The sequence below is a fragment of the Streptomyces sp. NPDC055189 genome (genome assembly GCF_053606765.1).
Map to the genome: position 1 here is coordinate 1 of NZ_JBSGSG010000085.1, position 42,598 is coordinate 42,598.

At 69.8% G+C, this 42,598-nt stretch carries 34 protein-coding genes and 2 tRNA genes; 22 read left to right on the forward strand and 14 right to left on the reverse strand.

Annotated elements, in window-relative coordinates:
* Positions 1-57: 57 nt before the first annotated feature.
* Together ACWFR3_RS37835 and ACWFR3_RS37840 are read right to left on the reverse strand one after the other, a co-directional pair.
* Positions 58-3,348, reverse strand: a complete 3,291-nt coding sequence (locus ACWFR3_RS37835) for a S8 family serine peptidase (protein ID WP_453739238.1) — start codon at positions 3,346-3,348, stop codon at positions 58-60.
* Positions 3,349-3,513: 165 nt separating this feature from the next.
* Entirely contained in the window at positions 3,514-4,068 is a 555-nt protein-coding gene (locus tag ACWFR3_RS37840; RefSeq protein WP_453739239.1) for a CGNR zinc finger domain-containing protein, read from the reverse strand.
* A 105-nt stretch (positions 4,069-4,173) separates the two neighbouring features.
* Here ACWFR3_RS37840 and ACWFR3_RS37845 point away from each other — a divergent pair, with 105 nt between their 5' ends.
* From ACWFR3_RS37845 to ACWFR3_RS37865, 5 genes are all read left to right on the forward strand, one after another.
* A complete protein-coding gene (locus tag ACWFR3_RS37845) occupies positions 4,174-4,641 on the forward strand; it encodes a VOC family protein (RefSeq protein ID WP_453739240.1) in 468 nt (155 codons plus the stop codon).
* A gap of 67 nt (positions 4,642-4,708) precedes the next feature.
* The gene (locus ACWFR3_RS37850; RefSeq protein WP_453739241.1) at positions 4,709-5,614 is read left to right on the forward strand and encodes a pyridoxamine 5'-phosphate oxidase family protein; all 906 of its coding nucleotides are present in this window, start codon (positions 4,709-4,711) and stop codon (positions 5,612-5,614) included.
* Positions 5,615-5,623: 9 nt separating this feature from the next.
* The gene (locus ACWFR3_RS37855) at positions 5,624-6,079 is read left to right on the forward strand and encodes an NUDIX hydrolase (protein ID WP_453739242.1); all 456 of its coding nucleotides are present in this window, start codon (positions 5,624-5,626) and stop codon (positions 6,077-6,079) included.
* Positions 6,080-6,326: 247 nt separating this feature from the next.
* Positions 6,327-8,108 (forward strand): TIGR03767 family metallophosphoesterase, encoded by a 1,782-nt coding sequence (locus tag ACWFR3_RS37860; RefSeq protein ID WP_453739243.1) that lies wholly within the window; start codon positions 6,327-6,329, stop codon positions 8,106-8,108.
* Positions 8,109-8,201: 93 nt separating this feature from the next.
* A complete protein-coding gene (locus ACWFR3_RS37865) occupies positions 8,202-9,368 on the forward strand; it encodes a serine hydrolase domain-containing protein (RefSeq protein ID WP_453739244.1) in 1,167 nt (388 codons plus the stop codon).
* A 60-nt stretch (positions 9,369-9,428) separates the two neighbouring features.
* On the opposite strand, the gene ACWFR3_RS37870 is transcribed toward ACWFR3_RS37865, so the two are convergent.
* Both ACWFR3_RS37870 and pepN read right to left on the reverse strand, forming a co-directional pair.
* Positions 9,429-10,472, reverse strand: a complete 1,044-nt coding sequence (locus tag ACWFR3_RS37870) for a hypothetical protein (protein WP_453739245.1) — start codon at positions 10,470-10,472, stop codon at positions 9,429-9,431.
* Between the two features lie 198 nt (positions 10,473-10,670).
* On the reverse strand, positions 10,671-13,247 hold the full coding sequence (gene pepN / locus ACWFR3_RS37875) for an aminopeptidase N (RefSeq protein ID WP_453739246.1): 2,577 nt from the start codon (positions 13,245-13,247) through the stop codon (positions 10,671-10,673).
* A 164-nt stretch (positions 13,248-13,411) separates the two neighbouring features.
* On the opposite strand from pepN, the gene ACWFR3_RS37880 reads away from it, so the two are divergent.
* Positions 13,412-14,059: a mycothiol-dependent nitroreductase Rv2466c family protein gene (locus tag ACWFR3_RS37880; RefSeq protein WP_190080420.1), complete on the forward strand. Its 648-nt coding sequence runs from the start codon at positions 13,412-13,414 to the stop codon at positions 14,057-14,059.
* A gap of 3 nt (positions 14,060-14,062) precedes the next feature.
* Here ACWFR3_RS37880 and ACWFR3_RS37885 read toward each other — a convergent pair whose 3' ends face one another.
* From ACWFR3_RS37885 to ACWFR3_RS37900, 4 genes are all read right to left on the reverse strand, one after another.
* Positions 14,063-14,242 (reverse strand): hypothetical protein, encoded by a 180-nt coding sequence (locus ACWFR3_RS37885; RefSeq protein WP_453739247.1) that lies wholly within the window; start codon positions 14,240-14,242, stop codon positions 14,063-14,065.
* Between the two features lie 169 nt (positions 14,243-14,411).
* Positions 14,412-15,062, reverse strand: coding sequence for a superoxide dismutase (locus tag ACWFR3_RS37890; protein WP_365857742.1), 651 nt, complete (start codon positions 15,060-15,062; stop codon positions 14,412-14,414).
* 201 nt (positions 15,063-15,263) lie between these two features.
* On the reverse strand, positions 15,264-16,703 hold the full coding sequence (locus ACWFR3_RS37895) for an amino acid permease (RefSeq protein WP_453739248.1): 1,440 nt from the start codon (positions 16,701-16,703) through the stop codon (positions 15,264-15,266).
* A 147-nt stretch (positions 16,704-16,850) separates the two neighbouring features.
* The gene (locus ACWFR3_RS37900; protein WP_453739249.1) at positions 16,851-18,356 is read right to left on the reverse strand and encodes an amino acid permease; all 1,506 of its coding nucleotides are present in this window, start codon (positions 18,354-18,356) and stop codon (positions 16,851-16,853) included.
* 268 nt (positions 18,357-18,624) lie between these two features.
* On the opposite strand from ACWFR3_RS37900, the gene ACWFR3_RS37905 reads away from it, so the two are divergent.
* Positions 18,625-19,203: a biotin transporter BioY gene (locus tag ACWFR3_RS37905; protein ID WP_453739250.1), complete on the forward strand. Its 579-nt coding sequence runs from the start codon at positions 18,625-18,627 to the stop codon at positions 19,201-19,203.
* Position 19,204: 1 nt separating this feature from the next.
* Here the strand turns inward: ACWFR3_RS37905 and ACWFR3_RS37910 are convergent, their stop codons facing one another.
* The gene (locus ACWFR3_RS37910) at positions 19,205-20,569 is read right to left on the reverse strand and encodes an FAD-binding oxidoreductase (RefSeq protein ID WP_453739251.1); all 1,365 of its coding nucleotides are present in this window, start codon (positions 20,567-20,569) and stop codon (positions 19,205-19,207) included.
* Between the two features lie 133 nt (positions 20,570-20,702).
* On the opposite strand from ACWFR3_RS37910, the gene ACWFR3_RS37915 reads away from it, so the two are divergent.
* Positions 20,703-21,770 carry a serine/threonine-protein kinase gene (locus ACWFR3_RS37915; RefSeq protein WP_453739252.1) on the forward strand — a complete coding sequence of 356 codons (1,068 nt, stop codon included), beginning with the start codon at positions 20,703-20,705 and terminating at the stop codon, positions 21,768-21,770.
* Here ACWFR3_RS37915 and ACWFR3_RS37920 read toward each other — a convergent pair.
* On the reverse strand, positions 21,767-23,221 hold the full coding sequence (locus ACWFR3_RS37920; RefSeq protein ID WP_453739253.1) for an amino acid permease: 1,455 nt from the start codon (positions 23,219-23,221) through the stop codon (positions 21,767-21,769). The genes ACWFR3_RS37915 and ACWFR3_RS37920 overlap by 4 nt on opposite strands.
* Positions 23,222-23,416: 195 nt before the next feature.
* Here ACWFR3_RS37920 and ACWFR3_RS37925 point away from each other — a divergent pair, with 195 nt between their 5' ends.
* From ACWFR3_RS37925 to ACWFR3_RS37935, 3 genes are all read left to right on the forward strand, one after another.
* Positions 23,417-23,902, forward strand: a complete 486-nt coding sequence (locus ACWFR3_RS37925; protein ID WP_453739254.1) for a ribose-5-phosphate isomerase — start codon at positions 23,417-23,419, stop codon at positions 23,900-23,902.
* A 78-nt stretch (positions 23,903-23,980) separates the two neighbouring features.
* The gene (locus ACWFR3_RS37930; RefSeq protein WP_453739265.1) at positions 23,981-24,820 is read left to right on the forward strand and encodes an Fpg/Nei family DNA glycosylase; all 840 of its coding nucleotides are present in this window, start codon (positions 23,981-23,983) and stop codon (positions 24,818-24,820) included.
* Between the two features lie 2 nt (positions 24,821-24,822).
* Positions 24,823-25,041 (forward strand): superinfection immunity protein, encoded by a 219-nt coding sequence (locus ACWFR3_RS37935; RefSeq protein ID WP_453739255.1) that lies wholly within the window; start codon positions 24,823-24,825, stop codon positions 25,039-25,041.
* On the opposite strand, the gene ACWFR3_RS37940 is transcribed toward ACWFR3_RS37935, so the two are convergent.
* Positions 25,038-26,267, reverse strand: coding sequence for a GNAT family N-acetyltransferase (locus ACWFR3_RS37940; RefSeq protein ID WP_453739256.1), 1,230 nt, complete (start codon positions 26,265-26,267; stop codon positions 25,038-25,040). The genes ACWFR3_RS37935 and ACWFR3_RS37940 overlap by 4 nt on opposite strands.
* Positions 26,268-26,396: 129 nt before the next feature.
* Between ACWFR3_RS37940 and ACWFR3_RS37945 the strand changes: the two genes are divergently transcribed.
* The gene (locus ACWFR3_RS37945) at positions 26,397-27,557 is read left to right on the forward strand and encodes a PP2C family protein-serine/threonine phosphatase (RefSeq protein ID WP_453739257.1); all 1,161 of its coding nucleotides are present in this window, start codon (positions 26,397-26,399) and stop codon (positions 27,555-27,557) included.
* Here the strand turns inward: ACWFR3_RS37945 and ACWFR3_RS37950 are convergent.
* Positions 27,543-28,730 (reverse strand): cation:proton antiporter, encoded by a 1,188-nt coding sequence (locus ACWFR3_RS37950; RefSeq protein WP_453739258.1) that lies wholly within the window; start codon positions 28,728-28,730, stop codon positions 27,543-27,545. The genes ACWFR3_RS37945 and ACWFR3_RS37950 overlap by 15 nt on opposite strands.
* A 298-nt stretch (positions 28,731-29,028) precedes the next feature.
* Between ACWFR3_RS37950 and ACWFR3_RS37955 the strand changes: the two genes are divergently transcribed.
* The 3 genes from ACWFR3_RS37955 to ACWFR3_RS37965 all read left to right on the forward strand — a co-directional run bounded on the left by ACWFR3_RS37955 (position 29,029) and on the right by ACWFR3_RS37965 (position 33,079).
* Complete coding sequence (locus ACWFR3_RS37955) at positions 29,029-29,895, forward strand: ABC transporter ATP-binding protein (protein WP_453739259.1); 867 nt, start codon at positions 29,029-29,031, stop codon at positions 29,893-29,895.
* A gap of 105 nt (positions 29,896-30,000) precedes the next feature.
* Positions 30,001-32,478: an FtsX-like permease family protein gene (locus ACWFR3_RS37960; RefSeq protein WP_453739260.1), complete on the forward strand. Its 2,478-nt coding sequence runs from the start codon at positions 30,001-30,003 to the stop codon at positions 32,476-32,478.
* A gap of 139 nt (positions 32,479-32,617) precedes the next feature.
* Entirely contained in the window at positions 32,618-33,079 is a 462-nt protein-coding gene (locus ACWFR3_RS37965; protein ID WP_453739261.1) for an HD domain-containing protein, read from the forward strand.
* Positions 33,080-33,118: 39 nt separating this feature from the next.
* Here ACWFR3_RS37965 and ACWFR3_RS37970 read toward each other — a convergent pair whose 3' ends face one another.
* On the reverse strand, positions 33,119-34,393 hold the full coding sequence (locus tag ACWFR3_RS37970; RefSeq protein ID WP_453739262.1) for an acyltransferase family protein: 1,275 nt from the start codon (positions 34,391-34,393) through the stop codon (positions 33,119-33,121).
* Positions 34,394-35,023: 630 nt separating this feature from the next.
* Here ACWFR3_RS37970 and ACWFR3_RS37975 point away from each other — a divergent pair.
* Positions 35,024-35,218, forward strand: coding sequence for a hypothetical protein (locus ACWFR3_RS37975; RefSeq protein ID WP_160505028.1), 195 nt, complete (start codon positions 35,024-35,026; stop codon positions 35,216-35,218).
* 86 nt (positions 35,219-35,304) lie between these two features.
* A complete protein-coding gene (locus ACWFR3_RS37980; protein WP_453739263.1) occupies positions 35,305-37,446 on the forward strand; it encodes a serine/threonine-protein kinase in 2,142 nt (713 codons plus the stop codon).
* A gap of 72 nt (positions 37,447-37,518) precedes the next feature.
* Here ACWFR3_RS37980 and ACWFR3_RS37985 read toward each other — a convergent pair.
* Positions 37,519-37,589 (reverse strand) — tRNA-Gly (locus ACWFR3_RS37985).
* A gap of 150 nt (positions 37,590-37,739) precedes the next feature.
* Here ACWFR3_RS37985 and ACWFR3_RS37990 point away from each other — a divergent pair.
* The 5 genes from ACWFR3_RS37990 to clpX all read left to right on the forward strand — a co-directional run bounded on the left by ACWFR3_RS37990 (position 37,740) and on the right by clpX (position 42,546).
* Positions 37,740-37,816 (forward strand) — tRNA-Pro (locus ACWFR3_RS37990).
* Between the two features lie 126 nt (positions 37,817-37,942).
* On the forward strand, positions 37,943-39,334 hold the full coding sequence (gene tig, locus ACWFR3_RS37995) for a trigger factor (RefSeq protein WP_453739264.1): 1,392 nt from the start codon (positions 37,943-37,945) through the stop codon (positions 39,332-39,334).
* Positions 39,335-39,755: 421 nt separating this feature from the next.
* The gene (locus ACWFR3_RS38000) at positions 39,756-40,361 is read left to right on the forward strand and encodes an ATP-dependent Clp protease proteolytic subunit (protein WP_190080566.1); all 606 of its coding nucleotides are present in this window, start codon (positions 39,756-39,758) and stop codon (positions 40,359-40,361) included.
* Positions 40,362-40,422: 61 nt separating this feature from the next.
* Entirely contained in the window at positions 40,423-41,103 is a 681-nt protein-coding gene (locus ACWFR3_RS38005) for an ATP-dependent Clp protease proteolytic subunit (RefSeq protein ID WP_453684224.1), read from the forward strand.
* 156 nt (positions 41,104-41,259) lie between these two features.
* Positions 41,260-42,546, forward strand: coding sequence for an ATP-dependent Clp protease ATP-binding subunit ClpX (gene clpX / locus ACWFR3_RS38010; protein WP_361046605.1), 1,287 nt, complete (start codon positions 41,260-41,262; stop codon positions 42,544-42,546).
* Positions 42,547-42,598 lie beyond the last annotated feature (52 nt).

A 42,598-nucleotide genomic window follows, 5' to 3' on the forward strand; every position in this document is an offset into this window, starting at 1 on the left:
GTGCCGGGCCGGACAGAACCGGCCCGGCACGGGGTCTCTTGGCAAGGGAAGGAAACCCTACGAGGTGACCTTCTCGATCAGGACACTGCCGGTACCGGCGACCGTGCCACGCCCGTTCAGGAGCGACACCTCACCGAACAGCTGGCGTCCCTCGGCGGCGGGCGCGTCAGCCGCGACCTGTGCCGAGACCGGGGCGGTGGCCCCGTTCGCCAGCTTCACCGGCGCCGACTCGTCGACCTTGACCGAGCCGAGCGCGCCCGAGAAGAAGACGTCCCGGTAGTCGTACGCGGTCGAGCCGGACGGGATCGAGTAACCCGCGACCTCGATCTGGTACGTACCGGCCGCCGGCTTTGTGAGGCTGACCGACTCCTCCGAGTCGCCGTCGGCCGACGAGCCCACGACGACCCCGTCCTTCTTGACCGAGAGGTCGAGGTCCGCCGCGGAGTCCGCCGTCGAGCCGATGGCGACGTCGAGCCGCTCGGCGCCCTCGGGCACGACCACGGTCGTCGTCTGCGTCTCGCCCTGCTTGATCGTCGGTTTGGCCGCCTTCGCGGAGCCGAGCGAGCCGCCCTTCAACTTGCCGTCAACGGCGGCGAAGTTGTTGGTGACCTTCCAGGAGACGGGCGCCGGCGTGCCGACCTTCGCCTCCGGAATCGTCTGCACCGCGGGGTCGAAGGCGACACCCAGGGCGGAGACGTCCAGCTTGTAGGGGTTGTCCAGGAGCGGCGACGTCCTGCGCGACTCGACCTCGATCTCCCACACGCCCGGCTGCGGCTCGGGGTACGAACGCAGGTCGGGGCGGCAGGTGTTGGCCGGGTTGTCGTAGTTCGAGTAGCAGACGAGCGACGACGTCGAGTCGACCGGGACGCCGTACGGGTGCACCGCGATGAACCGCGTCTGGCTCTTGCCCTTCAGTCCGCCGAGCGCCAGTTCAAGGGACTTGGCGCCCTTCGGGACCGTCACGAAGTACGACTGGGTGCTGTTGCGCTGCACCGAACCGGAACCCGCGAACGTGTACGACGGCTTCGCGAGCGGCGCCGCGACGACGACCGTCGACATGATCTGCTGGTCGATGCCCTCGGTGCGCTCGTCGTCGAGGTGAAGGATCGCGCTGTGCAGACCCGCCGACTTGGCCTTGGCCTGCACCTTGACGGTGACCGGCTTGTTCAGCGGCAGCGTCACGTCGTCGTCGCCGAGCAGCTTGAAGGTGCCCTCGTGGTTGTTGGCCAGGTCGAGCTCGTGGCGGATGCCGCGGTCGGCGCCCGAGGTGCGGGTGATCGTGACGTCGTACGTCCGCTTCTGGCCGGTCTTCAGGCCGCCCTCACGGTCGTAGATGCCGGTGCCCGGGTTCTTCAGCTCCTGCTCCAGAGCGGTGTCGACCGGCGCCTTCACCGTGTAGGTGTGCGCCTTCGCGTCGTCCTCGATGGCCTCCCAGGCGTCGACCACGTTGATCCGGCCGGTGCCCTGCGCGTACGCCTGCTCGCCGTGGATGCGGTCCGCGGTCGAGGTCAGCGCCGTGCGCAGCGTCGCCGGGGTCAGGTCGATCTTCTCGCGCTTGGCGGCGGAGAGGAGCAGCGCCGATGCGCCCGCGGCCTGCGGGGACGCCATCGACGTGCCCTGCAGCATCGAGTAACCGGCCGGGAGCTGGTAGCCCGCCTCGGCGACCGGGGAGCCCGGCAGCCAGGTCTGCGTGGTGTTGATGGCCGAGCCCGGCGCGGAGATGATCGGCGCGAAGCCGCCGTCCTCACGCGGACCGCGCGAGGAGAAGGGCATCATCGCGTACGACTTCTCGACGGCGGAGCCGTAGTTGGCGGCCCAGGTCTCCTTGGAGATGGAGGCGCCGACGGAGATGACCTTGTCCGCGAGGGCGGGGTCGCCGATGGTGTTCGCGCCGGGGCCGCTGTTGCCCGCGGAGATCACCAGCTGGACGCCGTACTCGTCGATGAGGCGCTTGTAGAGCGCGGCGCGCGCGTTGTTGCCGTCGTTCAGGGCCGGGAGGCCGCCGATCGACATGTTCACGATGTCGACGCCGCGCTTCGTGACGAGGTCGATCATGCCCTCGGTGAGCGCGACGTTCGTGCAGCCGCCGGTCCAGGTGCAGGCGCGCGACGAGACCAGCTTGGCGCCGGGCGCCGCGCCGTTCATCTTGCCGCCGAACAGGCCGTTGGCCGCGGTGATGCCCGCGACGTGCGTGCCGTGCTCGGACTCGATGACGCCGATGTTGACGAAGTCGGCCTTCTTGCCGACCCAGTCGCCGCCGTACGGGTCGGTCGGCACGTCCTTGCGGATCTCGACGACGAAGGGGACGCGCTCGACGACGTCGGTCGCCGGGTCGTCCTTGCCGAAGTAGGCGACCTGGTGGTCGTCCTTGTACGGCTTCATCACCTCGTCGTCGGTGAAGTCCTTGTTGTTGTTCAGGTCGACGCGGACCGTTCCGGCGGCCGGGTCGTAGAGCACGCCCCAGCTGTCGGTGGTGTCGCCGTCGCGGTTGATGTCGCCCTTGGCGTCGCCGCCGGTGGTGGCCGACTCGCGGAAGCGGTTGACCTGGAAGGAGCCCGCGGGGGCCTTCCACGTCTCGCTCTCCCAGGTGAAGGTGGGGCCGGTGACCGGGTTGGTCATCCGGCGCCAGGTGCCGTCCGCGTCCACGATCGGGTCGGTCGCGGTCACCCAGTCGGTGATCTTCCGCTCGCCCGTGGTGGTCTTCTTGAGCGCGGGGTGACCCAGGTCGACGCCGGAGTCCAGGATGCCGATGGTGGTGCCGCGGCCGTCCGCCTTCGGGTTCTTCTTCACGAAGTCGACGGCGCCCGTCTCGAAGGACGGGTTGTACGGGTTCTTCGCCGGGGTCTTCTTGCCGGGCCCGGCGTACGTGCCCTTGCCGGCGGTCTTCGCGCCCTTGGCCCGGTCGGCCGCGGGCGTCGGGTCGTCCAGTTCGATCTCGTGCCGCAGGTCGATGCCCTGCACGGACGACAGCTTCCCGGCGGCCTCGATGGCCGCTTCGGCCTTCGCGGTGGGCACGGTGGCGCGTACGTAGCCGAGCTTGTCGTACGTCCGGCCGACCGAACCGCCCTTGACGGCGTCGAGCTGGTCGGCGACCTGCTCGGTGGCGCCGGGCGCGGTGGCGACCATCATCGTGACGGTCTTCTCGCCGTCCGCCTGCGCTTCGGCGAGCAGATCGGCGTCGGCCGAACCGAGCTTCTCCTCGGCGGCCTTGGGGGTGGTCTGGCCCCCGGGGTCCCCGTCGGCCGCGAGGGCCATGGGTATGGGCCCGGCGGCGGAGAGCGCGGCGGTCAGGCCGACGGCTATCGCGAGACGGGTCGTGCGTCTAGCACTGGATCTGTGCATCAGCATCCCTGTACGTAAAGGTCGAAAAGGTCCGGAATCCGGAACCGGATGACCGCTCAGCCTTACGCAAGTGACTGCTGTTTGGGGAGAGTTGTCCGAGCTGTGATCAGGGCATGACGCAATTCCGCCACCCGCCATGACGGACAAGGCGGTGCATAGCGGGACTTGGGGTCAGCTCTCGCGCGAGCGCGCGTAGTGCCGCGACGCCTTCGCGCGGTTGCCGCAGGCCGCCATGGAGCACCAGCGGCGCGTGCCGTTGCGCGAGGTGTCGAAGAAGTGCAGGACGCACGCGTCATGGGCGCAGCCGCGGATCCGGTCGGGCGCGGTGGCGAGGAGGTTCAGGTAGTCGCGCGCGGCGAGCCAGGCCGCGCCCCACGCCGGCTCCTCGAACTCGGGCTCCTCGCCGGGCCCCTCGGCGGTGAGGGTCGCGCGGATACGGCCGTGCGAGAGGACTTCGTCGACGCGTGCGATGCCCGCCGGGTCGCCGGGGGAGTCCACGACGGAGGCCAGTGCCTCGCGGGTGCGGAGGGTGTGCTCCAGGGCTGTTCCGTCGGCGGCGAATCGCGCGTCGAGTCCGTTCGCCGCGAGCCAGACCGTGAGCCCCTCGACGTCCGTGAGCAGGTCCTGCCGTACGCCGTCGTGCATCCAGACGGTGTTGAGCAGGTCGAGGGAGAGCGGCTCGCCGATGAGCGGGCGCGGGTCCTGCGGGGGTCTGGCGACGGGCATGAGCGTTCCCTTCAGTGCTAACCGCTCAAGAGTACGTGACCGGTTGACGGGCTCTGATCTAACCTCTAATCTCACTTTAAAGGGTTAGCCACCAAGGGGAGAATCATGCCGACGTCCACCGCTCCGCGCACCGGCCACATCGGTTTGAACGTCACCGACCTGGAGCGCTCGCTCGCCTTCTACCGTGACGTGCTCGGGTACGGCCTGCTCGCCGAGGGCAAGAAGGAGGGCCGCCGTTACGCCTTCCTCGGGGAGAGCGGTCAGGAGGGCGGGCGCCCGGTCCTCACGCTCTGGCAGCAGGCCGATGCCGGTTACTCCGCGCGGAACGCGGGCCTGCACCACCTCGCGTTCGAGGTCGACACGGTCGACGAGGTCCGCGCGTACGAGAACGCTCTGCGCGCATACGGGGCTGAGTTCGCCTACGAGGGGGTCGTCCCGCACGGCGAGGGTGCGGCGTCCGGCGGGATCTTCTTCCATGACCCGGACGGCATACGCCTTGAGATCTACAGTCCGTCCGGCGCGGAGTCGGCGACAGCGCCGGTGGAGTCGGCTCCGACATGCGGCTTCTTCTGAGCGCCCCGCAAGGGGCGCGGGGAACTGCGCGACAAGCCACGACGCACCCGTAGACAGGACCTCACCGATGACGCCACAAGCCCCAGTCCAGCCTCCCTACCACCAGGGCTCCCGCACCGTGCAGGACAAGGTGGGCGTGCGGGACCTCGCCGACCACGTGGGCCGCTCAATAGGCCAGGGCATCCGCCCCGTCGCCGCCGCCTTCCTCGAAATCCAGCCCATGCTCGTGATCGGCGGCGCGGACCCGGCGGGCGCCGTATGGGCCTCGCTGCTCACCGGCGAACCCGGGTTCGTACGGGCCACGGGGCCGCACCAGATCTCGATCGCGGGCGGCCCCCGCCGGACCGACCCGCTCGCGGAAGCTCTCGCCGGCGACGGCGTCCCCGTGGGCACCATCGCCCTCGATCCCCGCACCCGGCGCCGCATGCGGCTGAACGGCCGGGCGCGGCCGACCCCACGGGGCCTGGCGATCGAAGCCGACCAGGTCTTCTCGAACTGCCCGAAGTACATCCAGAAACGGGAGCTTCCGCCGGGTGCCATGCCGGGCCGCCCCTCCGCGCCCCGCCACGGAACGAAACTTACCGGCGAGCAGCGCGCGTTCCTCGCCGAGGCGGACACCTTCTTCCTCGCCACCGTCCACGCGCACGGCGCCGACGCCAGCCACCGGGGCGGCAACCCCGGCTTCGTCGAGGCTCCCTCCCCCTACGAAATCACCTGGCGGGACTACCCCGGCAACGCCATGTTCCTGTCCCTCGGCAACCTCGCCACCGACCCCCGCGCAGGGCTCCTCTTCCTCGACTGGCGGACCGGCACCACCCTCCAGCTCACCGGAACGGCCCGTACGGAATACGCCGACGACGGGTCCCGCACGGTCCGGTTCACCCTCACCGAAGCCGTGGAGACCCTCGGCGCCAGCCCCTGGAGCTGGACCGCTCCGGAGTACTCCCCTGCCAATCCCGGCCAGGAGGACTAGCGTCAATCTGTGCATAAAGAGCTACGGGTGGCGGCCTACGCCGTATGCGTGCAGAACGGGCAACTGCTGCTCGCCCGGTGGGTGGCGGGCGACGGCAGCAAGCGCTGGACGCTCCCCGGCGGCGGGATGGACCACGGCGAAGACCCGTACGACACGGTGATCCGCGAGGCCGACGAGGAGACCGGGTACGTCATCGACCCCGTCGCGCTCCTCGGCGTCGACTCGCTGCGCCGCCGCTACCCCCGCAAGCTCGGCGCCCTCGCCGACTTCCACGGCCTGCGCCTCGTCTACGAGGCGCGGATCACCGGCGGCGAACTCCGCCACGAGCAGGACGGATCCACCGATCTCGCGGCCTGGCACGCCCTTGACGCCGTCCCCGGACTCGACCGGGTCGGACTCGTCGACATCGGGCTCGACCTGTGGCGGACCCGGCCCGACGACGGACACCTGACGGCGCCCTCCTGAGCCCTCGCAAGGCCTTCCCTTCCCCGAAAAGTGAACGTGGAGTGACCGCCTCCTCTCCGTCCGGAGAGGGATGTGTGACCGCGCAGGGTGCTCGATGATCCACGTACGGTGATCGGCGCTGCCCGTTGCGGTCTCGTTAACGTGCAGGTCATCCCGGATGCCAACGATCCAGTACGAGCGGGAATTTCGCCTGGTGCGAAGCGCCCGCGACCACTGCCGACTCGTCTGGAATCGGGGAGACCGCGCCATGCCGCGCATACGCTCTGTCGCCACCGCCGCCCGGGCCGCCACCCACTCCGCCGTCTCCGCCGTGGACCGCCGGGCCTTCCTGGCGACCACCGGAGCAGTCTCCCTGTCCGCGGGCATCGGCTACGCCCTGCGGCCCGCCGCCAGCCATGCCGCCCCCAGCGGCCCCGCCCCCGTCGCACTCTCCCGGCAGGCGCCCGCCGCGCCCCTGGCGCCCTACCGGGGCGGCACCACGCTGGGCGCCGTCGCGACCCCGCGCGGCACCTCCGGCTACCGGCGCCTGGGCGACGGGCCCGCCTGGGACCGGGTGGTCCGCGCTGACCTCGCCGCCGCCAGGAACGGCCGCGAGGGACGGCGTACCCCGCTCGCCGCGTTCGTCCAGTTCACCGACCTGCACCTGGTCGACGTGCAGCACCCGCTGCGGTACGAGTACCTGCGCGCCCAGACCGCGAGCGCCTGGCGCCCGCAGGAGGCCCTCTCGGTGGCCGGCGCGGTCGCGCTCGTCGAGCGGGTCAACGCCCTGCGCGGCGCACCCGCCACCGGATCGCCGCTGCACTGCGTGGTGACGACGGGCGACAACACGGACAACAACTCCCGCTCCGAACTCGACTGGTTCCTCAAGACCATGAGCGGCGGGCGCATCAACCCCAACACCGGCGACCCGCGCCGCTACGAAGGCGTCCAGGACAGCGGCCTGAAGCTGTACTGGCACCCGGACGACGACCTGCGCGACTCCGACAAGGCCCTCGGCTTCCCCCGGGTCGACGGCTTCCTGGAAGCGGCACTCCGCGAGGTCAACAGCCCGGGCCTCGGCCTCCCCTGGTACTCGACGGTCGGCAACCACGACGCGCTGCCCGGCGGCTGCTGGGGCCCCGGAGACTCGTACTTCACCGAATTCGCCGTCGGCGGGAAGAAGCTGATGTCCCTCGACGAGCCGCGCGGCGCCGCCCTGTGGAAGGCCGTCAAGAAGGGCCGCGACCCCAAGGGCGCGCAGTTCAAGGAGCTCCTGAAGAGCGAGGCGCGGCGGATGCGCTCGGTCACCCCGGACGAGAGCCGCGCGCCCTTCACCCCCGCCGAGTACGTCAAGGCCCACCTCGACCCGGCGTACAAGGGGCACGGCCCCGCCGGGCACGGTTACACGCAGGAGAACCTCGACTCGGGCACCCAGTACTACTCCTTCCGCATCAGCGAGGACGTACTCGGCATCAGCCTGGACTCGACGGACCCCGGCGGCCACTACGAAGGCTCGCTCGGCAAGGCCCAGATGGACTGGCTGGAGCGGGAGCTGACGGCGAACGAGAAGAAGGACGGCGGCGGTTCGTACGTCATCGTCTTCAGCCACCACACCAGCAGGACGATGCGCAATCTGCGCCAGGACCCGGAGCGTCCGCGCGAGGGCAGGCACGGAGGTGACGAGATCGTCGCGCTCCTCGCCCGCCACCGTTCCGTCCTCGCCTGGGTCAACGGACACAGCCACAAGAACGACATCACCGCGCACCAGACCCCGCAGGGTTCCTTCTGGGAGGTCTCCACGGCCTCGCACATCGACTTCCCGCAGCTGGCCCGCGTGGTGGAGCTCAGCGACAACCACGACGGCACGATCTCCCTCTTCACCACCCTCATCGAATCGTCGGCCCCGCACCGCACGGATTACGCCGATCTCTCCCAGACCGGCCTCGCCGCGCTCTACCGCGAGCTGTCCTTCAACGCCCCTGGTGCCAAGCCCGCGCTCGGCGGCGAGCCGGGCGACCGGAACACGGAACTGATCCTCAAGAAGGGCTGAAACCCGCTCAACCCGCGCCATGCGTTCAACCTCCGCACCGGACCCGTGAGTCCCTCCGGCCAACCGCAACGTCCGGACACAGCTGGGGGAGACATGACGGCACGCAGGAGACGCCTGATGGGGGTGGCCGCGGGGGTGGCCATGACGGTGACGGCGGGGGCGCTCGCGACCCCGGCACTCGCCGGGACGCCGGGAGGCGGGAGCGGACACGGGGATCGGCACCGCGCGACGCAGAAAGCGATGGAGGCCGCCGTCAACGAGAACGCCCCCGGCGTGACCGCCCAGGTCAAGGACAAGCACGGAACCTGGGACTCGGCGGCGGGCATCGGCGACCTCGAACGGCAGAGCCCGCGCGGCGCCCACGACCGCTACCGCGTCGGCAGCATCACCAAGACCTTCGTCTCGACGGTGATACTGCAACTGGCGGCCGAGGGCGAGCTGAGCCTCGACGACAAGGTGGGGCGGTGGCTGCCCGGTGTGGTCGAGGGCAACGACCACGACGGGGACAACATCACGATCCGTCAGCTCCTCAACCACACGAGCGGCATCTACGACATCCTGACCGACCCCGGATATCAGGAGAAGATGTTCACCGAGAAGTTCCTCGTGCACCGCTACGACACCTGGACCCCCGAGCAGCAGGTCGCCATCGCCATGCGCCACGAGCCGGACTTCGACCCCGGCGAGGGCTGGAACTACTCCAACACCAACTACCTCCTCGCCGGCATGATCATCAAGAAGGTGACGGGGAACTCGTACGCCGACGAGATCAAGCGCCGCATCATCAAGCCGCTCGACCTTGCCGCCACCAGCGTGCCGAAGACGAACCCCTTGATGCCGGAGCCGAGTTCACGGGCGTACATGAAGCTGTCCAAGGACCCGGACGCCCGGTTCCACGACGTGACGGAGCTCAATCCGTCCATGGCGGGCTCGTCGGGCGGGATGATCTCCGACTCGGCGGACCTGAACCGCTTCTACACGGCCCTGTTGCGCGGCAAGCTCCTGCCGAAGAAGCAGCTCGCCGAGATGAAGCAGACCGTCGAGCAGAACCCGGAGAAGCCCGAAAACCGGTACGGGCTCGGCCTCGTGAGCCGCGAGACCTCCTGCGGCACCGTCGTCTGGGGCAACGGCGGCGACATCCAGGGCTCGACGACGATGACCCTGGCGACCGAGCGCGGCGGCCATGCGATCTCCGCGAACTTCAACAGCCTGGACGGCGATCTGATCGCGATCCGGGACGCGGAGTTCTGCGGGAAGTGATCCGCGGGGCGGGGCGGGTTCCGCCCCGCCCCCTGTGGGGCTAGCGCGCCCCCTGTGGGGCTAGCGCGGCAGTACCACCACATACGCCGCCGGATCGCGGTCGGCCGAGGCCATCAGCGCGGTCCGTACGACGGTCGCCTGCTGTTCGAGGGACTCGCGCAGTTTCCTGGGCGTCAGGTGGACGACGGTGATACCGAGCCGCTCCAAGTGCTCGCGCTTGCGGGCGTACTCGGACCACAGCGCGTCGTCGTCCTGCCGGGGTGCCCGCGTGTCCAGTTCGACCGCCACGGCCAGATCGGGCCAGAAGGCGTCGACGCCACCGAGGTGCGGCCCGCCGGGCAATCGCAGGTCGACGTTCCACAGCGGATCGGGCAGGCCGTGCTCGGCGACCATCTGGTACAGCCGGTCCTCGGCGATGGCCCGCCCCTCGGCGAGCAGCGAGTCCACCGCGTCCACCACATGCGGACGGGTGAGCAGCTTCGCCTGGTGCAACTCCCGCACGATCGCCGCCGGTTCGCAGTGGTTGCCGCGCACCGCCTCGGTGAGCAGCCTGCGCACCGCAGCCGCGTCGGAGAGCCCCGCCACGGCGTCGGCGAGCGCGCGCGGCACGGGGGCGACCGGAACTCCGGCGATCTGTACGGCGGTCGGCATCGCCTGGGCCCGCACCAGCCGCACGAAACCGGTGGAACGCAGCCGCCGGGTGCGCGGCACGAGGACGTCGATGCGGTCCAGGGAGAGCAGTGGGGGAGCTGACGAGAAACGGTGCAGGGCGAGCGCCGCGAGCCCCGTGACCAGGGCGTCCGCGTACGGGGCGTGGGGTTCGCCCGCGCCGGGCTGGACGGGGACGCTCTTAGCGGCCCTGGCCGGCGGCCGCCCCGCGTACAACAGGGCGCCGTGCAGGCGCTCTTCGCTGGTCGGCGGCCCCGGGTGCAGCAGACAGACGCCCGGAAGCAGCTGCTGCCAGGGTCCTTCCGGGCGGCAGTGGGAGGCGGCGTCGGCGGCGGAGACGCCGTGGGCGCGGAGCTGGGCGGTGTTCATGACGCGGCGCTGGACGTCGGCGAGGTGGCGGAGGGGGCGGGGGGAGAGCGGGGTGTTGTGGTTCATGACCCGGCCATTCCCGCTGCCGATCCGCCCTCTAACCGCTGTTACAGGCCCGTCGACATAACTGGACAACCCCGCACTAAAGTGCAGACGTTCGACTGCCGAAAAGGTCCGTTTGTCATCGGTACGTTCCAGGGGCTGACCCGTGAGTGTCCCGGCGGGCGGGCGCAACGCCGAAGCGAGGCGCCCGCCCCGACGGGCCTAGGAAGCGGCAGCCGCGTCGCAGGCCTGCGCCCGCAGCGACCGCGCGAGGTCGTCACGGGCTTCGAGGACGAGCCGCCGCAGCGCAGGCGCGCCGCCCTCGTGAGCGGCGAGCCACGCGTCGGCCGCGTCCACCGTGGACCGGTCGTCCTGGAGGTGCGGGAAAAGACCCTTCACCACGTCCATCCCGATCTGGATGGACCGCTCCGCCCACAGCCGCTCGATGGCGTCGAAGTACTTGGACGCGTACGGAGCGATCAGCTCCCGCTGCGACGCCTGACCGAACCCGGAGATCGTCGCCCCCACCAGCGCGTTCGACAGGGAGTCGGACTCCACCACGGCGGCCCACGCCTGCGCCTTGACCGCCTCGGAAGGCCGCGCGGCCAGGCACCGCACGTGGTGCCGCTTGCCCGAAGCCGTGTCGTCACGGGCCAGTTCGGCGGCGAGCACCCGCTCGTCGGCGACGCCGTGCGCCGCGAGGGGGCCGATGAAGGACCAGCGCAGCTCCTGGTCGACGTCCAGGCCGTCGATCTTCGCCGTCCCTTCGAGCAGTCCCTGCAGCAGCTGGAGGTCGGCCGCCGACGAGGCCACCGCGGCGAAGAAGCGCGCCCACGTCAGCTGGTTCTGGCTGCCGGGCTCCGAGATCCGCAGCTCCCGCAGCGCGGCCTCGGCGAGAGCGCGCCCGCCCTCCTCGCGCCACTCGGGGGCCGCGTAGAAGGTGAGGGCCGAGTCCGCCCACGTGTGCAGCATCTGCAGGACGCCGATGTCGCTCTCGCGCCCCGCGAACCGCAGCACGAGCCCGATGAAGTCCCGCGCGGGCATGAGCCCGTCCCGGGTGAGGTTCCACAGCGCGGACCAGCACAGCGCGCGGGCGAGCGGATCGGTGATGTCGCCGAGGTGCGCCCGCAGCGTTTCGAGGGAGTTCTCGTCGAAGCGGATCTTGCAGTACGTCAGGTCGTCGTCGTTGACCAGGACCAGCTCGGGAGCCTCCTCGCCGGCCAGCTCGGACACCACCGTGCGCGGCCCGTCGACGTCCACCTCCGCGCGGGCGTACCGCGTCAGCTCGCCCTCCGGCGTGCGGCGGTACAGACCCACCGCCACGCGGTGCGGCCGCAGCTCGGGGTGGGACTCGGCGGCCTCCTGGACGACGGACAGCTCGGTGATCCGGCCCTCCGCGTTCAGCAGGACCTGCGGGGTCAGGGAGTTGACGCCCGCCGTCTGCAGCCACGCCTGCGACCAGGCCGCCATGTCGCGCCCGGAGGTCTCCTCCAGGACCGAGAGGAGGTCGCCGAGCCGGGTGTTCCCGTACGCGTGCCGCTTGAAGTAGCGGCGCGCGCCCTCCAGGAACGCGTCCCGTCCCGCGTAGGCGACGAGCTGCTTCAGGACGCTCGCGCCCTTGGCGTACGTGATCCCGTCGAAGTTGAGCTTGGCGTCCTCCAGGTCGCGGATGTCGGCCGTGACCGGGTGCGTGGAGGGCAGCTGGTCGGCGCGGTAGGCCCACGCCTTGCGGTTGTTGGCGAAGGTGATCCAGCCGTTGGTGAAGCGCGTCGCCTCGACCATCGAGAAGGTGCCCATGAAGTCGGCGAAGGACTCCTTGAGCCACAGGTCGTCCCACCAGCGCATGGTGACGAGGTCGCCGAACCACATGTGCGCCATCTCGTGCAGGATGACGTTGGCCCGGCGCTCGTACGACGCCGTGGTCACCTTGCCGCGGAAGATGTACTCCTCGCGGAAGGTCACACAGCCGGGGTTCTCCATCGCGCCCAGGTTGTACTCCGGGACGAAGGCCTGGTCGTACTTCCCGAAGGGGTAGGGGTAGTCGAAGTTGTCGTGGAAGAAGTCGAGCCCCTGCTTGGTGACCAGGAAGACGTCGTCCGCGTCGAAGTACTTCGCGAGTCCCTTGCGGCACAGGGCGCCGAGCGGGATCTCCAGCGTCGTGCCGTCGTCGAAGGTGCGGCTGTAGGAGTCCGTCACGTAGTGGTACGGACCCGCGACGACCGCCGTGATGTACGTCGAGATCGCCTTCGTCTCGGCGAACTTCCACACGCCGTCGACCAGTTCACCGGAGCCGTTGGACCACGCGGTCCAGCCCTCGGGGGCCTGCACCTCGAACCGGAAGGGGGCCTTCAGGTCGGGCTGCTCGAAGTTCGCGAAGACGCGGCGCGAGTCCGCGGGCTCGTACTGCGTATAGAGATAGACCTCGCCGTCCTCCGGGTCGACGAAGCGGTGCATGCCCTCGCCGGTGCGGCTGTAGGCGCACTGGGCGTCGACCACCAGTTCGTTCTCGGCGGCCAGGTCCTCCAGCGTGATCCTCGTGCCGTCGAAGACCTCGGAGGGGTCGAGATCCCTGCCGTTGAGGGACACCGCCGTGACGCTCGGGGCGATCAGGTCGGCGAAGCTCGCGGCGCCGGGTTCGGCGGAGCGGAAGCGGATCGTGGTGACGGAGCGGAACGTGCGCGGCTCCTGGTCGCTCCCGCCGATCGCGGAGCGCAGGTCGAGAAAGACCTCGTACCCGTCGACGGACAACAGCGCGGCCCTCTCCTGGGCCTCGTCGCGGGAAAGATTCTCTCCGGGCACGGGCGGTACTCCCTTGTACTCGCAGGTGGAAGTCGTGGATCGCACGACCTGTACGAATGTCTACGATCCTCGCATGTGCCCCCAGCGCGCGGTATCCGGGAATGCCCGGGCAGATCACTGACGTTCCCCCGGTCAAGCGCGCACGCATTCCCTAAGGGAGAGACATGTCCGAGAACGGCAAGTCCGGCAAGACCCCCGTCGACTTCTGGTTCGACCCGCTGTGCCCTTGGGCCTGGATGACCTCTCGCTGGATGCTCGAGGTGGAGAAGGTCCGTGACGTCGAGGTCCGCTGGCACGTCATGAGCCTCGCCGTACTGAACGAGGACCGGCTCGACGAGCTGCCCGAGGAGTACCGCGAGATGCTGGAGACGAAGGCCTGGGGCCCCGTCCGCGTGGTCATCGCCGCCCAGCAGAAGCACGGCGACGAGACCATCGGCGAGCTCTACACCGCCCTCGGCACCCGCTTCCACAACCTCGGCGAGGGCCCGACCCGCGAGGCGGTCGTCTCCGCGCTCAAGGACGTCGGCCTGCCCGAGGACCTCGCGGACTACGCGGACTCGGACGAGTACGACACCCAGCTGCGCGCCTCCCACCAGGAGGGCATCGACAAGGTCGGCCAGGACGTTGGCACGCCCGTCATCGCCGTCCCCGGCGCGGACGGCGAGCAGGTCGCCTTCTTCGGCCCCGTGGTGACCCCCGCCCCCAAGGGCGAGGCCGCGGCGAAGCTCTGGGACGGCACACTGCTCGTGGCATCCACGCCGGGCTTCTACGAGATCAAGCGGACGCGTACGCAGGGGCCGATCTTCGACTGACGGCTAGGCGAGCTCGACCGGCAGGCGGATGTGCCGCCCGCCCGATCCGGCGCACTGCTTGAATCCGGTGCGGACATGGCGACAGCTGAGCTTGTCGCAGATCCAGTACTCGTCGACGTTGTTCTTTCCCAGCCGGTCCTTCAGCTCTTCTGCCTCGGCATCGTTCAGCTTCCGGTGTGGCATGTCTTCGTCGCATGTGTGGCACTGCATGGCGCCACCGTCCCCCGGAACCCCGCATACCGAAAGACCCCCGTGAGTCACGTCCTCACGGGGGTCCTTCTTTCATCCGCCTGCCTCGGCGAAAGTTGAGAAGACGATCACGAGGCAGGGCGTTTCAGGGGGGCGAGCCGCCTTACGGGGCGAGCAGCAGGCTGTTCACGCGCTGCTTGGCCGCCGCGTAACGCTTGGACACGTCCTGCCAGTTGACGACGGCCCACATGGCCTCGATGAAGTCGACCTTCTGGTTCTTGTACTGCAGGTAGAAGGCGTGCTCCCAGGCGTCGAAGACCAGGATCGGGGTCGAGCCCTGGCCGACGTTGCCCTGGTGGTCGTAGACCTGCTCGACGATGAGGCGGTTGCTCAGCGGCTCGTAGGCGAGCACACCCCAGCCCGAACCCTGCGTGGTCGCCGAGGCCTTGGTCAGCTGGGCCTTGAACTTGGCGAAGGAGCCGAAGGACTCGGTGATCGCGTCCGCGAGGTCACCGACACCGTCCGCGGCCAGCGGCTCACCGCCGCCGCCGTCCTTCGGGCTGTTCATGTTGTGCCAGTAAATGCTGTGCAGGATGTGGCCGGAGAGGTGGAAGGCCAGGTTCTTCTCCAGCCCGTTGATGGCGCCCCAGGACTCCTTGTCGCGCGCCTCCTCCAGCTGCTCAAGGGTGTCGTTCGCGCCCTTCACGTACGCCGCGTGGTGCTTGTCGTGGTGCAGCTCGACGATCTGGGGATTGATGACCGGCTCGAGCGCCGCGTAGTCGTACGGAAGTTCAGGAAGCGTGTAAATGGCCATGTCCGAGCCCTCCGACTGCTGCTCTGCTGTAGTGCAACGCTTATTGCAACCTATATGCAAGTGCAGGCTAGCAGCAGGAGGGAGGCCGGGTGGGGACGGGCTGGTCTGGAGTTGATCAGCCCTTCGTCCTAGGACCGGTGGGTACGCCGAAGGGGCCCGGGGTCGTCATCGACCCCGGGCCCCTTCGTGTACGGCGATGTCCTACTCGGCGGCAGCCGTCACCGAACGCTCCGCCAGCTTCTGGCGCACGATCCCGATCACGGCCAGGACCAGCGTCAGCGCGCCCGTCGCGAGGAGTTGCTTGCGCGTGTCGGGCTGCTGCGTCATCAGGTAGAAGATGTACGCCATCGCGGCGAGCGCCACCCAGGTCAGGAACGGGTACGCCCACATCTTCACGACCAGCTTCTGCGGCTCCTCGCGCTCCGTCCTGCGGCGCAGGATCAGCTGCGAGGCGGCGATGAAGATCCAGACGACCAGGATCATCGCGCCGATCATGTTCAGGAGCCAGGGGAAGACGTCGTCCGGGCGCCAGTAGCTGAGCAGCACGCAGACGAAGCCGAAGACCGAGGAGGCGAGGACCGCCAGGCGCGGGACGCCGCTGTAGATGCGGCCGAGCACCTTGGGGCCCTGGCCGCGGGCGATCAGGGAGTACGACATGCGCGAGGCGCCGTAGATGTTGGCGTTCATCGCGGAGAGCAGGGCGATGAGGATGACGACGTTCATGATCTGGCCGGCGCCGGGGATGCCGAGGTGGTCGAGCGTGGCGACGTACGGGCCCTTCGCCACGACCTCCTTGTTGTCCCACGGGAGCAGCGTGACGACGACGAGCATCGAGCCGACGTAGAAGACGGCGATGCGCCACATCGCCGTGCGCACGGCCTTGGCGACGCTCTGCACCGGCTTCTCGGACTCCGCCGCCGCGATGGTGACGGTCTCCAGACCGCCGTATGCGAAGACGGACGCGAGAAGGCCGATGATCAGGCCGTCCGTGCCCTGCGGCATGAAGCCGCCCTCGCCGGTGAGGTTCGCGGTGCCGGGGGAGGAGACGTCCGAGCCGGGCAGGATGCCGAGGATCGCGAGGACGCCGATGCCGAGGAAGAGCGCGATGGCGCCGACCTTGAGCGCGGCGAACCAGAACTCGAACTCGCCGAAGTTCTTCACGGCCGTCAGGTTCGAGCCGCAGAACACCAGCATGAACAGGGCGACCCAGGCCCACTGCGGCGTACCGGGGAACCAGCCCACCATGATGTCCGCGGCGCCGATGCCCTCGATGCCGACGGCGACGCAGAGCAGGAACCAGAAGCCCCAGCCCGCGGTGAAGCCCGCCCAGGGACCGATCGCCCGCTCGGCGTGCACCGAGAAGGAGCCGGACGCCGGGTTCGCCGCCGACATCTCGCCGAGCATGCGCATCACGAGCATGACGAGCGCGCCGGAGATGGCGTAGGCGAGGACGATCGAAGGTCCTGCCGCGGCGATGCCCGCTCCGGAGCCCACGAAGAGTCCGGCGCCGATCACGCCACCGAGGGCGATCATGGAGAGATGCCGCTGCTTGAGGCCGTGGACGAGCGGCGAATCGGCCTTGGGAGCCTCTTCGTGTGCTGCGTCCTTGGGGGTGTCCTGGGGAGTGGACATCCGAGACATGGGCGTGCCCTGTTCAGTAGCTGAAGTGGGGGGAGCGAGCGGCCCACAGTCTGAAGTCCGGCACCGCTGACAGGGAACACCTGACCGCTATACGGACACGACGCTCACACGTTGTGAAGCATCGGGCACGAAATGTTCACGCCCGTTTCATGCGTGCCGTTTCATGCGCGCCGCGCGCCACTCCCGCAGCCCCGCGACCACGAGGACGAGCGCCGTCGCACCCGCCGACCACAGCAGCTGCGGGCGCGCCCCGTCGTCGGTGAGCATCAGCCCGAGCACGGCCGCCATCGCCGCGAGCGCCGCCCACGTCAGATACGGGAACGCCCACATCCGCAGGACGAGCCGCTCCGGAGCCTCCCGCTCGATACGCCGCCGGAGGCGCAACTGCGAGACCGCGATCAGCGCCCAGACGAAGAGGAGCACCGCGCCGACCGAGTTGAGCATGTAGAGGAAGACCGAGTCGGGCCACTTCAGATTCAGTACGACGGACACGAAGCCGAAGGCCACCGACGCGAGGACCGCCCGGCGCGGGACCCCGCCGCCCGACACCTTCAGGAGGGCCTTGGGGGCCTCGCCGCGCTCGGCGAGAGAGAAGACCATCCGGGACGAGCCGTAGAGGTTGGCGTTGAGCGCCGAGAGCAGCGCCACGAACACCACGATGTTCATGATCGTGCCCGCGGACGGCACCCCGATCGAGTCCAGGACCGTCACATACGGACTGACCCCCGCCTTCTCCGCCGTCCACGGAAGGACCGTCACGATGACGAGCATCGAGCCGACGTAGAAGAAGAGGATGCGGTAGACGGCGCTGCGCACCGCGCGGGCCACCGAGCGCACCGGGTCGTCCGACTCGGCGGCGGCGATGGTCACGACCTCGAGACCGCCGAAGGCGAAGACGACGGCGAGCACGCCGGAGGTGACGCCCTCCCAGCCGTTGGGCAGGAACCCGCCATGGCCGGTGAGGTTGGCCAGGCCCGCGGGCTCCCCAGAGGAATTAGACGCAGCGGGGAGCACCCCGAAGATCGCGAGCAGCCCGAGCACGAGGAACGCGACGATCGCGAAGACCTTGAGCGCCGCGAACCAGAACTCGAACTCGCCGAAATTCTTCACGGCGGCGAGGTTGGCCGCCGTGAACACCAGCATGAAGATCAGGACCCAGGCCCACTGCGGAACGCCCGGCGCCCAGCTGTTGGCGATCTGCGCGGCGCCGGTCGCCTCCACGGCGAGCACGACGACAAGCAGGAACCAGTACAGCCACCCGACGCTGAACCCCGCCCAGCGGCCGAGCGCGCGCTCGGCGTGCACGGAGAAGGACCCGGACGCGGGCATCGCGGCCGACATCTCGCCGAGCATCCGCAGCACGCACATGGCGAGCGCACCGGCGATGAGATACGAGACGACGATGCCGGGCCCGGCGACAGCGATCCCGGCTCCAGAGCCGACGAAAAGCCCCGCCCCGATGACCCCACCGAGCCCGAGCATGGTCAGATGCCGCTGCTTGAGCCCACCGCCAAGGGGCTCGGTCTCTGTTGTGGGCAGGCGTCCCGCAGGGCGATTGGGGCCTCCCCTGCTCGAGCGAAGCCGAGAGCTTGGGGACGGGTGGGCACAACCCTCAGCGCCGGGTGCCGATTCATCGGGGGGAGCTTGGTGCATGGTGCTCAGGCTGCTCTCGGGCTCACAAGAAAAGTTGGCGGGAACCTACAGTCTCCCTGGGCGGGAGCCCCCCGCGCAAAACGGGCCCCTGGAGTCCCCACCTCAGTGACGAGCATCACGCCCCCCGCAGGGGTACACCCCGCACTTTGTGCAAAGCCCACCACCGAGGCACCCGGCGCCTTGTCACTCACCGCCGGTGAAAGCCGCCCCCGCCCGGGATAGCGTCGCGGGGTCCCACCCGCCCGTCCCAGAACCCCGCGGAGTCCCGATGAGCATCGCCGCCGTCTCTTCCCGTCCCGGCCAGGTCCTCGCGGACCTGATCCCCGCGTCCCGCGCGAAGGACGCGGCCCTCGTCCTCGGCGGCGCCGCCCTCACCGGCATAGCGGCCCAGATCGCGGTGCCTGTGCCGGGCTCCCCCGTACCGGTGACGGGACAGACCTTCGCCGCCCTCCTCGTCGGCACCGCCCTCGGCGCCCGCCGCGGCTTCCTCTCCCTGGCCGTGTACGCCCTCGTCGGCATGGCCGGCATGCCGTGGTTCGCGCAGGCGGGCTCCGGCGTGGCCGCGCCGTCCCTCGGCTACGTCCTCGGCATGCTGCTTGCCGCCACCGTGGTCGGAGCCCTCGCCCGCCGCGGCGGCGACCGTTCCGTCCTGCGCACCGCGGGCACGATGGTGCTCGGCTCCGCGATCATCTACGCGGTCGGCGTCCCGTACCTCGCCGCCGCGACCGGCATGTCGCTGACCCAGGCCGTCGCCGCCGGGCTCACGCCCTTCCTGATCGGCGACGCCCTCAAGGCCGCCCTCGCGATGGGCGCGCTGCCCACGGCGTGGAAGCTGCTCGACCGCTAGTTCAGCCTGCGTTTCCGACGCCGTAGTTCCGCCTGAAGAGGTTCGCCGGGTCGTACGTGGCCTTCAGCCCGGCGAGCCTCTTCCGCGTACCGGCGTCGTAAAGACCGTAAGGACCATCGCCCCGCTCCCCGGCGGCGAACGCGAAGTTGAGCAACCGCCCCACGGCCCCCGGCGCGAAAAGCCCGAACGCCCGGTCCTGCACGGCCCGCACCGCCTCCAGATCCGTGCCGTCGCCGCCCTCGAAAGGCGAGAGCACCCGCACCAGCCACCCCGCGTCCCGATATGGCACCGCGTTCCCCGTGCCTCCCGCGGGCTTCGCAAGCGCCCCGCCCAACTGGTTGATCTGCACGACGTGCATCTTCTCGGCGGCCGGACCGGTCAGCGCGAGCAGCTCGCTCGCCGCGGCGACGTCCAGCTCGCCCACCGCCACGCTGTCCCCGTAGTAGGAGTGCGGGAAGTCCGGGTCGCTGTGGATCGTGTGGCTCTCGGTGTACGGCATCTCCCGCAGCGAGTCCGACACCGCGGGCCCGATCTCCCGCAGCGGCGCCACAAGCAGCTCGCCCGCCGCCTCGGGGCCCGTGTAGGCGACCCGGACCGTGACGAGATAGCGGCCCCGTAGATGGGGTGGCAGCTGCGGCATGTCGGGATAGACGAGCGCCGCCACCGATGAGGTCAGCTCGTCCGGCACCGTCCGCGTCCACGCCTCGTACGCCCGCAGCACGTGGCCGGGGTCGACCTCACGCCCGTCGAACTCGATCGCCCCGCCGTAAAGGCGCGCCACCGGCACCAGGCCGATCTCCAGGGCCGTCACCACCCCGAGGTTCGCGCCCCCGCCGAGCAGCCCCCAGAACAGCTCGGGCTCGCTCTCCGCCGTGACGTGCCGCAGCGTGCCGTCGGCCGTGACGACGTCGAGCCATCCGACGTGGTCGGCCGCGTACCCGAACTCCCGCGCCAGGATGCCGAGTCCGCCGCCCAGCGTGTACGAGACGGCGCCCACGCCCGGCGCGGAACCGTTCAGCGGCGCGAGCCCGTGTGCCGCCGCGGCCTCCACCACCTGCCCCCAGCGGACACCCGCGCCCACGGTCACCGTGCGCGCATCCGCGTCGATCCGGACGGAGTCCATCCGCCGGGTGCTGATCAGTACGCCGCCCTCCGAGGCCCCCGGAAGCCCGTGCCCGGTGGCCTGCACTCCGACGGGCAGGCCCGCGTCCGCCGCGTACGACACGGCGGCGACGACGTCTTCGGCGCTCCCGGCCGCGAACACGATCGCGGGCCGCTGCGCGAAACCGGTCTGGAACCCGGCGATCTCCTCGTCGTACCCGTCGTCGCCGGGCCGGAACACGAGTCGCCCATCGGTGAAGTCCACGGTGATCCTCCAAGAAGTGCTTGCTGACGCCTCAGAGGTTCCCCGGAAAACCTGACATCCGCCGTCAAGTTTTCCGGGCCTTCGGGAAATCCGTGAACTGTGCTGTCATGAGAGGAGGGTTGGGGGTGAACCCATGCAGGAGCTTCGCGTGGTCGCGGGCCGCTACCGCCTGCTCGCCGTGATCGGGCAGGGAGGCATGGGCCGCGTGTGGCGCGCGGCCGACGAGCTCCTTGACCGCAGTGTCGCGGTCAAGGAGATGCGGGTCGACGGCGGCTTCGAGGGTCCCGAGTCGGAGGACACCCGCATCCGCAGAGAACGCGCGCTGCGCGAGGCGCGGGCCAGCGCACGGATCGACCACTCCGGTGTCGTACGCGTCCATGACGTCGCCGAGGAGGACGGCCGCCTATGGATCGTCATGGAACTGATCGACGCGCGCTCCCTGGCCCGGTACGTCGACGAAGAGGGGCCGCTGGACGAGCACGACGCGGCGCGCGTGGGCCTGGCCCTGGTGGCGGCGCTGCGCAGGGTGCACGCGGCCGGAGTCCTGCACCGTGACATCAAGCCGGAGAACGTCCTGCTCAGCCCGCGCGGTCCTGCCGACCGGGTCGTCCTCACCGATTTCGGCATCGCTGCCCTGGAGGACACGGGCCGCCTCACGCAGACGGGCCTTCTCGTGGGCTCGCCCGAGTACATGGCGCCCGAGCGGGTCTCCGGGGCGTGGCAGGGCCCGCCGTCCGACCTCTGGTCCCTGGGGGCGACGCTCTGCACCGCGCTGCGCGGCAGCTCGCCCTTTGCCCGCGATTCGACCCTGAACACGCTGGTCGCGGTCCTGCACGAGCCGCCCGAACTGCCGCCGGAATCAAGCGGACTGCGTCCGGTGCTCGCCGCGCTCCTGATCAAGGAGCCGGAGCGGCGGCCGGGTCTGGACGAGGTGGAGGCGGCCCTGAGCGCGGTCCTCGCGGCATCGCTGAGGCCGCAGGAGCAGCCGGGGCCCGCGTCTTCGGTCACGAAGCGGATTCAGCTGCCCGACTGGCGGCCCCGCGCGCTGACCGCCGTGGTCCTGCTGGTCGCGGCCGCGGTGGCGGCCGTCATGTTCTTCACCGCGCGCGATCCCGGCGGCGGAGCGCCGCCGGGACCGAGCACGCCGGTGCCGACGGTGGCGGGCACGTCGACCGCGCCACCGTCGGACGGGACCGGCTAGGCGTCGACCGAGTCGTTGTCGACGCGGGGCCGCACCTTCTCCCGTATGAGGGAGAACGCCACCACGAACGCCGCCGCGAGCAGCGAGAGCAGGACCTGCTTGCGCCCGGCCTCGTCGGTCAGCATGTAGACGAGCACGAACGAGATCATCGCGATCGTGACCCAGGTCAGGTACGGGAAGAGCCACATCTTCACGACGAGCTTCTCCGGCTGCTCGCGCAGGATGATGCCGCGCATCCGCAGCTGCGTGAACGCGATCATCAGCCAGACGAAGAGCGCCACCGCGCCGGACGAGTTCAGCAGGAAGTCGAAGACGGTGTCCTGCCACTGGTAGTTGAACCAGACGGCGATGAAGCCGAACACGACGGAGCCGAGGATCGCGGCCTGCGGCACACCGCGCGCGTTGGTGCGCGCGAAGGCCTTGGGCGCGTCACCGCGCTGGCCGAGCGAGAAGGCCATGCGGGACGCGGTGTAGAGACCCGAGTTGAGACAGGAGAGCACGGCGGTCAGGACGATGACGTTCATGACCTGGCCGGCGTGCGGGATGCCGATCGAGTTCAGCGCGGCGACGTACGAACCGTCCTTGACGATCGACTTGTCGTTCCACGGGAGCAGCGTGATGACGACGAAGATCGAGCCCAGGTAGAAGACGCCGATACGCCAGATGACGCTGTTCGTGGCCTTGGTGACGGCGCGCTGCGGGTCCTCGGACTCACCGGCGGCCAGCGTGACGATCTCGGAGCCCATGAACGAGAAGACGACCATGAGCACACCGGTGAGGATCGCGCCCGCGCCCTTGGGCATGAACCCGCCCGCGTCGGTGAGGTGCGCGAATCCGGCGCCGGGGTTGTCCGAGCCGGGCAGCACGCCGAAGACGGCGAGCAGGCCGATGATCACGAACCCGCCGATGGCGACGACCTTGATCCCGGCGAACCAGAACTCGAACTCGCCGTAGGAGCCGACCGAGACGAGGTTCGTCGCGGTGAGCACCACCATCACGATGAGCGCCCAGCCCCACTGCGGTACGGCCGGTATCCATCCGTTGAGGATGACGGCACCGGCGGTGGCCTCCACCGCGAGCACGACGACCCAGAAGAACCAGTAGAGCCAGCCGATGGAGAAACCGGCCCAGCGGCCGAGGGCCTGGTCCGCGTAGGTGGAGAAGGAGCCGGAGGTGGGCCGTGCGGCGGCCATCTCACCGAGCATCCGCATGACGAGGACGACCATCGTGCCGACGAGGGCGTACGAGACGAGGATGGCGGGCCCCGCGGCGGCGATGCCGGAGCTGGAGCCCACGAAGAGGCCCGCTCCGATGACACCGCCGATGGCGATCATGGAGAGGTGGCGGTTCTTCAGCCCGGCCTTGAGGCCGTCACCGGTGTCTCCAGACCGCGGATCCCCAGGTTCGTTGGGGCTGCGGTCTGCCTTCGCAAGGGAGGGTTGCGAGGTCATGGACGAATCCTTAAGTTCTCGGGTCACGAGCCCCCGCATTCAAACTCAGGGGTGGACGTGACGGAAGTCCCGACTCCGGATCGTTGCATTCCGGCTCAATGGCCTGGACCTTGCTGGTCATGGGGTGACCGCGGGTGACGAAGGTCCCGCCCCCCGATCGCCGCTACCCCTCCCGCGACGTGCCACACTCATCGCATGCGCGTGTACCTCGGCTCGGATCATGCCGGCTACGAACTGAAGAACCACCTGGTCGAGTGGCTCAAGAGCCACGGCCACGAGCCCGTCGACTGCGGGCCCCACATCTATGACGCCCAGGACGACTACCCCCCCTTCTGCCTCCGCGCCGCGGAGAAGACGGCGGCGGACCCCGAGTCGCTCGGCATCGTGATCGGGGGCTCCGGCAACGGGGAGCAGATCGCCGCGAACAAGGTGAAGGGGGTCAGGGCCGCCCTCGCCTGGAGCGAGCAGACCGCCGCGCTCGGGCGTGAGCACAACGACGCGAACGTGATCTCGATCGGCGGCCGGATGCACACGCAGGAAGAGGCGACGAAGTTCGTCGAGATCTTCCTGTCGACGCCGTACTCGGACGAGGAGCGTCACACCCGCCGCATCGAAATGCTGGCCCGCTACGAGACGACGGGCGAGCTGCCCGAGATCCCGGCACACCACCCGCAGCAGTAGTCGCCGCTCGAACACCGGACGGGCTGAGAGATTCAGCCCGTCCGGCGTTTGAGGACGAACACCCCCTGGGAGGACCCCGTGCCGGAGGGGCACACGATTCACCGGCTGGCAGCCGACCACCGGGAGCGGTTCCAGGACCGCGGCCCGCTGAGGATCACCAGCCCCCAGGGCAAGTTCTCCGACAGCGCGGCCCTGCTCAACGGGCAGGAGATGGACACCGCCGAGGCCCACGGCAAGCACCTCTTCCTCGGCTTCGCCGAAACCGGCTGGATCCACATCCACCTCGGCCTCTTCGGCAAGGTCAACTTCGGCGGCACGGCAGCCGCCAACCCGCCCACGGACACCGTCCGCCTCCGTCTGGCCACCGGCGACGCGTACGTCGATCTCCGGGGCCCCACGACCTGCGCCCTCATCACGGACGAGGAGAAGCAGGCGATACACGCCCGCCTGGGCCCGGACCCGCTCCGGGAGGGCGACGACCCGGACAAGGCCTACGCCCGCATCTCGCGCAGCCGTACGACCATCGCCGCCCTCCTCATGGACCAGAAGGTCATCGCGGGCGTCGGCAACGTCTACCGCGCCGAGGTCCTCTTCCGGCACGGCATCGACCCGTACACCCCGGGCAAGGACATCCGGCCCGCGCAGTGGGCGGCGATCTGGGACGACCTGGTCGCCCTGATGCGCGAGGGCGTGCGCCTCAACCGCATCGACACCGTCAGGCCCGAGCACACGCCGGAGGCGATGGGCCGCCCGCCGCGCGTGGACGACCACGGCGGCGAGGTGTACGTGTACCGCAGGGCCACGATGCCCTGCCACATCTGTGGCGGCGAGATCCGCACCGCCGATCTCGCCGCCCGCAACCTCTTCTGGTGCCCCAAGTGCCAGCGCGCCCGCCGCTCCCGACGAAAGGCCATATGAGAATGTTCGGCACCATCAGCGGGCTCGGCGGCTTTGTGCTCGTGCTCCTCGGCGTGATCGTTTATCTCCTGCCGTCCCTCATCGCCTTCAACCGGGACGTCGAGCTGCGCTGGGTGATCCTCGTGATCAACATCTTCCTCGGCGCCTCGCTCATCGGCTGGCTGGTCGCCCTGTACCTGGCGACCCGCAAGCCGAAGCAGCCGGTGGAATCGACCGCCTAGAAGCCGTGCGGCAGCCAGGGCGCCACGTCCGAGCCGAAGGCCAGCGAGGCCTCGCTCAGGGCGCCCTGGCGCAGCTCCCGCACCCGGCCCGCCGCCGCCAGTGACGTCAGGGACACGCCGCCCAGATAGGCCGAGGCCAAGTCCCGTACGGACAGGGCGATATCGGCCTCGTCGTCGGTGCGCTCGCAGATCGCGCCCTTCAGGTCGCCCTTGAGCCGCCAACGGCCCGCGTTCCAGGGGCAGAAGGCGTCCTCGACCTCAAGGACCAGGTTCACCGGCGCCCGATAGGTGCGCGCCTCGAGGGCGGCTCCCACCTCCACCAGGCGTACGTGCAGGGAGTCCCGCATTTCGAGCCGGCAGCGCCGCACGTCGGAGACGAGCTGGAGCAGCGCGTCGTCCGTCGGGAGGCTGTGCGCCTCGACGGTCGTCGTCAGGTCGATGCCGAAGAGGAACCGCCACAGCGCCGCGTTGGCCGCCGGATCGAGAGCTTCGAGATCGCGCAGCCGGACCGTGCCCTTGGGGCCCGCCGCGTCCCAGTCGGGCTTCACGCTGTAGCGCGCGTACCCGACGAGCTCCCCGTCGCGCTCGGCGACCACGCACTGCAGGGGCGAGGCGCCGTGCCGCTCGCTCTCCGGGTCGAGCAGGCCGAGCCGCTCCCAGCCGGGCTGCCTGGCCAGCATTCCCGGCCGCTCGCTCACCCGGCGTGCGTACAGCGCCTCACAGGCCGCGTGGACGTCGGCGGGCTTGGCGTACCGAAGGCGTACGTCATCGGTACCGGCCGGCACCGACAGACTCACGCGTGAGGTGTCGATCGCGGCCTTCAGCGCCTGCGTCGCCGCGCCGTACCCGAACCGTCCGTAGATGGCGGGTTCGGAGGCGGTGAGCACGGCCAGGCATTCGCCCTTGGCGCGTACGTCGTCGAGCTGGCGCCGCATCATCGACGTCAGGATTCCGCGCCGCCGGTGCGTCGCCGCGACGCTGACCATCGTCACGCCGGCCGCGTCCACCAGGGCGCCGCCCGGCACACAGAGGCGGAAGCTGAACGCTCCCGTCGTGCCGACGCAGGTCTCGCCCTCCCACGTGCCGAAGAAGCGGTCGAACTCGGTCAGCGCGTTCCAGAGTTCGTGCTCCTCCGGCGCCTCTGCCACACCACCGAAGGCGAGCTCCAGCGTGCCGTAGTACTCGTCCCAGTCTTCCTGGCGCAAAACCCGCAATTCCGTCGTCATGGGCCATGCCTACCAGGCAGAAGCCGGCGTAGCGACAGGATTTCCGCGGCCTGACGGCGTGCCCCTGACGGGGGACAACCGGTACCTCCCGTGCGAAGTGCCTGGCCCGGTGGATAGGGTCCGGGAGCAATGGCAGGCAGGCGAGCGGAAGCCGAGACGTTCACAGCCCGGATGAACAAGCGTATCCACCGGGCTCGCATAGGGCTGCGCAAGTCCGGGGTGGACTACTTCAGAGGCGACGGCTCGGACTGGATCGCGCTCGCGGGTCTGCTCGTCACGATTCCGGTGATCGCCTTCTGCACCATCGTCAACAACGTCTGGTGCGCGCCCTCCGCGCTCGTCCTGCCGATCGTGGCCGGCGGGCTGCTCCTGCGCCCCTCCAGCCTGCTCGGCCTGTACGCGACGGCGGCCGCCGCGCTCATCGTGGAGTCCGTCCAGCTAGGCCCGTACACGGAAGGCCCTTCGCGGGTCACGCCCGGCGTGGTCCTCGTCGTCGCGGCCTGCGGCTTCTTCGGGCTTGTCATCGCGCAGTTCCGCAGCCGGGTCGGCGTGCCGTGGCGCGGCGGCGGAACGATGCTCTTCGACCTGCGTGAACGTATCCGCGTGCAGAGCAAGCTGCCGAAGCTGCCGCCGGGCTGGCACCGCGAGATGGCCCTGCGGCCCGCGGGCGGCCAGTCCTTCTCGGGTGACTTCGTGGTCGCGGCCCGTACGAACGGCGGCCGCACCCTGGAGGTCGTCCTCACGGACGTCTCGGGCAAGGGCATGGACGCGGGTTCCCGCGCCCTGCTCCTGTCGGGCGCCTTCGGCGGTCTGCTCGGCTCGCTCCCGCCGCACGCGTTCCTGACCGCCGCCAACGGCTATCTCCTGCGCCAGGACTGGGACGAGGGCTTCGCGACCTCGATCCATCTGGTCCTCGACCTGGAGACCGGCGACTACGAACTCTTCTCGGCGGGCCACCCGCCGGGCCTCCAGCTCAGCGCGGGCAACGGCCGCTGGGAGGAGAAGGTCGCCGAGGGCCCGCTCCTGGGGGTCTACGACGGGGCGCAGTTCGACCCGGTGAAGGGCCTCCTGCGCCCCGGCGACGTCCTGATGCTGTTCACCGACGGCATCGTCGAGACCTCCGAGCGCGACATCAGCGAGGGCATCGACCGCCTCACCGGGGAAGCCGACCGCTATGTGGCGGGCGGCTTCCACGGCGCCGCGTGGCATCTGATCGAGGCGGTCGCCAAGGACGTCAACGACGACCGGGCGCTGCTGCTCATCTCCAGGGAGCCGTCAGCGGGCGCCTGACAACTCCGGCTCCGGATCGGGCTCGGGAGCAGCCTTGCGTCCGCCCGGCAATATCCGGGCCAGCCAGTGCGACCGTCCCGCCGCCAGCGGGCCGAGCACCGCGAGCAGCAGCACGTACCCCGCGATGAAGGGGGAGAGGCGGTCGTCGAGCCCCGCGGTGGCCGCCATGGTCGCCAGGATCAGGGCGAACTCGCCGCGCGCGAGCAGGGTGGTGGAGATGTTCGCCGCGGGTCCCGCGCCGAAGCCGTAGATGCGCGCCGCACCGAGTCCCGCGAGGACGTTCATGAGCAGCGTCACGGCCACGGCGGCGAGCACCGGCCAGAGCACGACGGGCAGGTCGCCGGGGTCGATCGAGAGCCCGAAGGCGAAGAAGAAGATCGCCCCGAAGGCGTCCCGCAGGGGGTGCACGAGAGTGCGGATGCGCTCGCCGGATGCCGTACTGCCCAGCATCAGACCGACCATGAAGGCGCCGATCGCGTCCGCGACCCCGAACCACTCCGAGACTCCGGCGACGAAGACCGCGACGCCGAGGAAGGAGATGACGAGCAACTCGTCGTCACGGGTGTCCATGAGGCGCCCGACGATCTTGGTGCCGAAGCGCGCGGCGAGCGCGAGAAGCAGCAGGAAGCCGAAGGCCTTGCCGCCGTCCATGACGGCCGCGCCGAGGCTGTCGGCCCCGGACAGGATCGGTTGGAGCGCCGCGAGATAGAGCGCCAGGAAGATGTCCTCGACGACGATGATGCCGAGGATCGGCTTGGTCTCGGGGTTGCCGAGCCGGCCGGTGTCGACGAGCACCTTGGTGACGATCGCCGACGACGAGATGCCGAGCACCCCGGCGAGGACCAGAGCCTCGGAGGTGCCCCAGCCGAGGGCGAATCCGAAGCCGAGGCCCGCGCCGACGTTCAGCGCGAGGTACGTCCCTCCGGCGAGGGCCATCTTGCGGCCGCCCGTCTTGAGGTCGTCCATGTGGAACTCGAGGCCCAGGTAGAAGAGCAGCAGGACCAGGCCGAGCGCCGAGAGCATCTCCAGGTCGTGGGGGTCGGAGAGCAGGACCACACCGGGAGTGTGAGGGCCGAGAAGGATCCCGGCCAGGATGAAGAGCGGGATGGTGGGAAGGCCGATGCGGCCGCCCACGCGGGCGAGCACGGCAGCGGCGAGAAAGGCGCCGCCCATGGCTATCAGGGTGTCTGCGTGTCCGATGGGCCCGTTCCTCCTGGTAGTCGGCGACGCACCCGCCGCACACGGATGGCAAAGGGAGCGTCAAGAACGCGTCAATAGTTAGCTTACCAAACGATCTGTGCAATGCCTGGCCCCGCTTTTGGCCATGCCTGGCCGGGGGCCGGCCGGAGCCTGACCGGGGGCTAACCCCACCCCCGATTCGCCGGGGGACCTCATGGTCCACAGCACCCCCGAATCCGTACGTTCGAGACATCGATCAGGGCGGACGTACGCAGGGAAGGCGGACGGGACCATGGGGCTGCGGCGCAAGAAGCGATCCGAGGCGGACCGGCGGTTCGACGAGCTCGGGGGAGCGGTGCCGTCAATGCCGTCGACGCCGCCGATGCCCGGCCAGGCGCCCCGCGGCGCCGACTGGGCCGTAGAACTGCACGGCGTGCGCCGGAAGTACGGCAGGGGCTCCGGCGCCGTGCACGCCCTCAGCGGCATCGACCTAGCCCTGGAGCGCGGCAGCTTCACCGCCGTCATGGGCCCGTCGGGCTCCGGCAAGTCCACCTTCCTGCAGTGCGCCGCCGGACTCGACCGGCCCACCGAGGGCACGGTGCGCCTGGGCGGCACGGAGATCACCTCCATGAGCGAGAACAAGCTGACCGCGCTGCGCCGCACCCGCCTCGGCTTCGTCTTCCAGGCCTTCAACCTGCTGCCCTCGCTGACCGTCGAGCAGAACGTGGTCCTGCCGATGCGCCTCGCGGGCCGCCGCCCCGACCGCCGCAGGGCGGCCGACGTCCTGTCCCGCGTCGGGCTCGGCAGCGACAAGCACAAGCGCCGCCCCGGCGAACTCTCCGGAGGCCAGCAGCAGCGCGTCGCGATCGCCCGCGCCCTGGTCACGAACCCGGACGTGATCTTCGCGGACGAGCCGACCGGCGCCCTGGACACCACCACGGCAGCCGAGATCCTCGCCCTGCTCCGCGAGGCCGTCCACGGCATGGGCGCCACCGTCGTCATGGTCACCCACGACCCGGCCGCCGCCGCCTACGCGGACCGGGTGCTCTTCCTCGCGGACGGCGCGATCGTGGACCGCCTGGAGCGGGCCTCCGCCGAGCAGATCGCGCATCGCATGACGACCCTGACGGCTCCGGTGCGCGCGGCCACCGCGGCCTGAACACCCCTGCCGGCCGGATGCGAGCCGGTCGCGCCCATGCGGCGGAGCCACACCCGTACACAGCCCCGCGCCCCTTCCGGGCGCCCCGGACTCCGGAGAACCCTCATGCCCAACGGCCTCGCCCGCGCCGCCGTCCGCTTCAAACCGTCCGCGTTCGCGGGCACGTTCGTCGCGCTGATGATGGCCGCGATGATCGTCTCCGCGTGCGGCATCCTCCTGGAGACGGGGGTACGGGCCTCGATGCCGCCCACCCGGTACGCCGACGCCCCCGTGGTCGTCGCCGCCGACCAGCGCGCCCACTTCGTCACGGGCAGCGGCGACAGCCGCTCCGAGTCGGCGACCCCGCTGCCCGACCGGGCCAGGATCGACGACTCCCTTCTCGCGAAGGCGGGTTCGGTGCCCGGCGCGCGCACCGCCGTCGCGGACGTCACCTTCCCCGTGCAGTCCGGCGGGAAGAGCGTCACCGCGCACGGCTGGGGCTCCACCGCCTTCACCGGCGAGAAGCTGACCGCGGGCCGCGCCCCGAAGGCGGGCGAGGTCGTCCTCGCCGCACCGGGCGCGTCCGTGGGCGAACAGACCACCCTCACCACGGCCGCCGGACCGCGCGACTTCCGCATCTCCGGCACCGTTCGGTCCGGCGCCCAACAGGGCGCCCAACACGGCGCGCTCACCGCCTGGTTCACCGATTCCGACGCCGTACGCCTCTCCGGTCACCCGGGCCGCGTCGACGCCATCGCGGTCCTGCCCGAGAAGGGCGTCACGGACACCGCCCTCAAGGCCCGGGTGGCACACGCCGTGGGCGGCAGGGCCGACGTCCACACCGGCGACGACCGCAGCGCCGCCGAGGGCTCCGATCTCGCCTACGCCGAAGAGATGCTCACCGGACTCGGCGGCTCCTTCGGCGGCATCGCCACCATGGTCGCCATGTTCACCGCCGCGGGCACCGTGGCGCTCTCCGTGGGCCAGCGGGCCCGCGAGTACGCGCTGCTCCGGGCCATCGGCACCACACCCCGCCAGATCCGCCGCACCATCGCCACGGAGGCCCTGCTCGTCGCGCCCCTCGCCGGAGCGGTCGGCGTCCTGCCCGGAATCGCCCTGGCCGACTGGTGGTTCGGGCAGCTGAAGGACAGGGGCGCGATCCCCGAAGCCCTGAGTCTCTCCGTCTCCTTCATCCCCCTGGTCTCGGCGGTCGGCGTCGCGGTCGTCACCGCCCTGGTCTCCGGCTACCTGGCGGCCCGCCGCCCCTCCCGCATCAGGCCGGGCCAGGCGCTCGCCGAGTCCTCGGTGGAACGCCTGCGCCCCGGCTGGATCCGTACGCCGCTGGGCATCGCGGCCGCGGTCGGCGGCTGCGTCCTCGCCGGGATCGCCTCCTCCCTGACGGGCGACGACGCGGCCAACGTGGCGCTCGGCATCGTCATGCTCTTCATGCTCGCCGTGGCCCTGCTCGGCCCGCTCGTCGCCCGCGGCTGCGCGGCCCTGTTCGGACTCCCGCTGCGCGGAGCGGGCGCGTCCGCCTCGCTCGCGGCGGCCAACTCCCGTACCAACGCCCGCCGTATGGCATCGGCGATCACCCCGATCGTCCTCGCGATGGCGTTCTCGTCGACCCTCGTCTTCATGCACACCAGCGAGGACCGGGTGGCGGCCGACCAGCAGCGCGAGGGCATAACGGCGGACCACATCGTGTCGGCGTCGGGAGCGGGAGTAACGCAGGACGGGGTGACGCAGGCCGGTCGGGCCCCGGGGGTCACCTCGGCGGTGGGCCTTCTCAAGACCTCGGTCCTGGTGCCGGTGGGCTCGGGCGGCGACCGCTGGCTGGAGTCCGCCTCGACGCAGGGGGTGACGGGCTCGTCCCGTGACCTGGCCAGGGTCCAGGACCTGGACGTCAGGACGGGCACGATGGCCTCGCTCGGCAAGGGCGAGATCGCCGTGGACGCGAAGCTGGCGGACTCGGCGCACGTGAAGACGGGCGAGCCCATGGCCCTGCGTCTGCCGGACGGCACGAAGGCGTCACCGAAGGTGGTCGCCACGTACGGCCGCGGCCTTGGCCTCTCCCAAGTCACGCTCCCCGCATCGGACTTGAAGCAGCACGTGACCTCGTCCCTCTCCACGGAGATCTGGACGAAGGACGACGGCGACGCACCCCGGGCCCTCACCGCCCTCGGCACCCTCCTGGACCGCGACGCCTACGCCACCGCCCAGTCCACGGACCGCGCCGTCAACGCCTGGGCGAACACGGTGATGGCGGCCGTACTCGGCGGCTTCGCGGCGATCGCCGCGGCGAACACCCTGGTCATGACGGTCCTGGACCGCCGCCGCGAACTCGGCACGCTTCGCCTGATCGGGTCCACCCGGCGGCAGGTGATGCGCATGGTGCGGTGGGAGGCGCTCCTGGTCGCCTGCGCGGGCATCGTGATCGGCTCGGCGATCGCGCTGGCGACGCTGGTCCCCATGATGAACGGCCTCACGGGCGAGTCCCCGCACATCCCACCGCTGCTGTACGGCTCCTTCGCGGGCGGGGCGGTCGCCTTGGGCTTGGCGGCCACGGCGTTGCCTGCGCGGGCGGCGCTGCGGCAAAGAAACTGACTTACTCCCCGACCCCGGAAAGATTCAGCCCGTCCGGCGATTGAGGACGAACTCGGCGGAGCCGGTGATGACGGTACGCACAAGGCCCCCGCGCCAGCGGGTTTTCGGGAAGGGGCGGGGTTGGGGAAGGATCCTTGGCATGAACCCCAGCGCCCCCATGCCCCTCGCAGAGGTAGAAGCCCTGGCCCGCCAGGCCCACGCCACCCAGAAAGACAAAGCGGGCCGCCCCTACACAGAGCACCTGGAAGCAGTGGCCAAGGGCGTCCACGCCAGAGGCGGCTCGCCAGAACAAATCGCCGCAGCCTGGCTCCACGACGCCATAGAGGACAACGCCCTCACGGAGCAGTGGCTCCGGGACGCCCCCCTGACCCCGTACACCAAGGACATTGTCCGCGCCCTCACCAAACACCGGGGCGAAACCCCGGAGCAGTACGCCACCCGCATCCTCAGCACCCCCGGCGCCCGCCTGGTGAAGGAGGCGGACCTGGCCCACAACGCGAACGCGGCCCGCCTAGCAGAGCTAGACGGGCCGACCCGCACTCGCCTCACGGCGAAATACGCCAACATGCGCGCCCTACTGGGCATCGAGCCCCCGGCCTGAAGAACAACCGGCCGGGAACCAGCAATCAGCAACCAGGAACTAAGAAGAGGACTTGGCCCGCTCCCTGGCCAACGCCGCGGCATCCCGCTTGAACGCCCACTCCATCTTCGGCTCCATGGCGAAGCGGAACATCCGCTGCACCGGAGGCGTACAGAGAAGCGTCACCACCGCCGCGGCGATCAACGACACGATGATCTGCCCGACAGGCGTGTGCATCCAGTCGTAGTTGTCGAACCAGCCCCAGAAGCGCGAGCCCTTGGCCAGGAAGCCGTGCAGCAGGTAGCCGTACAGCGTGCCCGCGCCGAGGACCGTGAACCACATCTTCCGGCGCGGAACCCACGCGAAGAAGCACGCGGTCAGGATCGCGGAGCAGCCGAACAGGGCAAGGGTCATCACGACACCGGCCCACCACGGCGCACCCAACTCCTGTGCGCTGTCCCGGCGGTAGAACCAGGCGGAGGTCATCCGCGGTCCCGCCCAGTACGCGAGGAGCAGTGCGCTCGCGAAGATCGGGATGGAGAGCAGCCGCACCTCGCGGCGCCGCACCAGCTGGAAGTACTCGGGCTTCATGAACAGGCCGAGCACGAAGAAGGGCAGGAACTGAAGCACGCGCTGCAGGTCCAGGTCGTCGCCGATGTCGGGTGAGACCGACGCGAGCACCGCGATGGCGAGCGCGAGCGGAATCGGCCAGCGGACCAGCTTCCACAGCGGGGTCGTCAGACGCCAGACGAAGAGCGCGACCAGGAACCAGGTGAGGTACCAGGGGTCGAGCAGACTGATCGGCTGCGTCGGATCGTTGTCCGCGTAGCGCTTGAAGAAGGTGTACGCGACCTCGAAGAGGACGTACGGCACGGCGATGCCGGTCACCAGGCGCTTGAGGCGGTCGGACCGCATGTCGAAGCTGCGCGAGAAGTAGCCGGAGATGAGGATGAACGCCGGCATGTGGAAGGTGTAGACGGTCATGTACAGCGCCTCTGCGGCGCGGCTGCCGTCCGTCAGCGGCTCCCAGGAGTGCGCCATCGCGACCAGGACGATCGCGAGGTACTTGGCGTTGTCGAAGAAGGAGTCGCGCTGCTTGGCGGGTTGACCCGTGGGGGCGGGTCTGCCCGCGTTGGTACCGGCGTGTTCCGTGGAGCCGGTGGAGCCCGAGTGGCCCGTGGAGCCGGGGTGAACAGCGGTGCCGGCCGGGGCGTGGGGAACGGTCGCGGCCATGGTGGACTGGGGGGCGCGGGGGCCTGGTACTCCGTCCGCCGGCATATGTGCCGGGGGGAGAGGCGCCCGGTGGCGGCCGTGCGGTTGAACCGAGTTCGTCACAGGCCCTCCCACCAAGAGCTGGGGGGGACGATCCGGGACCGCACTGCGCTTGCGGGGATGGTGGCAGCGTGGAACATCTGAGGCACCCTAGCGTCGCTCGTGTGTATTCGTAAAACCCTCAACTCGGCTGTCATCTCAATCACAGACGGTTCAGGAGTATTACGGTCCGAGTACCCAGAAATCACGGGAGTCGACATGCGGATTCACCTCATGTCACCCTCGAAGCAGCGGGTCGGATGTCCATTACGTCACAACTCATCCCCCTTAAACGTTGCATAACGCCCGCAGGCGACTCTGGCGAAATGTCCGGTTGATTGACCCTTTGTGGTGTCCGCGGTGTGCGTCCGACAACAATTCGAATTTCCTGCGAACGAGTTGTGTGCCCATGGAAACGATCAAGCCGAATTAGTGGTCACGCACGGGCTTCGAATTGCCGTACGGAGGCCCCCTGTTCATGTGCCCCAAGGGTGCCCCCGTGCGCGGGGGCCACGCCCGGCACGTGGAGCCTTGGCCGACGATGTGTCACCGGCCGCATACGGACGGCGCGTTGGTGGCACGATGGTCCTGGCGGGGGTGTGCGTGGGTCGTACCCCCCGGGCCGGGGAGAGACCGACCTAGGGTGTGATCAGTGTGGCCATTTCGCTGTCAGTGGTGTTGCTGTTGGCGATCATCCTCATCGTGCTGATCCGCGGAGGATCGATCAAAGCAGGGCCCGCGATCGTCGCGGTGCTCTTCGGGTTCTTCCTCGCCTCAACTGGAATGGCCCCTTCCATAAACCGCTTCCTGAACGAGGTGGCCGAGACCATCAACTCGATCAGCTTCTGAGGGACATACGCGGCCTGCCTTGCGTACGCTGCCTGCCCGGCCCGGGGCATTCGGGCTGAGGTGCGCGGGGACGGGGGTCCACGAAGATGGCGCTGCGCGAATCGGATCCGGATCGGATCGGCGGTTATCCGATCGACGACCGGCTCGGCTCCGGCGGCATGGGCGTCGTGTACCTCGCCCGTTCCGCCTCGGGGCGGCGCCTCGCGGTGAAGGTCGTCCACGGCCAGTACGCCGACGACCCCGAGTTCCGTACGAGATTCCGCCGCGAGGTCGATGCCGCCCGCCAGGTCAGCGGTGCCTTCACCGCGCCTGTCGTGGACGCCGACGCGGACGCGCCGCGCCCCTGGATGGCCACGCTCTACATCCCCGGCGAGAACCTCGGCGCGCACGTGCGCCGGGAAGGACCGCTTCCGCTGGAGCGGCTCCAGGAGCTCGCGGCGGGCCTGACGGAAGCTCTCCGTGACATTCACCGGGTCGGAGTGGTCCACCGGGACCTGAAACCGGCCAACGTGATGCTCGCGGACGACGGGCCCCGCGTCATCGACTTCGGCGTCTCCCGCACGGCCGGGGCACTCGTCGGCGACCCGCTGACCCAGACCGGCCGCGTCATGGGCACCCCGCCCTACATGTCCCCGGAACAGCTCACCGCGCCCCGCGAGGTCGGCCCCGCCTCCGACGTCTTCTCCCTTGGCGCGGTCCTGGTGCACGCGGCGACGGGCCGCGGCCCCTTCGACAGCGACAGCCCGTACGAGACGGCCACCCGCGTGGTCGAGGGCGCACCGGAACTCGACGGCGTCCCCGACGAGTTGCTCCCCTTCGTGGAGCAGTGCCTCGCCAAGTCCCCCGGGTCCCGCCCCACCGCCGACGCACTCCTGGCCCTCCTCCGGGGCGAGCCGCTGCCGCCGCCCCCGTCCGATTCCACCCCGCCGCCCGCGCGCCCACGTCGCAGCCGGCGGCTGATCATGGGGGCGGCCGTGGGCGGGGCGCTGCTCGCGGTGCTCGGGGCGGGCGTCGTCGTACGCCTTGCGGCCTCGCAGGAGCCCGGACACGGCGATCTGCCGGCGGGGTGGCGGGCTTGGCAGGCCAAGGACACGTCCGGCGCCGCGGACGACGCGAGCGGCCCCTTCCTGCACTGCGTGGCAGCCCTCGACGGCCTCGTGTGCGCGGGAAACGACGTCAAGGCGGTGCGCTTCTCCCTTGCCACCGGCAAGGCCGCCTGGAGCCTGCCGGTCGACGCCGGACCCGACAGCTGGTTCCTGGACGAAGGCGCCGTCATCGGCAGATCGGGCCACCGCCTCTTCGTCTACCGCAACGACCAGACCGAGGAGAGCCCGGACGCCGCCGAACCCGACAACGACTACGCGATCCAGGCCATCGACGCCCGGACCGGCGACGAACTCTGGACCAGACCGACCCAGCGGGGCGCCGACGCCATGGCGCCGGTGAGCGGCACGGAGGCGACGGCCACCGGAGCCGCCGCATCGGTGGCGGGCATGAAGGGCGGGGTCCTGACGGCGTACGGCAAGCGGGGGGACTCGTACGCCCTGCTCGGCTCGGGCGATGGCAGGCCCGTATGGCAGCACCCGTTCCCCCTGCCCGCCGGCACGGACGGGGACTGCGACCTGCGGTCCGCGGACGGCCAGGGCTATCTCCTCTGCTCCACCGAAGACCCCGACGGCACTCGGATCATCCGGATCGACCGGGCCACCGGGAAGCCACGATGGACCGCGTCGGCGCACGACAGGCTCAGCTTCATCGGTCAGTCGGAGGGGCGCCTGCTCTTCACGGACGAGGCGGTGAAGACGCACCGCCGCATCACCGCGCTCGACCTGAAGACCCGCCGCCTGCACACCGTCCGCCTCGCCACCCCGCAGTCCGGCGGCGCGACGGTGACCCTCAGCCGGGGCGCCCTCTACTTCACCTCCACCAACGGCACGGTCCGCGCCGTCGACCCCCGCTCGGGCCGCCAGGCCTGGTCCCGGAACTCCAGCGTGGAGATGCCGGGCCCGCCCCTGGCCTCCGGCTCGCACGTCTACCTCGCGTCCCCCAGCGGCCGCCTCGCGGCCCTCGACCGGAACACGGGCGAGATCGGCTGGACCCGCCCGGGGCGGGGTGCGGGCGCGGCGATGCCCGAATCGGTGGGCGCGCCCCTGACCCTGGTGGGCGACGCCCTCTACGTCCCTTACGGGGCGCGCTCGGTCTACTCCGTGGATGTACGGAACCCCTGAGCGCCCCGCACCGCTGCGGACGGGAAAAAGCCTCCGGCCCGGTTCCTCGGAACCGGGCCGGAGGCCACAGAGAGCGGGTGACGGGAATCGAACCCGCGTAGCTAGTTTGGAAGACTAGGGCTCTACCATTGAGCTACACCCGCACAGCTCGCGCCGCAGGACACTGCTGGTCAGCGACCGCGGCACGGCAAGCATCGTAGCGGGTCGGAGCCCCTCACCGCACACCCCGTACGTACTCGCGATTAAGCGGGCGCCGCACTGCCTGCAGGCATGTACCCTACGTGTCGCACCGACGGGGTGTGGCGCAGCTTGGTAGCGCGTCCGCTTTGGGAGCGGAAGGCCGTGGGTTCAAATCCCGCCACCCCGACCAGCAAGATCTCCCTCACAAGATCGCATTGTGGGTCGGCTCCCGCTTGCCGTTACTATGCAAGCTGTGTGCCCGTGTGTCTCTGAGCCGGGCTCAATCCCAAGAAGTCAGCCCCAAGGAGACCGAACCGTGAAGAGCGCCGTGGAGACCCTGAACCCGACCCGGGTTCGGCTCACTGTTGAGGTGCCCTTCGAGGAGCTCAAGGACAGCCTCGACGCGGCCTACAAGAAGATCAACCAGCAGGTCACGGTGAAGGGCTTCCGCAAGGGCAAGATCCCGGCCCGAGTCATCGACCAGCGGTTCGGCCGCGGCGCCGTCCTCGAAGAGGCCGTCAACGACGCGCTCCCGAAGTTCTACACCGAGGCCGTGAACGAGGCCGAGCTCAACGTCCTGGGCCAGCCCGAGGTGGACATCACCGAGCTGAAGGACAACGAGACCCTCAACTTCACCGCTGAGGTCGACATCCGTCCCGCGATCGAGATCCCGGACTACTCCGGCATCGAGGTCGAGGTCGACGCCGTCGAGGTCAGCGACGAGGACGTCGAGAAGGCCGTCGAGGAGCTCCGTGAGCGCTTCGCGTCCACCTCGCCGGTCGAGCGTGCCGCCGAGGACGGCGACGTCGTGACGATCGACCTGGAGGCCAAGGTCGACGGAGAGGTCCTGGAGGACGGCGTCGCTTCCGGCGTCTCCTACACGATCGGCTCCGGCGAGCTCCTCGAAGGCATCGACGAGGCCGTCAAGGGCCTGGAGGCCGGTGGCGAGGCCACCTTCACCTCCGAGCTCAAGGGCGGCTCGGCCGCCGGCAAGGAGTCCGAGGTGACCGTCAAGGTCACCCAGGTCGCCGCCCGTGAACTGCCCGCCCTGGACGACGACTTCGCGCAGCTCGCGTCGGAGTTCGACACCCTGGACGAGGTCAAGGCGGACAGCCGCAAGCGCCTCGAGAACATGAAGCAGTACGACCAGGCGACCCAGGCGCAGGAGCGCGTCCTGGAGAAGCTGCTCGAGCTGGTCGAGGTCCCCGTCCCCGAGAAGCTCCTCGCGGACGAGATCGAGACCCGCAAGCACAACCTGGTGAACCACCAGCTCGGCCAGATGGGCCTCGACCTCGCGAAGTACCTGGAGATCCAGGGCAAGACCGAGGAAGAGTTCGACGCCGAGACCAAGGAGCAGGCCGAGAAGGGCATCAAGACGCAGTTCGTCCTTGACGAGCTCGTCAACAAGGAGAAGCTGAACGTGAACCAGGAGGAGCTCACCGAGCACCTCATGCGTCGCGCGCAGTCCTCCGGCATGTCCCCCGACCAGTTCGCCCAGGCCGTCGTCGAAGGCGGCCAGGTCCCGATGCTGGTCGGCGAGGTCGCCCGCGGCAAGGCCCTCGCGGTCGTCGTGGAGGCCGCGACGGTCAAGGACACGAACGGCGAGGTCGTGGACCTCGACGACGAGGACGAGGCTGCCGCCGAGGGTGAGCAGGCCGAGGCGTCCGACTCCGTCGAGGAGAAGACCGAGGAGAAGACCGAGGCCTGAGCAGCCTCGCTCTGACGCTCGTACGACAGGCCCCCGGGATCGCATCCCGGGGGCCTGTCGCGCCCGTAGGGGCGCGGGGAACGGCGCGAGCAACCATGTACGAGCCGCACCCGCCGTGGAGCCTGCTGCGGCAGACGCGTCCGCGGGTCTGTGGGGGCGGGCCGCGCAGTTCCCCGCGCCCCTGACGGGGCGACCCGGCACCCCACAAGGCGCCCCCGCCAGAACCTGCGCTCACAGCGAACAGTCACCTTTGCGGGATTCCCCGGACGGGGCTGAGCGTTAGGGTCCATGAATACGAGGGCAGGGGAGTCCCCGAAGCCGCCCCCGGAGCGGCGAGCACGCGGGGTCCCAAGCCTCAGAAGAAGACGTGAGACGGCCCGGCGCCGTCGTAAGACGAGCAGGTGGATACGTGACGAATCTGATGCCCTCCGCCGCCGGCGACCCCTCCATCGGTGGTGGCCTCGGCGACCAGGTCTACAACCGGCTGCTCGGCGAGCGGATCATCTTCCTCGGCCAGGCCGTGGACGACGACATCGCCAACAAGATCACCGCGCAGTTGCTGCTCCTTGCCGCAGAGCCGGACAAGGACATCTTCCTTTACATCAACAGCCCTGGTGGATCCATCACGGCCGGCATGGCGATCTACGACACCATGCAGTACATCCAGAACGACGTGGTGACGATCGCGATGGGCATGGCGGCCTCGATGGGCCAGTTCCTGCTCAGCGCCGGTACGCCCGGCAAGCGCTTCGCGCTGCCGAACGCCGAGATCCTGATCCACCAGCCCTCCGCCGGACTCGCGGGCTCCGCGTCGGACATCAAGATCCACGCCGAGCGTCTCCTTCTCACCAAGAAGAAGATGGCCGAGCTCACCGCGTTCCACACGGGTCAGACCGTCGAGCAGGTCACCCGCGACTCGGACCGCGACCGCTGGTTCGACCCGCAGGAGGCCAAGGAGTACGGCCTCATCGACGACATCATGCCCAACGCGGCCAGCATGCCGGGCGGCGGCGGCACCGGAGCCTGAGCCTCACCGCTCAGCCCTTCCGAAGCCGACCAAGCCCACGCTCCTCAGGAGACCTACAGAGATGAAGAACTTCCCCGGCAGCGGCCTCTACGAGGGCGCCCAGGCCGAGTACACCGGCCCGAGCGCCGAGTCCCGCTACGTCATCCCGCGCTTCGTCGAGCGCACCTCGCAGGGCGTGCGCGAGTACGACCCGTACGCGAAGCTCTTCGAGGAGCGCGTGATCTTCCTCGGCGTGCAGATCGACGACGCGTCCGCCAACGACGTCATGGCGCAGCTCCTGTGCCTGGAGTCGATGGACCCCGACCGTGACATCTCGATCTACATCAACAGCCCCGGCGGCTCCTTCACGGCGCTGACTGCCATCTACGACACGATGCAGTTCGTGAAGCCCGACGTGCAGACGGTCTGCATGGGCCAGGCCGCGTCCGCCGCAGCCGTGCTCCTCGCGGCCGGTACGCCGGGCAAGCGCATGGCGCTCCCGAACGCGCGCGTCCTGATCCACCAGCCCTACAGCGAGACGGGCCGCGGTCAGGTCTCCGACCTGGAGATCGCCGCGAACGAGATCCTCCGGATGCGCTCGCAGCTGGAGGAGATGCTGGCCAAGCACTCCACGACGCCGATCGAGAAGATCCGCGACGACATCGAGCGCGACAAGATCCTCACTGCCGAGGACGCGCTGTCGTACGGCTTGGTCGACCAGATCATCTCCACCCGGAAGATGAACAATTCGTCGGTCGTCTGACGCAGCGCTGTAGCATCTGCCGTTCCTTGGCACGGTCCACGTCAAAGTGAACCGTGCCAAGGGGGGCCCGAACGGGGGGCCAGGCAAGGTACCGTCGGATATGAGGCACCAGGAGTCGCTGAACGTGGCGTCTCCCAGGCGAAGGGGAAGCACCTCGTGGCACGCATCGGTGACGGCGGCGATCTGCTCAAGTGCTCGTTCTGCGGGAAGAGTCAGAAGCAGGTCAAGAAGCTCATCGCAGGTCCCGGTGTGTACATCTGCGATGAGTGCATCGACCTCTGCAACGAGATCATCGAGGAAGAGCTCGCGGAGACGAGCGAGGTGCGGTGGGAGGAACTCCCCAAGCCTCGCGAGATCTACGAATTCCTCGAGGGGTATGTCGTGGGCCAGGAGCCCGCGAAGAAAGCCCTCTCGGTAGCGGTCTACAACCACTACAAGCGGGTCCAGGCCGGCGAGACCGGCGGCGCGCAGGGCCGTGACGACGCGATCGAACTCGCCAAGTCCAACATCCTGCTGCTCGGCCCGACCGGCTCCGGCAAGACGCTGCTCGCGCAGACGCTCGCCCGCATGCTGAACGTCCCGTTCGCCATCGCTGACGCGACGGCGCTCACGGAGGCGGGCTATGTCGGCGAGGACGTCGAGAACATCCTGCTCAAGCTGATCCAGGCGGCCGACTACGACGTCAAGAAGGCCGAGACCGGGATCATCTACATCGACGAGATCGACAAGGTCGCCCGTAAGAGCGAGAACCCTTCGATCACGCGCGATGTCTCGGGCGAGGGTGTCCAGCAGGCCCTGCTGAAGATCCTGGAAGGCACGACCGCTTCGGTCCCGCCGCAGGGCGGCCGCAAGCATCCGCACCAGGAGTTCATCCAGATCGACACGACGAACGTGCTCTTCATCGTGGGCGGCGCCTTCGCCGGCCTCGAGAAGATCATCGAGTCGCGGGCGGGCGCGAAGGGCATCGGCTTCGGCGCCACGATCCACTCCAAGCGCGAGCTTCAGGAGAAGGACCGGTTCGAGGACATCATGCCGGAGGACCTGGTGAAGTTCGGGATGATCCCCGAGTTCATCGGCCGCCTCCCCGTGATCACCTCGGTCCACAACCTGGACCGCGAGGCCCTGCTCCAGATCCTGGTGGAGCCGCGCAACGCACTCGTCAAGCAGTACCAGCGCCTGTTCGAACTGGACGGCGTGGAGCTGGACTTCGAGCGCGAGGCCCTGGAGGCCATCGCCGACCAGGCGATCCTGCGCCAGACCGGCGCGCGTGGCTTGCGCGCCATCATGGAGGAAGTCCTCCAGTCGGTGATGTACGAGGTCCCGTCCCGCAAGGACGTGGCCCGCGTGGTCATCACGGCGGACGTCGTCCACTCGAACGTCAACCCGACGCTGGTGCCGCGTGATGCGCGGGGCCCGGGTCCGGGGGAGCAGAAGTCGGCCTAGGCGTCAGCCGGTCGCGTACGACGAAGGGGGCGCCCCGCGAGTGATCGCGGGG

What these genes read in the sequence shown, in the direction of transcription:
- ACWFR3_RS37835 (WP_453739238.1), bottom strand. Translation starts at nt 3,348, where the DNA reads ATGCTGATGCACAGATCCAGTGCTAGACGCACGACCCGTCTCGCGATA.
- ACWFR3_RS37840 (WP_453739239.1), bottom strand. Translation starts at nt 4,068, where the DNA reads ATGCCCGTCGCCAGACCCCCGCAGGACCCGCGCCCGCTCATCGGCGAG.
- ACWFR3_RS37845 (WP_453739240.1), top strand. Translation starts at nt 4,174, where the DNA reads ATGCCGACGTCCACCGCTCCGCGCACCGGCCACATCGGTTTGAACGTC.
- ACWFR3_RS37850 (WP_453739241.1), top strand. Translation starts at nt 4,709, where the DNA reads ATGACGCCACAAGCCCCAGTCCAGCCTCCCTACCACCAGGGCTCCCGC.
- ACWFR3_RS37860 (WP_453739243.1), top strand. Translation starts at nt 6,327, where the DNA reads ATGCCGCGCATACGCTCTGTCGCCACCGCCGCCCGGGCCGCCACCCAC.
- ACWFR3_RS37865 (WP_453739244.1), top strand. Translation starts at nt 8,202, where the DNA reads ATGACGGCACGCAGGAGACGCCTGATGGGGGTGGCCGCGGGGGTGGCC.
- ACWFR3_RS37870 (WP_453739245.1), bottom strand. Translation starts at nt 10,472, where the DNA reads ATGAACCACAACACCCCGCTCTCCCCCCGCCCCCTCCGCCACCTCGCC.
- ACWFR3_RS37880 (WP_190080420.1), top strand. Translation starts at nt 13,412, where the DNA reads ATGTCCGAGAACGGCAAGTCCGGCAAGACCCCCGTCGACTTCTGGTTC.
- ACWFR3_RS37885 (WP_453739247.1), bottom strand. Translation starts at nt 14,242, where the DNA reads ATGCCACACCGGAAGCTGAACGATGCCGAGGCAGAAGAGCTGAAGGAC.
- ACWFR3_RS37890 (WP_365857742.1), bottom strand. Translation starts at nt 15,062, where the DNA reads ATGGCCATTTACACGCTTCCTGAACTTCCGTACGACTACGCGGCGCTC.
- ACWFR3_RS37895 (WP_453739248.1), bottom strand. Translation starts at nt 16,703, where the DNA reads ATGTCTCGGATGTCCACTCCCCAGGACACCCCCAAGGACGCAGCACAC.
- ACWFR3_RS37900 (WP_453739249.1), bottom strand. Translation starts at nt 18,356, where the DNA reads ATGCACCAAGCTCCCCCCGATGAATCGGCACCCGGCGCTGAGGGTTGT.
- ACWFR3_RS37905 (WP_453739250.1), top strand. Translation starts at nt 18,625, where the DNA reads ATGAGCATCGCCGCCGTCTCTTCCCGTCCCGGCCAGGTCCTCGCGGAC.
- ACWFR3_RS37915 (WP_453739252.1), top strand. Translation starts at nt 20,703, where the DNA reads ATGCAGGAGCTTCGCGTGGTCGCGGGCCGCTACCGCCTGCTCGCCGTG.
- ACWFR3_RS37920 (WP_453739253.1), bottom strand. Translation starts at nt 23,221, where the DNA reads ATGACCTCGCAACCCTCCCTTGCGAAGGCAGACCGCAGCCCCAACGAA.
- ACWFR3_RS37925 (WP_453739254.1), top strand. Translation starts at nt 23,417, where the DNA reads ATGCGCGTGTACCTCGGCTCGGATCATGCCGGCTACGAACTGAAGAAC.
- ACWFR3_RS37935 (WP_453739255.1), top strand. Translation starts at nt 24,823, where the DNA reads ATGTTCGGCACCATCAGCGGGCTCGGCGGCTTTGTGCTCGTGCTCCTC.
- ACWFR3_RS37940 (WP_453739256.1), bottom strand. Translation starts at nt 26,267, where the DNA reads ATGACGACGGAATTGCGGGTTTTGCGCCAGGAAGACTGGGACGAGTAC.
- ACWFR3_RS37945 (WP_453739257.1), top strand. Translation starts at nt 26,397, where the DNA reads ATGGCAGGCAGGCGAGCGGAAGCCGAGACGTTCACAGCCCGGATGAAC.
- ACWFR3_RS37950 (WP_453739258.1), bottom strand. Translation starts at nt 28,730, where the DNA reads ATGGGCGGCGCCTTTCTCGCCGCTGCCGTGCTCGCCCGCGTGGGCGGC.
- ACWFR3_RS37955 (WP_453739259.1), top strand. Translation starts at nt 29,029, where the DNA reads ATGGGGCTGCGGCGCAAGAAGCGATCCGAGGCGGACCGGCGGTTCGAC.
- ACWFR3_RS37960 (WP_453739260.1), top strand. Translation starts at nt 30,001, where the DNA reads ATGCCCAACGGCCTCGCCCGCGCCGCCGTCCGCTTCAAACCGTCCGCG.
- ACWFR3_RS37965 (WP_453739261.1), top strand. Translation starts at nt 32,618, where the DNA reads ATGAACCCCAGCGCCCCCATGCCCCTCGCAGAGGTAGAAGCCCTGGCC.
- ACWFR3_RS37980 (WP_453739263.1), top strand. Translation starts at nt 35,305, where the DNA reads ATGGCGCTGCGCGAATCGGATCCGGATCGGATCGGCGGTTATCCGATC.
- ACWFR3_RS38000 (WP_190080566.1), top strand. Translation starts at nt 39,756, where the DNA reads ATGCCCTCCGCCGCCGGCGACCCCTCCATCGGTGGTGGCCTCGGCGAC.
- ACWFR3_RS38005 (WP_453684224.1), top strand. Translation starts at nt 40,423, where the DNA reads ATGAAGAACTTCCCCGGCAGCGGCCTCTACGAGGGCGCCCAGGCCGAG.